General features: G+C 73.4%; 50 protein-coding genes (2 of these 50 cut by a window edge). 30 read left to right on the top strand and 20 right to left on the bottom strand.

The window, feature by feature from the left end:
- Positions 1-1,457: the 5' portion of an AMP-binding protein gene (locus tag ACIA8O_RS03770; protein ID WP_396291883.1), read on the bottom strand. The gene continues 124 nt to the left of window position 1, outside the view; only the first 1,457 of its 1,581 coding nucleotides appear in the window; the start codon lies at positions 1,455-1,457; the stop codon falls past the left edge of the window.
- A 106-nt stretch (positions 1,458-1,563) separates the two neighbouring features.
- Positions 1,564-2,079 (bottom strand): GNAT family N-acetyltransferase, encoded by a 516-nt coding sequence (locus ACIA8O_RS03765; RefSeq protein WP_396291882.1) that lies wholly within the window; start codon positions 2,077-2,079, stop codon positions 1,564-1,566.
- Between the two features lie 128 nt (positions 2,080-2,207).
- Here ACIA8O_RS03765 and ACIA8O_RS03760 point away from each other — a divergent pair, with 128 nt between their 5' ends.
- A complete protein-coding gene (locus tag ACIA8O_RS03760) occupies positions 2,208-2,366 on the top strand; it encodes a hypothetical protein (protein ID WP_396291881.1) in 159 nt (52 codons plus the stop codon).
- A 131-nt stretch (positions 2,367-2,497) separates the two neighbouring features.
- Positions 2,498-2,662: a hypothetical protein gene (locus ACIA8O_RS03755; RefSeq protein WP_396291880.1), complete on the top strand. Its 165-nt coding sequence runs from the start codon at positions 2,498-2,500 to the stop codon at positions 2,660-2,662.
- A gap of 7 nt (positions 2,663-2,669) precedes the next feature.
- On the opposite strand, the gene ACIA8O_RS03750 is transcribed toward ACIA8O_RS03755, so the two are convergent.
- The 3 genes from ACIA8O_RS03750 to ACIA8O_RS03740 form a co-directional block, all read right to left on the bottom strand.
- Positions 2,670-3,866: an FAD-dependent oxidoreductase gene (locus tag ACIA8O_RS03750; RefSeq protein WP_396291879.1), complete on the bottom strand. Its 1,197-nt coding sequence runs from the start codon at positions 3,864-3,866 to the stop codon at positions 2,670-2,672.
- Positions 3,867-4,003: 137 nt separating this feature from the next.
- The gene (locus ACIA8O_RS03745) at positions 4,004-6,154 is read right to left on the bottom strand and encodes an MMPL family transporter (RefSeq protein ID WP_396291878.1); all 2,151 of its coding nucleotides are present in this window, start codon (positions 6,152-6,154) and stop codon (positions 4,004-4,006) included.
- Between the two features lie 98 nt (positions 6,155-6,252).
- Complete coding sequence (locus tag ACIA8O_RS03740) at positions 6,253-6,642, bottom strand: DUF302 domain-containing protein (RefSeq protein WP_396291877.1); 390 nt, start codon at positions 6,640-6,642, stop codon at positions 6,253-6,255.
- Positions 6,643-6,963: 321 nt separating this feature from the next.
- Between ACIA8O_RS03740 and ACIA8O_RS03735 the strand changes: the two genes are divergently transcribed.
- Positions 6,964-8,175: a serine hydrolase domain-containing protein gene (locus ACIA8O_RS03735; protein ID WP_396291876.1), complete on the top strand. Its 1,212-nt coding sequence runs from the start codon at positions 6,964-6,966 to the stop codon at positions 8,173-8,175.
- 58 nt (positions 8,176-8,233) lie between these two features.
- Here the strand turns inward: ACIA8O_RS03735 and ACIA8O_RS03730 are convergent, their stop codons facing one another.
- Complete coding sequence (locus tag ACIA8O_RS03730) at positions 8,234-9,220, bottom strand: GlxA family transcriptional regulator (protein ID WP_396291875.1); 987 nt, start codon at positions 9,218-9,220, stop codon at positions 8,234-8,236.
- Positions 9,221-9,291: 71 nt separating this feature from the next.
- Here ACIA8O_RS03730 and ACIA8O_RS03725 point away from each other — a divergent pair, with 71 nt between their 5' ends.
- The 6 genes from ACIA8O_RS03725 to ACIA8O_RS03700 all read left to right on the top strand — a co-directional run bounded on the left by ACIA8O_RS03725 (position 9,292) and on the right by ACIA8O_RS03700 (position 14,913).
- Entirely contained in the window at positions 9,292-10,569 is a 1,278-nt protein-coding gene (locus ACIA8O_RS03725) for an MFS transporter (protein WP_396291874.1), read from the top strand.
- Positions 10,570-10,578: 9 nt separating this feature from the next.
- Positions 10,579-11,025 (top strand): hypothetical protein, encoded by a 447-nt coding sequence (locus ACIA8O_RS03720; protein ID WP_396291873.1) that lies wholly within the window; start codon positions 10,579-10,581, stop codon positions 11,023-11,025.
- A 36-nt stretch (positions 11,026-11,061) separates the two neighbouring features.
- A complete protein-coding gene (locus ACIA8O_RS03715) occupies positions 11,062-11,814 on the top strand; it encodes a hypothetical protein (RefSeq protein WP_396291872.1) in 753 nt (250 codons plus the stop codon).
- 10 nt (positions 11,815-11,824) lie between these two features.
- Positions 11,825-12,604, top strand: coding sequence for a class I SAM-dependent methyltransferase (locus tag ACIA8O_RS03710; RefSeq protein WP_396291871.1), 780 nt, complete (start codon positions 11,825-11,827; stop codon positions 12,602-12,604).
- A 45-nt stretch (positions 12,605-12,649) separates the two neighbouring features.
- On the top strand, positions 12,650-13,777 hold the full coding sequence (locus ACIA8O_RS03705) for a hypothetical protein (RefSeq protein ID WP_396291870.1): 1,128 nt from the start codon (positions 12,650-12,652) through the stop codon (positions 13,775-13,777).
- A gap of 98 nt (positions 13,778-13,875) precedes the next feature.
- Positions 13,876-14,913 (top strand): hypothetical protein, encoded by a 1,038-nt coding sequence (locus ACIA8O_RS03700; RefSeq protein ID WP_396291869.1) that lies wholly within the window; start codon positions 13,876-13,878, stop codon positions 14,911-14,913.
- Between the two features lie 934 nt (positions 14,914-15,847).
- On the opposite strand, the gene ACIA8O_RS03695 is transcribed toward ACIA8O_RS03700, so the two are convergent.
- On the bottom strand, positions 15,848-16,252 hold the full coding sequence (locus tag ACIA8O_RS03695) for a RidA family protein (protein WP_396291868.1): 405 nt from the start codon (positions 16,250-16,252) through the stop codon (positions 15,848-15,850).
- Positions 16,253-16,646: 394 nt separating this feature from the next.
- Here ACIA8O_RS03695 and ACIA8O_RS03690 point away from each other — a divergent pair, with 394 nt between their 5' ends.
- Positions 16,647-17,714: a protein kinase family protein gene (locus ACIA8O_RS03690; RefSeq protein WP_396292116.1), complete on the top strand. Its 1,068-nt coding sequence runs from the start codon at positions 16,647-16,649 to the stop codon at positions 17,712-17,714.
- A 31-nt stretch (positions 17,715-17,745) separates the two neighbouring features.
- Here the strand turns inward: ACIA8O_RS03690 and ACIA8O_RS03685 are convergent, their stop codons facing one another.
- Positions 17,746-18,486, bottom strand: a complete 741-nt coding sequence (locus ACIA8O_RS03685) for a VOC family protein (protein WP_396291867.1) — start codon at positions 18,484-18,486, stop codon at positions 17,746-17,748.
- 166 nt (positions 18,487-18,652) lie between these two features.
- On the opposite strand from ACIA8O_RS03685, the gene ACIA8O_RS03680 reads away from it, so the two are divergent.
- The 6 genes from ACIA8O_RS03680 (at position 18,653) to ACIA8O_RS03655 (ending at position 32,339) form a co-directional block, all read left to right on the top strand.
- Positions 18,653-20,275 carry an acyclic terpene utilization AtuA family protein gene (locus ACIA8O_RS03680; RefSeq protein ID WP_396292115.1) on the top strand — a complete coding sequence of 541 codons (1,623 nt, stop codon included), beginning with the start codon at positions 18,653-18,655 and terminating at the stop codon, positions 20,273-20,275.
- On the top strand, positions 20,272-21,870 hold the full coding sequence (locus tag ACIA8O_RS03675; protein WP_396291866.1) for an acyl-CoA carboxylase subunit beta: 1,599 nt from the start codon (positions 20,272-20,274) through the stop codon (positions 21,868-21,870). The genes ACIA8O_RS03680 and ACIA8O_RS03675 overlap by 4 nt, the downstream gene beginning before the upstream one ends.
- A 34-nt stretch (positions 21,871-21,904) precedes the next feature.
- Positions 21,905-23,815, top strand: a complete 1,911-nt coding sequence (locus tag ACIA8O_RS03670; protein WP_396291865.1) for an acetyl/propionyl/methylcrotonyl-CoA carboxylase subunit alpha — start codon at positions 21,905-21,907, stop codon at positions 23,813-23,815.
- 41 nt (positions 23,816-23,856) lie between these two features.
- A complete protein-coding gene (locus ACIA8O_RS03665) occupies positions 23,857-25,035 on the top strand; it encodes an acyl-CoA dehydrogenase family protein (RefSeq protein WP_396291864.1) in 1,179 nt (392 codons plus the stop codon).
- A gap of 632 nt (positions 25,036-25,667) precedes the next feature.
- Entirely contained in the window at positions 25,668-31,757 is a 6,090-nt protein-coding gene (locus ACIA8O_RS03660; RefSeq protein WP_396291863.1) for a DNRLRE domain-containing protein, read from the top strand.
- Between the two features lie 144 nt (positions 31,758-31,901).
- Positions 31,902-32,339 (top strand): hypothetical protein, encoded by a 438-nt coding sequence (locus tag ACIA8O_RS03655; protein ID WP_396291862.1) that lies wholly within the window; start codon positions 31,902-31,904, stop codon positions 32,337-32,339.
- Positions 32,340-32,384: 45 nt separating this feature from the next.
- Here ACIA8O_RS03655 and ACIA8O_RS03650 read toward each other — a convergent pair whose 3' ends face one another.
- Positions 32,385-32,894: a GNAT family N-acetyltransferase gene (locus tag ACIA8O_RS03650; RefSeq protein ID WP_396291861.1), complete on the bottom strand. Its 510-nt coding sequence runs from the start codon at positions 32,892-32,894 to the stop codon at positions 32,385-32,387.
- Between the two features lie 78 nt (positions 32,895-32,972).
- Between ACIA8O_RS03650 and ACIA8O_RS03645 the strand changes: the two genes are divergently transcribed.
- Positions 32,973-33,179, top strand: coding sequence for a hypothetical protein (locus ACIA8O_RS03645; protein ID WP_396291860.1), 207 nt, complete (start codon positions 32,973-32,975; stop codon positions 33,177-33,179).
- A 21-nt stretch (positions 33,180-33,200) separates the two neighbouring features.
- Here the strand turns inward: ACIA8O_RS03645 and ACIA8O_RS03640 are convergent, their stop codons facing one another.
- A complete protein-coding gene (locus ACIA8O_RS03640) occupies positions 33,201-34,136 on the bottom strand; it encodes a LysR family transcriptional regulator (RefSeq protein ID WP_396291859.1) in 936 nt (311 codons plus the stop codon).
- Between the two features lie 189 nt (positions 34,137-34,325).
- Here ACIA8O_RS03640 and ACIA8O_RS03635 point away from each other — a divergent pair, with 189 nt between their 5' ends.
- On the top strand, positions 34,326-34,976 hold the full coding sequence (locus ACIA8O_RS03635) for a dihydrofolate reductase family protein (protein WP_396291858.1): 651 nt from the start codon (positions 34,326-34,328) through the stop codon (positions 34,974-34,976).
- A 16-nt stretch (positions 34,977-34,992) separates the two neighbouring features.
- Complete coding sequence (locus ACIA8O_RS03630; protein ID WP_396291857.1) at positions 34,993-35,538, top strand: dihydrofolate reductase family protein; 546 nt, start codon at positions 34,993-34,995, stop codon at positions 35,536-35,538.
- 52 nt (positions 35,539-35,590) lie between these two features.
- Here ACIA8O_RS03630 and ACIA8O_RS03625 read toward each other — a convergent pair whose 3' ends face one another.
- Both ACIA8O_RS03625 and ACIA8O_RS03620 read right to left on the bottom strand, forming a co-directional pair.
- The gene (locus ACIA8O_RS03625) at positions 35,591-36,139 is read right to left on the bottom strand and encodes an NIPSNAP family protein (RefSeq protein WP_396291856.1); all 549 of its coding nucleotides are present in this window, start codon (positions 36,137-36,139) and stop codon (positions 35,591-35,593) included.
- Complete coding sequence (locus ACIA8O_RS03620; protein ID WP_396291855.1) at positions 36,136-36,648, bottom strand: hypothetical protein; 513 nt, start codon at positions 36,646-36,648, stop codon at positions 36,136-36,138. Before ACIA8O_RS03620 ends, ACIA8O_RS03625 begins: the two co-directional genes overlap by 4 nt.
- 62 nt (positions 36,649-36,710) lie before the next feature.
- Here ACIA8O_RS03620 and ACIA8O_RS03615 point away from each other — a divergent pair, with 62 nt between their 5' ends.
- The 3 genes from ACIA8O_RS03615 (at position 36,711) to ACIA8O_RS03605 (ending at position 40,410) form a co-directional block, all read left to right on the top strand.
- Positions 36,711-37,637, top strand: a complete 927-nt coding sequence (locus ACIA8O_RS03615; protein WP_396291854.1) for a helix-turn-helix transcriptional regulator — start codon at positions 36,711-36,713, stop codon at positions 37,635-37,637.
- Positions 37,638-37,745: 108 nt separating this feature from the next.
- Positions 37,746-38,411 carry a GNAT family N-acetyltransferase gene (locus tag ACIA8O_RS03610; protein ID WP_396291853.1) on the top strand — a complete coding sequence of 222 codons (666 nt, stop codon included), beginning with the start codon at positions 37,746-37,748 and terminating at the stop codon, positions 38,409-38,411.
- A 691-nt stretch (positions 38,412-39,102) separates the two neighbouring features.
- A complete protein-coding gene (locus ACIA8O_RS03605; RefSeq protein WP_396291852.1) occupies positions 39,103-40,410 on the top strand; it encodes a serine hydrolase domain-containing protein in 1,308 nt (435 codons plus the stop codon).
- A gap of 15 nt (positions 40,411-40,425) precedes the next feature.
- Here the strand turns inward: ACIA8O_RS03605 and ACIA8O_RS03600 are convergent, their stop codons facing one another.
- The 3 genes from ACIA8O_RS03600 to ACIA8O_RS03590 all read right to left on the bottom strand — a co-directional run bounded on the left by ACIA8O_RS03600 (position 40,426) and on the right by ACIA8O_RS03590 (position 42,575).
- The gene (locus ACIA8O_RS03600) at positions 40,426-41,067 is read right to left on the bottom strand and encodes a DUF6629 family protein (RefSeq protein WP_396291851.1); all 642 of its coding nucleotides are present in this window, start codon (positions 41,065-41,067) and stop codon (positions 40,426-40,428) included.
- A gap of 240 nt (positions 41,068-41,307) precedes the next feature.
- Complete coding sequence (locus ACIA8O_RS03595) at positions 41,308-42,060, bottom strand: SRPBCC family protein (protein WP_396291850.1); 753 nt, start codon at positions 42,058-42,060, stop codon at positions 41,308-41,310.
- Positions 42,057-42,575 (bottom strand): RNA polymerase sigma factor, encoded by a 519-nt coding sequence (locus ACIA8O_RS03590; RefSeq protein ID WP_396291849.1) that lies wholly within the window; start codon positions 42,573-42,575, stop codon positions 42,057-42,059. Before ACIA8O_RS03590 ends, ACIA8O_RS03595 begins: the two co-directional genes overlap by 4 nt.
- A gap of 130 nt (positions 42,576-42,705) precedes the next feature.
- On the opposite strand from ACIA8O_RS03590, the gene ACIA8O_RS03585 reads away from it, so the two are divergent.
- The 8 genes from ACIA8O_RS03585 (at position 42,706) to ACIA8O_RS03550 (ending at position 51,641) form a co-directional block, all read left to right on the top strand.
- On the top strand, positions 42,706-43,149 hold the full coding sequence (locus tag ACIA8O_RS03585) for a DUF3995 domain-containing protein (protein ID WP_396291848.1): 444 nt from the start codon (positions 42,706-42,708) through the stop codon (positions 43,147-43,149).
- Positions 43,150-43,354: 205 nt separating this feature from the next.
- Positions 43,355-43,666 carry a hypothetical protein gene (locus tag ACIA8O_RS03580; protein WP_396291847.1) on the top strand — a complete coding sequence of 104 codons (312 nt, stop codon included), beginning with the start codon at positions 43,355-43,357 and terminating at the stop codon, positions 43,664-43,666.
- A 40-nt stretch (positions 43,667-43,706) separates the two neighbouring features.
- Positions 43,707-44,711: an aldo/keto reductase gene (locus ACIA8O_RS03575; protein ID WP_396291846.1), complete on the top strand. Its 1,005-nt coding sequence runs from the start codon at positions 43,707-43,709 to the stop codon at positions 44,709-44,711.
- A 152-nt stretch (positions 44,712-44,863) separates the two neighbouring features.
- Positions 44,864-46,312 (top strand): hypothetical protein, encoded by a 1,449-nt coding sequence (locus ACIA8O_RS03570; protein WP_396291845.1) that lies wholly within the window; start codon positions 44,864-44,866, stop codon positions 46,310-46,312.
- Positions 46,309-47,502, top strand: a complete 1,194-nt coding sequence (locus tag ACIA8O_RS03565; RefSeq protein WP_396291844.1) for an ARPP-2 domain-containing protein — start codon at positions 46,309-46,311, stop codon at positions 47,500-47,502. Before ACIA8O_RS03570 ends, ACIA8O_RS03565 begins: the two co-directional genes overlap by 4 nt.
- A gap of 100 nt (positions 47,503-47,602) precedes the next feature.
- Complete coding sequence (locus ACIA8O_RS03560; RefSeq protein WP_396291843.1) at positions 47,603-48,994, top strand: hypothetical protein; 1,392 nt, start codon at positions 47,603-47,605, stop codon at positions 48,992-48,994.
- Positions 48,995-49,095: 101 nt separating this feature from the next.
- Positions 49,096-50,316, top strand: coding sequence for an AAA family ATPase (locus tag ACIA8O_RS03555; protein WP_396291842.1), 1,221 nt, complete (start codon positions 49,096-49,098; stop codon positions 50,314-50,316).
- Positions 50,313-51,641 carry a VWA-like domain-containing protein gene (locus ACIA8O_RS03550; protein ID WP_396291841.1) on the top strand — a complete coding sequence of 443 codons (1,329 nt, stop codon included), beginning with the start codon at positions 50,313-50,315 and terminating at the stop codon, positions 51,639-51,641. Before ACIA8O_RS03555 ends, ACIA8O_RS03550 begins: the two co-directional genes overlap by 4 nt.
- A 16-nt stretch (positions 51,642-51,657) precedes the next feature.
- Here ACIA8O_RS03550 and ACIA8O_RS03545 read toward each other — a convergent pair whose 3' ends face one another.
- From ACIA8O_RS03545 to tdh, 5 genes are all read right to left on the bottom strand, one after another.
- On the bottom strand, positions 51,658-52,548 hold the full coding sequence (locus tag ACIA8O_RS03545) for a Gfo/Idh/MocA family protein (protein ID WP_396292114.1): 891 nt from the start codon (positions 52,546-52,548) through the stop codon (positions 51,658-51,660).
- A 190-nt stretch (positions 52,549-52,738) separates the two neighbouring features.
- Positions 52,739-53,656, bottom strand: a complete 918-nt coding sequence (locus ACIA8O_RS03540; RefSeq protein WP_396291840.1) for a LysR family transcriptional regulator — start codon at positions 53,654-53,656, stop codon at positions 52,739-52,741.
- 504 nt (positions 53,657-54,160) lie between these two features.
- Positions 54,161-54,469 carry a hypothetical protein gene (locus ACIA8O_RS03535; protein ID WP_396291839.1) on the bottom strand — a complete coding sequence of 103 codons (309 nt, stop codon included), beginning with the start codon at positions 54,467-54,469 and terminating at the stop codon, positions 54,161-54,163.
- A 499-nt stretch (positions 54,470-54,968) separates the two neighbouring features.
- Complete coding sequence (locus ACIA8O_RS03530; protein WP_396291838.1) at positions 54,969-56,177, bottom strand: glycine C-acetyltransferase; 1,209 nt, start codon at positions 56,175-56,177, stop codon at positions 54,969-54,971.
- Positions 56,178-56,209: 32 nt separating this feature from the next.
- On the bottom strand, positions 56,210-56,809 hold the 3' portion of the coding sequence (gene tdh, locus ACIA8O_RS03525; protein ID WP_396291837.1) for an L-threonine 3-dehydrogenase. It continues 429 nt past the right edge of the window; only the last 600 of its 1,029 coding nucleotides appear in the window; its start codon lies off the right edge, out of view — the gene reads right to left on this strand; its stop codon occupies positions 56,210-56,212.

Here is a 56,809-nt window from a genome sequence, read left to right as displayed (position 1 = left end):
CTGACCTGGTCCTCCGTCAGCCCGCTGCCGGGCGCCCGGACCACGAAGGCCTTGGGCCGCTCCTCGCCGTCCGCGCCGCGCACCCCGATCACCGCGGCGTCGGCCACCTCGGGGTGGGTGAGCAGCAGCGCCTCCAGCTCGGCGGGGGCGACCTGGTAGCCCTTGTACTTGATCAGCTCCTTCACCCGGTCCACCACGAACAGGTAGCCGCGCTCGTCCACCAGGCCGACATCGCCGGTGTGCAGCCAGCCGTCCGGGTCGATCATCGCGTCGGTCTCGCCCTTGCGGCCGAAGTAGCCCTGCATCACCTGCGGGCCGCGGAACAGGAGTTCGCCGCGCTCGCCGACCCCGAGGTCGGTGCCGGAGCCGTCCAGGCCGACCACCCGCAGTTCGGTGGAGGCGACCAGCTTGCCGACCGTGCCGGCCGGCGGGTCCTCGTCGTCCAGCGGCACCACGTGGGTGACGGGCGAGAGCTCGGTCATCCCGTAGCCCTGGTGGATCCGGTCCAGCCCGAGCCGGCGGGCGGCGGCCTCGGCCAGGTCGGCGTCGAGCGGGGCCGCGGCGCTCAGCACGTAGCGGACCGAGGAGAGGTCGTACCGGTCCACCAGCGGGTGCTTGGCCAGGGCCAGCACGATCGGCGGGGCGGCGAAGACCCCCTCGATCCGCTGGTCCTGGATGGTGCGCAGGAACTGCTCCAGGTCGAAGCGGGGCAGCACCACCACGGTGGAGCCGCAGCGCAGCGGGTGGTTGAGCAGGGCGGTGAGCCCGTAGATGTGGAAGAAGGGCAGCACCGCGAGGATCCGCTCGCCCCGGCCGGTGGCGTGCACCGAGTCGGTCTGCAGCAGGTTGCTGCTGATGTTGCGGTGGCTGAGCATCACGCCCTTGGGCAGGCCGGTGGTGCCGCTGGAGTAGGGCAGCACCGCGATGTCGGTGGCCGGGTCGATCTCCGGGCGGGGCGCGGGGGCGGTGGAGGCGATCAGGTCGGCGAGCGAGCGGTGGCCCTCGGCCCGGTCGCAGACGAATATCTCGGTGACCGGCACGCCGTCGGCGGCGACGGTCTTGGCGGCCTCGACCGCGACCGGCAGGAACGCCGAGATGGTGATGATCCAGCGGGCGCCGCTGTCCTTCAGCTGGCCGGCCAGCTCGGCGGCGGTGGTCAGCGAGCTGACCGTGGTGACGGTGGCCCCGGCCCGGGTGGCCCCGTAGAAGGCGATCGGGTAGGCGATGGTGTTGGGGCTGTAGAGCGCGATCACGTCGCCCTTGCGCACCCCGGCCTCGGCCAGCCCCGCCGCGAACCGGAGGCTGGCGCCGTCCAGTTGGGCGTAGCTGACGGACTCCCCGGTGATCCCGTCCACCAGGGCCGGCTGGTCCGGGTGCTCGGCCACGTTGCCGAGCACCGCGTCGTGGATCGGCAGGTCGAGTGCGTCGATCGCGGGGTAGTCACTGCGGAACACCATGCGGTCCTCCAAGCCGGGGGTGGGTGGTGCGGGCCCTCCAAGAGTGCCGCCACCACGCCTTTCCCGACAGGGGACCGACCCACCCCGTGTGCCGCCGCAGGGCCCGTCAGGCCGGGTCGAAGGCCGGTGGGTAGACGAAGTCCCCGCGCAGGGACGGCTGGTAGGAGGCCAGCGGCCGCACCTGGAAGAACCGGCCCCAGGTCGGGTCCGGCGCGTTGACACCCAGGTCGGTACTGCGGCGGAAGCCGTAGCGCCCGTAGTACTCCGGGCTGCCGAGCAGTGCCACCAGCGGCTCCCCCAGCGCGTCCGCGCCCCCGACCACCGCGTGCACCAACGCCAGCCCCACGCCCTGCCGTTGGTGCCCCGGCAGCACGCTGATCGGGCCGAGCCCGACCACCGGCACCCCGTCCACGTGGGCCCGGCTGCACACCACGTGCCCGACCACCTCGCCGTCCGGCCCCTCGGCCACCATCGACAGCTCCGGGATCCAGGCCGGCCCGGCGCGCAGCTGGTCCAGCAGCTCCACCTCGTAGGGCTCGACGGTCTCCAGCTTGGCGAATGCGGCGGCGGTCACGGCCCGGACGGCGGCCACGTCGGCGGGGGTCTCTCGTCTGATCAGCACCGGCACAGTGTGGGGTCGACTGCCGTGCCCCGCAAGGGATTTACCCCTCCCCCGGCCGGCCTTCCGCGCAGCTCGGATACCCATAGGGGTATACTCACCTCGAAGCCCCCACCCCCGAGGAGTCACCCATGTGCCGTCGCACCACCTGCCGCACCTGCGGCAAGGCCACCCACGCGGGCTGCGGCCTGCACGTCGAGCAGGTCCTGGCCGGCATCCCCAAGAGCGCCCGCTGCGACTGCGACCCGTCCACCCGCAAGGGCCTGCTCGCCCGCCTGTTCGGCCGCTGACGCACCCCGCCCGTCGACCAACCCCCCTCTTGCCGCGGCGGCTATACTGAACGTGTTCAATATCTGACCGGCCGCCGGGGGCCCTGATGGATGTCGTCGCACGTGTCGTGATCGTTTCGGTCGCGACCTGGATGGTCCTCGTGACCCTCTACGTGGTGCCGGCCCTACTGCTGCCGCAGTGGATCTACTACCTCTACTCGCCCTTCACCGTCGGTCTGTGGTTCCTCTCCCTGCTGGCCGGCCCCGCCGTGGCCTGCGCGGTCAACCGGGAGTGGATCCGGACCGGCCGTGCCTGACCCGCCGTCAGGCGCCGGGCTCCCGGAGCGGGAGCGGGGTGTCCCAGTCCAGCAGGCGGAGCAGGGCCTCGTCGGGTCGGGTGGACGGGCGGGCGGAGTCCTCGGGCGGGGGCCCGTCCTGCGGACCGGAACCAGCCGGAGCGCGGCTGGCGGTGAGACGGGCGCTGGTGGCGGTGTTGAGGTCGGTGCGGGGACGGCGGTGGTCCTCGTAGGCGGCCAGCGCGGCCTCGGCCGACGGGGCGTCACGCAGGGCCTTGGCCAGCACCACCGCGTCCTCCAGGGCCATCGACGCCCCCTGGCCGGTGGCCGGGGAGGCGGCGTGGGCGGCGTCGCCGATCAGCACCACCCGGCGGCTGCGCCAGCGGTTCCCCGCCGGCAGGTGGAGGGCGTTGGTGACCATCAGCTCCTCGCCCGTCCCCGCCACGATGTCCGCGCAGGGCGTCCGGTCCGGCCTCAGCAGCGGCTCCAGCCAGGCCCGCCACTGCGCCGGCGCGGTCCGCACCCGCTCCTCGGTGCCCACCGGCGGGGCGGCCACCCGCGCGAACCAGAAGGTCCGCCCGGCCGGAGAGACCAGGTAGCCGAAGGCCGCCTCGCTGCCCCGCACCATGGTGATCAGGCCCGGGCCTGCCACCGGCGGCGCGGCGGCCGTGCTGTACCCGTAGAACACCCGCTGCCCGGCGTACTCGGGGCCGGCTCCGCCGGGCTCCAGCCATCCGCGCACCGCCGAGTGCAGCCCGTCCGCACCGACCAGCAGGTCACCGGCCGCCGAGGAGCCGTCGGCGAAGTGCGCCGTCACCTCCTCCTCCGTCTCGGTCACCGAGGTGAGCCGGGCACCGTGCCGCAGCGGGATCCCCCGCCGCCTGACCTCGCGCTGGAGCACCGCCCCGAGCTCGGCCCGCCGCAGACAGCGGTACCGGGCCAGCGGCCGTTCCACCTCCCCGAGCGGGACGGAGGCCAGCTCCGCGCCCCGGGCGTCGAGCACGTTCATCGCGGTGACGTCGAAGCCGACCCCGGCCACCGCCCGCTCGGCGTCGAAGCCGGCCAGTGCCCGCATGCCGTTGCTGGCCAAGGTCATGAAGGCGCCGATGTCCTCACCCGTGTCCGGGTGCGCCTCGTGGACCACGGGCCCGTGCCCCGCCTTGTGCAGGGCCAGGGCCGCCGCCGTCCCGGCGATCCCGCCTCCGACCACCACGATCCGCGCCATCCGCCGCCCCCTCTTGCCGTGTCCCGGTCACCCGCCCTCCCATCCTGGCAGAACGGCCACACCGCCGTGGTCGGTTGACGAACCATCGGCACGCCGACGGCCCGGGCATGTTGCCCGGGCCGTCGGCCGTCACGCGGTCAGCCGTGCGAGAAGGTCACCTTCGGGAGCACCCGGTCCAGCCACCTCGGGGTGTGCCAGGCGGCCCGCCCGGTCAGGCGCAGCATCACCGGCAGCAGCACCAGCCGCACCAGCGCCGCGTCCAGCAGCACCGCCACGCCGAGCACGATGCCCATCTCCTTGGGCGGCAGCGGCCCGGAGATCGCGAAGGTGAAGAAGACCGCGACCATCACCCCGGCCGCCGCGAAGACCACCCGCCCGGAGTGGGCCAGCGCGCCGACCATCGCCCGGCGCGGGTCACCGGTGCGCTCGTACTGCTCCTTGGCGGAGGCGAGCAGGAAGACGGTGTAGTCCATCGCGATCGCGAAGATCATGGCGAAGAAGAACACCGGCGCCCACCCGTCCAGGAAGCCCTGCGAGGTGAACCCCAACAGCCCGGCCCCGTGGCCGTCCTGGAACACCAGCCGGGCCACGCCGAAGGCCGCACCGGTGGAGAGCAGGCTGGCCAGGGTGCCGAGCGCCGAGATCAGCGGGGCCCGCAGGGCGACCAGCAGGAGCAGGAAGCCGAGTGCCATCACCACGCCGATCACCAGCGGGGTCTTGGCGGTGAGCAGCGCCTGGAGGTCGAGGTTCTCCACCGCCGCGCCGCCGACCAGCGCCCCGTCGGGCAGCTGTGCCCGCAGCGCGTCCACGGCGTGCTCCAGCTCCGGGCTGGACGGGTCCACGGACGGGACGGCCTGGATCAGCGTCAAGCCCGAACCGTCGGCGGCCGGCTGACCGGGCATCACCCCGGCGATGCCGGGCGCGGCGGCCAGCTGCCCGGCGACCGCCTCGGCCTGCCCGGCCGGGGCCACCACCTGGAGCGCGCCCGGCGCGCCGGGGCCGAAGGCCTGCTGGACGGCGGTGTACCCGGCCCGGGCGTCGGCGTCCGCGGGCAGCACGGCGATCGAGGGCATGGCGGTGCGCAGGCCGATCACGGGCGCGGCGAGCGCGAGCAGCGCCACCAGGGCGAGCGCCCCGTACCGGACCGGGTGGCGCCAGAGACGCTCGCCCCAGGCGGCGAAGCGCGGGGAGCTGTGCCCGGCCCGCCGGGCCCAGGGCAGGGCGACGGCGTCCACCCGGTGGCCCAGGCGGCCCAGTACGGCCGGCAGCAGGGTGAGGGTGGCGGCCAGCACGAAGAGCACCGCGAGCATGATGCCGCCCGCCATCGAGCGGAAGGCCGGGGAGGGCACCAGCATCACGGCGGAGAGGCTGACCAGCACGGTGGCGCCGGAGAGCAGCACCGCCTTGCCGGCCGTGTCCATCGTCTCGGCCACCGCCCTCCCGTCCGAGCCCCCGGCCGCGCGCGCCGCCCGGAACCGCACCACCAGGAAGAGCGCGTAGTCGATGCCCAGGGCCAGGGCGAACATCATGGCGAAGTTCATCGCCCAGATGGAGACCGGGAAGAGATGGCTGATCAGCACCAGCGAACCGGCCGAGGCGGCCAGCCCGGCCATGGTCAGCAGCAGCGGCAGCCCGGCCGCGACCAGCGAACCGAAGGCCAGCACCAGGATCGCCAGGGTGACCGGCCAGGACATCACCTCGGACTTCATCATGGCGTCGTGGTTGGCCTTGTTGAAGTCGCTCCAGAGCACCGAGGCGCCGGTCGCGTGCACCTCGACGCCGCCGCCGGAGAGCGCGGCGAGCGGGCCCTTCAGGTCGTCCGCGGCGCGCACCATGTCGTCCGGCGAGGCAGCGGCCCCGGCCAGCAGCACGGCGGTGCGGCCGTCCTGACTGACCGTCGCCCCCGGCTGCGGCGGCACCACGGCGGAGATCCGCGGATCGGCGGCGGCCAGCTCCCCGGCCCGGTCGATCACCTGCCGGACGGCCGGGTCGCTCACCGGGCGGTCGGCGGCCACCACGATCTGCAGCGCGGTGGAGGCGTTCCCGGCGAAGTGCCGCTCGGCGAGCTGACGCACCTTCACCGACTCGGACCCGTCGGCCTGCCAGCCTGCGCCCGACAGCGCGGTGGTCACCTGCGGGGCGAACGCGCCCAACGCGGCGACCACGACCAGCCAGCCGACCAGGACGGACTTGAAGTGCGCCACCGACCAGAGACCGAGCCGGCCCAACAGGCCTGGACGCGACGGTGGTTCGGAGACTTCGGGGGTGACGGCCGCCAGCGTGCTCATGAGTGGCTCCTATACGGGTGGGGGTATGCGAAAGGGCGAAGAAGAGGCCCGCCGGGGCGGGCCTTCGCGGCGGCCGGCGCGGCCGGCCGGCGCGCGGCTCAGTCGGTCAGGACGGCGAGTGCCGCTCGCAGGCGCTCCGCCGCCTCGTCGGCGACGGGGGCCAGCTCCGGGTGGCCGGTGAAGCCGACGAGCAGCTGCGGGTCGGCGGCCTCGACCACCGTCCGGCCCTCCTCCGTCCGCACCACCACGTTGCACGGCAGCAGCAGCCCGATCCGGCGGTCCACCGCCAGCGCGCGGTGCGCGAGCGGCGGGTTGCAGGCGCCGAGGATGAGGTAGTCCTCCATCTCCTCGCCGAGCTTCGCCCGCAGGGTGGCCTGGACGTCGATCTCGGTCAGCACGCCGAATCCCTGCCCGGCCAGCGCGTCGCGCACCCGCGCGACGGCCTCGGCGAACGGGACGTCCAGCGTGACGGTCAGACCCTGCTCCATGCTTCCACTCCTTCTCTGGATACCCCTGGGGGTATGAATCACGTCAGCCCGAGGCCCGGCCCTGCCCGGTCCGGCTCGCGCGACACGTCGGCCGCCGGCCCCGGGCCCGCCGCAGGCGGGGCGGCGCCGTCTCCACCTCCACGGCTCCGACGCCTCCTCCACCATACCCCAGGGGGTATCCCATCAGCTCTTCCCCCACCCCGCCCGGCTCCGTACGGGTGGAATCGCCGCGCCTCCCCCGGGCCGGTCCGACCCGTACCCGCCTCCGGTGTGACCGTGAGCACGCAAGGTTCCCCACCCGGAAGTGAGGCCGTCACGCCCATGCGACGCACCCCCGCCCGCAGGCTCGCCGCCGCCCTGCTCACCCTCTCCACCCTGCTCCCGGCGACCCTCGCCGCTCCCCCGGCCCAGGCGCAGCACCGCCCCACCGCCCTGGCCCCGGCGGCCCACCCCGCCGCCACCGTCTCCACCGCCGGCCTCGATCCGGCCCTGGTCGCCCGCCTGGACGAGGCGATCGAGCGCGTCCGGCAGGAGACCGGCACCCCCGGAGTCATCGCGGGGCTCTGGCTGCCCGGCCGCGGCGAGTACCTCAAGACCTTCGGCGTGGCCGACAAGCGGACCGGCGAGCCGATGGACCCGGCGATGCACTTCCGGATCGGCAGCGAGACCAAGACCTTCACCATCACCGCCCTGCTCCAACTGGTGGACCAGGGCCTGGTCGACCTGGACGCCCCGATCTCCACCTACCTGGAGGGCGTGCCCTGCGGTGACGAGATCACCATCCGTCAGATGGCCGAGATGCGCAGCGGCCTGTACTCGTACACCTTCGACCCGGACTTCCAGTACGACCTGCTGAGCGACCCCCAACGCTCCTTCACCCCGCAGGAGTTGCTCGGCTACGCGTTCAAGCACGACAACGTCTTCCCGCCCGGGACGCAGTTCCAGTACTCCAACACCAACACCGTGCTGCTCGGCCTGGTGGTGGAGAAGCTCGGCAACCTACCGCTGCAGGACTTCCTCCTGCGCAACGTCACCGGCCCGGCGGGCCTGGACGAGACCTTCCTCGCGCACGGCACCGCGCTCCCCTCCCCCTACCCGCACGGCTACACCAACCAGACCCTCAGCGGCGAGGTCGAGGACTCCACCCACTGGAACCCGAGTTGGGCCTGGGCCGCCGGGGCGATGGTCTCCGACCTCTGCGACCTCCGGGACTGGGCCAAGGTGCTGGCCACCGGCGAACTGCTCTCCCCGGCCACCCAGCGCGAACGTGAGAAGTTCGTCCCCGTCCCCGGGCTGACCGACGGCGGCTACGGCCTCGGCCTCTTCGCCACCCACGGCTGGATCGGCCACGACGGCTCCCTCCCCGGCTACGAGTCCGTCACCATGTACCTCCCCGAGGCCGACGCCACCATGGTGATCCTGCTCAACACCGACGTCCTCCACGACGGCCACGAACCCAGCGGCCTCTTCGCCAAGGCCGTCACCGAGATCGCCACCCCGGACCACGTCTACACCCTCCCCAGCAGGCCCTGACCACCGCCCTGCGGCGCGCCTCCGGAGCCCGGGCTCCGGAGGCGCGCCGGCACTCTCCTCAGCTCCGCTCCACGCTCCCGGCCGCCCGGAAGGCGCGGCGGTACGCGGCCGGGGTGGTGCGCAGGGCCTCGTGGAAGCGGCGCCGCAGGTTGACGGCGGAGGAGAGGCCGACGCGGTGGGCGATGGTCTCCACCGGGAGGTCGGTCTCCTCCAGCAGGGCGCGGGTGGCGGCCAGGCGCCGGTCCAGCAGCCAGCGGCCGGGGCTGATGCCGAGCTGCTCGGTGAAGCGCCGGGTCAGGGTCCGGGCCGAGACCTGCGCCCGGAGCGCCATCTCCGCCACGCTCACCGGCTGGTCCAGCCGGTCCGACAGCCACTCCAGCAGCGGCGCCAGCGAGTCCGCCACCGGCCCCTCCTCCGGCAGCTCGGCGTACTGCAACTGGCAGCCCTCCCGGTGCGGCGGCATCACCAACTTCCGTGCCACCCGCAGCGCGTGGGCCGCCCCGTGGTCGGTCCGCACCAGGTGCAGGCAGAGGTCGACGGCCGCCGCCGAACCGGCGCTGGTGGCCACGTCCCCGTGGTCCACGTACAGCACCGCCGGGTCGACCCGCACCCGCGGATGACGCACCGCCAGCTCCGCGGCCCGTGCCCAGTGGGTGGCCGCCCGCCGCCCGTCCAGCAGTCCGGCGGCGGCCAGCACGAAGGCCCCCGAGCAGAGTCCGACGATCCGCGCGCCCCGCCCGTGCGCCCGCCGCACCGCCGCGACCACGCCCTCCGGCACCTCGCCGCCGCCCCACCCGGGCACCAGCACCGTGTCCGCCCGCTCCAGCGCCTCCGGACCCGCCGCCACCGTCACCTCGTAGCCGGCCTCCGTCCGCACCGCCCCCGGCCGCTCCGCGCACACCTCGAACGCGTACCGCGCGGCCCCGCTCTCCCGGAACACCTCACCGGCGCACCCCAGCAGGAAGACCGACTGCGGCGGATGCAGCAGCGCCACCACCCGGTGACCGGCGCTGGACCTCTTCGACCTGCTCGGCGGCGGCGTCATGGCGCGAAAGTACCCCATCATGTCGTTCCGGACACTGGGGGCGGCCCCCGCCCCGGGCCAGGATCGAGGGCGTGACCACTGCACAGCTCACCCGCCCGACCGTCCAACACCCCTTGTGGGAGCGCCGGTTCACCCTCTACTTCACCGCCCGGGCGGTCTCCCTCCTCGGGGACGCGATGATGCCGGTGGCCGCCGCCCTGGCGGTCGGGGCCCTGTACGGGGTGTCCGGTGTGGGCGCCGTCCTCGGCGCCTGGACGGGGACCTTCGTGCTCCTGGTCCTCTTCGGCGGGGTGCTCTCCGACCGCTTCGGCGCACGGCGGATGATGGTCGGCGCGGACCTCGTCCGGGTCGGCACCCAGGGCGTGCTGGCCGCCGCCTTCCTCGCCGGGCCGCCGCCGTTCTGGCTGCTGGTCACCATGGCCTCGCTGGCGGGCGCGGCGGTGGCGATGTTCCTCCCCGGCGTCAACGGGATGGTCCCGCTGGTGGCCCACGACCCCCAACGCGCCAACGCCACCCTCAAGGTGGCCGACGCCCTCGCCCACCTCCTCGGCCCCGCGCTGGCCGGCCTGCTGATCGCCCTCACCGGCGCGGGCGCGGTCTACGCGATCGACGCCGCCACCTTCCTGCTCAGCGCCCTCTGCCTCGCCCTGCTCCGTCTCCCCGCGTCCCCTCCGCCTCCCCGCGCTTCCCCCCGTTCCCTCCTCCTCGACCTGCGCCAGGGCTGGCGGGAGTTCCGCGACCGCCCGTGGATGTGGTCGGTCATCCTGGTCTGGCTGTTCTACGGCGTGCTGCTCTTCGGCCCCCTGGTCCCGCTCGGCTCCGTCCTGATCGGCGACCGCCTCGGCCCCGGCACCTACGGGCTGGCCGTCTCCTTCCTCGGCATCGGCACCGTCCTCGGCGGCCTGCTCGCCCTCCGTCTGCGCCCCGCCCGCCCCCTCGCCGCCGGCGCGGCGGTCCTCACCCTCTACGCCGCCCTCCCCCTCGGCGTCGCCCTCACCACCTCACTCCCCCTCCTCCTCACCGCCCACGTCCTCGGCGGCGCCGCCCTCGCCTTCTGGTCCGTCATGTGGGCCACCAGCGTCCAGACCCACACCCCGCCCGCCGTCCTCAACCGCGTCTCCGCCTACGAACTCGCCGGCTCCATCTCCGGCATCACCCTCGGCCAACTCCTCGCCGGCCCCGCCACCCACCTCGCCTCCCCGTCCCAGCTCCTGCTCCTCTCCACCGCCACCTGTCTCGCCGGCTGCGCCGCCCTGCTCGCCGTCCCGGCCGTCCGCACCCTCCGGCGGGCCGCCCCGGGCCCGGACCTCCCGGCGAATCCGGTCGACGCGGGACCGCGCGGCTCGTAGCCTCCGGTCATGACCGATCCGGCCGGAGCACCGAGCGCCTTCGAGAACCGCTGTGCCAACACCGCGCGCCTGCTGGCGCCGTGCGTCGGGTACTTCCTCGAGCGGATCTCCTTCGACTCCTCCGGCGAGGAGGACGCCCTCGACCTCGCCCTCCGGGAAGGCCCGTGGAAGCCGGACGTCGTGATCTCGCTCTCCCGCGTCCGCCACCTGTCGCTCGGCAACCCGGCCTCGCTCTCCGGCAGCTTCGTCGACGAGATCTCGCTGGTCCACCTGCCGAAGCTCCCGCACGCCTGGCCGGCCGGGGCCGAGCGCCTCGTCAAGCGGTTCGACGGCCTGGAAGAGCTCGTGTGGCTACGGATCGTCGGACCGGCCACGGTGGACGCCGTCGCCTCGCTGGCGACCGTGTACACGGCGATCAGCGACGACGAAATCTCGGCCGCCCCGAAGCGGAATTGACGGACCATCAGCCCGACGTCTTGTCATACTTCGCGGATGACCGAACAGCTCGCGGAGCGAGCACGCCACTGGCTCGACGAGCGCGGCGTCACCGAGACCCCCACCGGCTGGACCGACGCCGGGACCCCGGGCCGGACGCTCACCGCCAACGAGGTGGCCCACGCCCGGGCCGGCGAGGCCCTGACCGACGACGCCCTCGACGCCGAGCGGCAACTCGACCTCGCCTTCGGCCTGCTGGACCTCCTGGACGACTACTGGGTGACGTGCGAGATCCGCTTCGCGGACCGCGGCCCCGGCGGACCGCTCCCGGCCGACGCCCTGTGGTCCGGCTACCGCCGCCGGCTGGAGGCCGAACGGAACGCCGAGGCCGTCACCTACTCGCTCTGGGTCGACTGGTTCGAGGACCGCGCGACCTCCGCGACGGCCTTCGCCGAAGTCCTCGGCCACGACGTCGACCGCATCGTGGCAACCGGCTCCGACCCCCTCCTCCGCCGGGCCGCCCGCGTCCTGGCCTGCTCGGGCCCCGTCCCGTGGCCGGCCAAGCGGCGGGCCTACGCCACCGCCCTCGGCCACCCCACCCTCCACGAGCCGCTCTTCCAGGGCCTGTTGACCAGCTACCACGACCTCTACGGCGACCTGGAGCCGACCTCCGCCCTCGCCCTCCTCACCCGCCTCGACCTCCCGCCGGACACCCCCCACCTCACCGAGCTGCGCACCGTCCTCAGCGCGGGCCACCGCCACCACTCCACCGACCCGCACGCCTGGGACCTCGCGTCCCGGCCCCGGTAGCCTGCCCGCCATGGACGCCACCTCCCCCGTCGCACGGTTCTACGACCGACTCGCCGCGGACTACCACCTCATCTACGGCGACTGGGAGAGCGCCCTGGCCCGCCAGGGCGCGGCCCTGGACGCGGTGATCCGCTCCGCCCTCGGCCCCTCGCCCGCCACGGTGCTGGACTGCGCGTGCGGCATCGGCACCCAGGCCCTCGGCCTCGCCCTCCGGGGCCACCGGGTCACGGGCACCGACCTCAGTCCCGTCGCCGCCGAGCGCGCGGCCCGCGAGGCGGCCCGGCGCGGCCTCACCGTCCCCACCCGGGCCGCCGACATGCGGGAACTCCCCTTCGACGACGGCTCCTTCGACGTCGTCGTGTGCGCCGACAACGCCCTCCCCCACCTGCTCACCGCGGCGGACGTCCGCACCGCCCTGAGCGAGATGCGCCGCGTCCTGCGGGCCGGCGGCCTGCTCCTGGTCAGCACCCGCCCCTACGACGAGATCCGCCGCTCCCACCCCGTCTCGACGGCCCCCCAGCTCCACGGATCCGGGAGCGAACGGACCGTCACCTTCCAACTGTGGGAGTGGCACGAGGACGGCGAACGCTACGACCTCGAACACTTCCAGCTCCACCCCGAGGGCAGTGGCTGGACCACCAAGGCCCGCCGCACCACCTACTGGGCCCTCACCCGGGCCCAACTCACCGACCTCGCCACCGAGTCGGGCCTCGAATCCCCCACCTGGCTGGCCCCCGAGGACAGCGCCTTCTTCCAACCCCTCCTCACCGCACGCGCCCCACGCCCCTGAACAATCCGGAGGCGGCGGACACCGAGGGGCGTCTACGCTGCGGCAATGACCGCTCAGCCGCCCCGCCCCCTGACCTTCGAAGCCGCCCAGGCCCTCCACCTCCTGCACCGCTCCCCCCTCGCGCCCGGCCTGAGCGAGCGGGAGCTGGACGCGGTCGAGGAACGGTTCGGCTTCCGGTTCGCGGCCGACCACCGGATGTTCCTCCGGGCCGGGCTCCCGCTCGGCCGCAGCTGGCCCGACTGGCGCGACGAGGAGGCGGCCGACAAGCTGCGCGGCCGCCTCGGCTGGCCGGTCGAGGGGACGCTCTTCGACGTCGGTCACAACTCCTTCTGGCACCCCCTGTGGGGCGAGCGCCCGGAGGAGAGCGAGGAGGCGGTCCGGATCGCGGAGGCCTTCCTGGCCGACGCCCCCCAGCTCGTGCCCGTCTTCAGCCACCGCTACCTTCCGGGCACCCCCGGGGAGTTCGGGCACCCCGTCCTGTCCGTCTACCAGACCGACATCATCTTCTACGGGGCCGACCTCGCCGACTACCTCCTCCGCGAGTTCACCCGACAGGCACCCCACTCCTTCCACGCCCGCGCCACCGTCCCCTTCTGGTCGTACGTCGTCGGGAACAACAACTACGTCCCGTGCGACACCACCTACACGACGCCGTTCGACCCCTACGCCGAGACCGCCGAGGAGGCACTCACCGACCTGCGGATGCTGGCCCTCGAACGCGCCCTGGGGCGGCACGTCGCCACCGACCGGCTCGTCCGCGCCGGACTGATCGCCTCCGCCCTGGGCGTCGACTCGCCCTCCCTCGAACGACTCTCCGGGCTGGGGCAGTCCGAGCAGCCGGAAGCGGCCGCGCTCTTCGACCGGACGTTGGACGAACTCGGCCTGCTGCCGGGCCTCCCGACGGAGCAGTCCGAGATCCGCTGGGAGCTGGCCCGCTGGTGGCTCACCCTCGTCGTGCGGGACGCCGTCCACCCGGCGGCCGGCGCCGACCTGCTGGCCCGCGAGGTCTGGGCGCCGCTCGGCCGCCCCGATGCGCTCTTCCCGATCACCGACGACGGCGCCCGCCACGACTACTGGGTCGCGGCCCTCGGCGACTCCCGGGAGGCCATCGTCGCCCGGATCCGGGCCGAGGCCGCCCGGCTCCTCGACGGACCCTGGCCGCCGCTCGCCTGACGCACCGTCGGCCGCGACGTCCCGGGGCTTCGAAATCCGGTGGTCCCACCGCCCCGCTTGGGGCACGATCCCGGGGAACGGCAGCGAGAGGAGCTTGTTTGGACGTGTTCGCGTGTGCCGAGTGCGGCACCGAGCTGACGGCACCGGTCTCCCGGGTCGCACTGCCCGTCCACACCCACCACGGCGCCTGGGAGGAGCTCCACCCTCCGCTGATGGAACCGGCGACCTACGCCGTCGACCCCCGGCCCACCGGACCGCCCTGGCGGTTGTGGCAGGACGTCGGGGCGGAGGCGGCCGCCCGGCAGGGCGTGCACGCGCCGGTGTACTCGGTCTCCTTCGGCGCACGCGACAGGATCGTCATCGCCCCGGGTGACTCCCGGTCCATGACGCTGATCCTGGAGAAGTGCGAGGGCTACTGCCGGGGCGTCGACGGCCGGGCCGGGCCCAACCTGGCGTGCACGGGGTGCGGCCGCCCCGTGGCGACCCGGATCGACGACTGCGGTTCGTGGCAGACGGTGTGGCTGGAACCCGACGCGGTGGTCCGCCGCCCCTCGGAGCTCCCGGCCGGACGGCCACCTTCCTGGGCCGACCTGGAGCACGCCGACCACCGCGTCCCGCCCGTCGAACCCAACGGGTGGTGGAGCCGCCGCTGGGAGGCCGCGATCGGCGTCGCGCTGGCCCACCTCGTGGCGGCCACCGACGACCGTCCCGTGACCCTCCCCCCAGGCCCCGTCGCCGAGTTGCTCGGGCACGCCGTGGCCCGTGCCCTGCCGCCCGGGCCCGACCCCCTCTCGGTGGGGCTGGCCGGCCCGGGCGTCCCCGTGCCCCGGCCCCGCCCCGACGTCCTCCTCGTCCCCCGCCACCCCGGCACGGGCGAGCCCTGGCGCCCGACCGGCCCCGAGGCGACGGTGGTGCCGCTCGACAGCGGGGTCTGGGCCTACCTCACCAGCCCCGGCGAGACCTCGCCGATCCCCGCCACCGGAGTGCTCCCGGAAGGCGTCCTGCGCGACGACTACCCACCGACGCCGCACCCCTGGCACCCCCTGGTACCCAACTCCCGCGCCTTCCACGACACCCTGGTCCGCCTGCCCGCGATCCGCGGCCCCCGGCTGCGCCGGTTGTTCGACATCCCGTGAGTCACCCTGAGCCCGCTGAGTTTCTGGGCCTGTGGCCAGGGGGTTCTTCCTCCTTTGTGTGCTCTGCTCGTTCGTGACGTGACTTCAGGATTCTTGAAGCGTTCTCGCAATCCAGGAGGTCACAGGACATTCCTGGATCGCCACGACCATGCGGTATGTCCACGTGCAGCAGACCCGGGTCGAGGGCGCCTGGGCCGCCGGGATGGAACGGGCCGCGAAGCGGCTGGAAAGACTGGCCCGATGAGGCCGAACCAACCGGGCGCTGAACCTCGCCGTCTTCGAGAACACCCAGGTCGTCGACCTGCAGACCATCGCCGCCCGGGACTTCGCCGTACCGCGAAAGGCCACCACCGCCTCCTGGCTCGGTGCACGGCATCAGCGACAAGGGGTCGGCGCCGAGATGCGCGCCGCCGTCCTGCACCTGGCCTTCGCCGGCCTGAACGCACTGGGGCGACATCGGGAGCCTTCGAGGACAACGCCTCCTCGTTCTCCGTGCCCCAGAAGCACGGCTACGAACTCGACGGCGTCGACCGACACGTGGTCCGCAGCCGATGTTCGGACTGCCGGACAGCAGCGGCAGGCACCGCCAACGGTCGGCTTCGCAGCACGCCCCGGCGCCGATCACCGCGGCCACCGGTGACCCGCACCTGGGAGGACCCCACGCCCTCGCTGGCGACCGCCGCCCCCACGCCGATCATGTGGATCGCGGGGAGTTGCGTGACCGCTGACACTCGTCGTTGGCGTGGTGATTCCACTCATCACACCGGCGGCCGAAGGGTCCCTGTTGGTTCCGTGTCCTGCCCCGCTCGACGTCCCGCACGACCACCGCGAACAGCCCCCGCATCACCAGCAGTTCATCCGCGATCACGCCCGACTGAGAGACCCCGGCGAACGCGCCTTCGCCCAGTTGAAGGAATCAGGCCGGCCTCCTCACCTACGGCTTCACATCGAGACGCACGAGCGCGCCGATCTCCACGAGTTGGTCCGGCAGTGCCAAGTCGGAAACGCCCATGACCGTGCTCGCGGGCCGGTGCTCCCCGAAGTACTCGGCGTGGAGGCGTGCTGTCGTGTCGAAGTTCTCCCGCAGGTTCCTCACCAGAACCGTGGTCTCCGCTATCTGGCCACGCTCGGCCCCGAACTCCCTCAGCACCAGGTCCAGATTCTCCAGCGCGGTGCGGACCTGCAGTTCGAAGTCGCCGGAACCCACGAAGTTGCCGTGACGGTCATGAGACAGCTGCCCCGACACATAAACCGTGTCACCGACCTGAGTGGCCTGGCTGTACCCGTACAACGACTCCCACGGCATGCCGAACCCGAATGCCTTCACCTGAGAACTCATGACCCACTCCTTGATACAACATGCGGGACCGTCAGTTGCAGACAGTCCCCTTGCACGTAGAAGTTACGGGTCCGCACAAATAATGCTTGTCCGGCAGCGCCGTCGAGGTGTTCTCTGCGCGCACGAAAACCCTCCAGCAGAGGACGAAAGAGGCTCAGATCGCGTTGGAGATCTGGCTCCCCGGTCTTTGCCGGCACCGCTGCCGCACTCACGATTGGCAACACGGAGGGGCGCAAGTCAGCTGAAGCCAAGCTCGGTGAAGGCGCACATCGGCCCGCCAACGACAGATCAGATGCGAAGCGGTTTTGCGGCCCCAGAGTGACCTTGGCGGCGGGAGCCGATGACGTTTGAGCGGTCACCGACGCCCTGGTCCGGGGGCACAGAGGAGCCGTCGATGCGCCACGAATCTCAGCACGACACACGTCTGGCCACCTACGGGACTGTGGCTACCCGCCTGTCCCTGCTGAGCGACCGGCGTCTCGGCGAGATCGTGGCGTCCGCTCCTGAGGTCGGATCAGGCATCGGCGGCAGGTCGGCGGAGCTGGACATCGACGGGACGCGGGTCTTCGTCAAAAGGGTGCCGCTGACGGACTTCGAGACCCGGCCGGAGAACATCCGGTCCACGGCGAACCTCTTCGGTCTGCCGTTGTTCTACCAGTACGGAGTGGGCTCGGCCGGGTTCGGTGCCTGGCGGGAGCTGGCCGTCCACATCATGACCACCAACTGGGTCCTCGGGAAGGAGTACGAGGGCTTTCCTCTGATGTACCACTGGCGCGTCCTGCCCGACTCCCCTCACCAGTGCTTCGTAGACCAGTTCGGGGGCATCGACGGGGCGGTTGCCCACTGGGAAGGCTCGCGGGCCGTACGCGAGCGCCTGGAAGCCATCGGCCGATCCTCCCGCAGCCTGGTGCTGTTCCTGGAGCACGTGCCACAGACACTCCGCACGCTGTTGCACGAACACCGGAACACTGCGGCGGCCACCGGCAACGGCTCTCCCGCGTGGGCGGAGGATGCTCTGGCGCGGGGCGCGGCGTTCATGAGCTCTCACGGACTCGTGCACTTCGACGCCCACTTCAACAACCTGCTGACAGACGGTCGGCTGATCTACTTCGCGGACTTCGGACTGGCCCTGAGCTCAGGCTTCGAGCTCTCAGCAGCCGAGCGGCAGTTCCTCTCGGGCCATCTCGGATACGACCGCGCCTACACCGCGAGTCACCTGATCCACCACCTCGTCGACCGCCTCCGGGGCGACGCGGGGACGGGGGTGTTCCTGCGCGAGTGGATCGCGGGCCGGCGGCCCGACGGTGTCCCGCCGGAGATCGCGGCGATCATCGAGCGGCACGCCCGGCCCTCCGCCGTCCTGCACGCCTTCCACCGCCGGCTGCTGACGGAGAGCAAGCGGACCCCCTTCCCGGCGGCCGAGCTCGCCCGCGCCGCGGCGGCCACGCCCCGACCCCGTTGAGGCATGCGCCCGCGGGCCTCCCGCTCCGGCCTCAGTGCAGGGCGAGCACGCAGAACTCGTGCCCTTCCGGGTCGGTCAGGCAGGTCCACGGGGCTTCGCCCTGGCCCAGGTCCAGATCGGTGGCCCCCAGGGTTGTCACCCGCTCCACCTCGGCCGCCTTGTCGTCTCCGGGGTAGGGCAGCAGGTCGAGGTGGAGGCGGCCCGGCGCGGTGGGTGCGTCCGGGGTGCGCAGGAACTCCAGGTAGGGGCCGGTCCCTTCGGCCGACCGCAGCACCGCGTGGTGGTCGTCGGCCTGGTGCACGACCCAGTCGGTGGCCCCGCCCCAGAACCGCGCCATGGCCCGCGGGTCCGCGCAGTCGACCACCACCGCGGCGATCGGTCCGGTGTCGCGGTAGGTCTCCCGGGGCTCCAGCACGCAGAACTCGTTGCCCTCCGGGTCGGCCAGCACCGTCCACGGCACCTCGCCCTGGCCGATGTCGGCGGGCGTCGCGCCGAGGGCGAGGAGGCGGGCCACCAGGGCGGCGTGGTGGGCGGGGGAGGTGGTGGCCAGGTCGAGGTGCGTCCGGTTCTTCGCCGGGGCCTTGGCCTCGGGGACGGGGACCACGCAGATGCCGAGGCCGACCGGCTCCGGCCAGACCAGGCCGCCCGCGGGGCCGGTGTAGGTGGTCACCCCGGGGCTGTGCACCGCCCAACCCAGCGCCGAGGCCCAGAAGTTCCCGATCGCGGAGCTGTCGAGGGCCTTGATGTTCACGTGGACGGGTCGCAGTGCCATGGGACGGATCCTAGCGGGGCCGAGAAGAAACAAGCAGGCATGCTTGATTTGTTCTTGAGGGCCTGTCAGGCTGCTGCGCGTCGGGCGGGGCCAGGCCAGTCGGAGGGGACTCGGGGTGCTGCGGATCGGGAACGCGTCGGGGTTCTACGGGGACCGCTTCGCGGCGATGCGGGAGATGTTGACCGGCGGGCCGTTGGACGTGCTGACCGGGGACTACCTGGCCGAGTTGACGATGCTGATCCTGGCGCGCGACCGGCTCAAGGACCCGGGGCTCGGCTACGCCCGGACCTTCCTGCGCCAGTTGGAGGAGTGCCTGGGCGAGGCCACCGACCGGAACGTGCGGATCGTGGTGAACGCGGGCGGTCTCAACCCGGCCCGACTCGCCGAAGCGGTGCACGAGTTGGCGGCGAAGCAGGGCATCCCGCTCGCGGTCGGCGTGGTGGAGGGGGACGACGTCCTCCACCGGGAGGGACTCCCGCCGGGGCTGCTGGCGGCCAACGCCTACCTGGGCGGCCGCGGCATCGCGGAGTGCCTGAAGGCCGGCGCCCAGCTGGTGGTGACGGGACGCGTGACGGACGCCGCCCTGGTGTCGGGGCCCGCCCAGGCCCACTTCGGCTGGGGCGAGGGTGACTTGGACGCGCTCGCCGGAGCGGTGGTGGCCGGGCACGTGCTGGAGTGCGGGGCCCAGGCCACCGGCGGGAACTACGCCTTCTTCGGCGAACACGACGTGACCCGCCCCGGCTTCCCGGTCGCCGAGCTGCACGCCGACGGCTCCAGCGTGATCACCAAGCACCCGGGCACCGGCGGCGCGGTCACCACCGGGACGGTCACCGCCCAGCTGCTGTACGAGACTTCGGGCGCCCGCTACGCCGGTCCGGACGTCACGGCCCGGCTCGACTCCGTCCGGCTCCGCCAGGAAGGACCCGACCGGGTCCGGATCGAGGGCGTACGGGGCGAGGCCCCGCCGCCCACCCTCAAGGTCGGGCTCAACCGCCTCGGCGGCTGGCGCAACGAGGTGGTGTTCGTCCTCACCGGCCTGGACATCGAGGAGAAGGCAGAGCTGGTCAAGCGCCAACTCGCCCGGCAGACCGGCCACATCGAGCCGCGCTGGACCCTCGCCAGGACCGACCACCCCGACGCCGCCACCGAGGAGACCGCCTCCGCCCTGCTCCGGCTGACCGTCCGCAGCCAGGACCGGCACGCCGTCGGCCGGGCCTTCACCGCGGCCGCCGTCGAGCTCGGCCTCTCCGGCTACCCGGGCTTCCACGTCACCGCCCCGCCCGGTCCAGCCACCCCGTACGGCGTCTTCGAGACGGCCTTCCTGGACGCCGCGACCGTCCCGCACACCGCGGTCCTGCCGGACGGCACCCGCCGCACCATCGAACCGCCCGTCACCACGCGCGGGCTGGAGCCGGTCGGAGCACCACCCCTCCCGCCCCCGCTACCGGCCGCCACCCCCACCCGCCGCGCCCCGCTCGGCCGTGCCTTCGGCGCCCGCAGCGGCGACAAGGGCGGCGACGCCAACCTCGGCGTCTGGGCCCGTAGCGAGGCGGGCTGGCGCTGGCTGGCGCACCAGCTCACCGTCGACCGGATCCGCGAACTGCTCCCGGAGACGGCCGGGTTGACCGTCCGGCGGCACCTGCTCCCGCACCTGCGCGCCGTCAACTTCGAACTGGTCGGCCTGCTCGGCGAGGGGGTCGCCTCCCAGCACCGCTTCGACCCGCAGGCCAAGGCCCTGGGCGAGTGGCTGCGCGCCCGCCACGTCGACCTCCCGGAGGAGCTGCTGTGACCACGCTGCCCACCCGCCTCGACCCGTCCTCGCCCGAGTTCGCCGAGCACCGCGCCGCGATGCTCGCCAAGCTGGCCGAGCTGGACACCGAACACGCCAAGGCGCTGGCCGGTGGTGGCCCCAAGTACCTGGAGCGGCACCGGAGTCGGGGCAAGCTCCCGGCCCGGGAGCGGATCGAGCTGCTGCTCGACCCGGGCTCGCCCTTCCTGGAGCTCTCGCCGCTCGCCGCCTGGGGCAGCGACTACCCGGTGGGCGCGGCGCTGGTCACCGGGATCGGGGTGATCGAGGGCACCGAGTGCGTGATCACCGCCAACGACCCGACCGTGCGCGGCGGGGCCAGCAATCCGTGGACGCTGCGCAAGGCGTTGCGGGCCAACGAGATCGCCCTCGCCAACCGCCTTCCGCTGGTCAACCTGGTGGAGTCCGGCGGGGCCGACCTGCCCAGCCAGAAGGAGATCTTCATCCCGGGCGGGGCGCTCTTCCGCGACCTCACCCGCCTGTCGGCGGCCGGGATCCCCACCGTGGCCGTGGTGTTCGGCAACTCCACCGCCGGCGGCGCCTACGTTCCCGGCATGTCGGACCACACCGTGCTGGTCCGCGAGCGGGCCAAGGTCTTCCTCGGCGGGCCGCCGCTGGTGAAGATGGCCACCGGCGAGGAGTCGGACGACGAGTCGCTCGGCGGCGCGGAGATGCACGCCCGCACCTCCGGGCTGGCGGACCACCTGGCCGAGGACGAACACGACGCGCTGCGCACCGCCCGCCGGATCGTCCGGCGCCTCAACCGGCAGAAGACCGGGCCCTTCCCCGACCTGACCGCCGCGCCGCCGAAGTACGACGAGGAGGAGCTGCTCGGCCTCGTCCCCGCCGACCTCAAGGTGCCGTTCGACCCGCGCGAGGTGATCGCCCGGATCGTGGACGGCTCGGACTTCGACGAGTTCAAGCCGCTGTACGGGCCGAGCCTGGTGACCGGGTGGGCCGAGCTGCACGGCTACCCGGTCGGCATCCTGGCCAACGCCCAGGGTGTGCTGTTCAGCCCCGAGTCCCAGAAGGCCGCCCAGTTCATCCAGTTGGCGAACCAGCGCGACGTCCCGTTGCTCTTCCTGCACAACACCACCGGCTACATGGTCGGCCAGGCGTACGAGCAGGGCGGCATCATCAAGCACGGCGCGATGATGATCAACGCGGTCTCCAACAGCAGGGTCCCGCACCTGTCGGTGCTGATCGGCTCCTCCTACGGAGCCGGGCACTACGGCATGTGCGGGCGGGCGTACGAGCCGCGCTTCCTGTTCGCCTGGCCGAGCGCCAAGTCGGCGGTGATGGGGCCGCAGCAGCTGGCCGGGGTGCTGTCGATCGTGGCCCGGCAGTCGGCGGCGGCCAAGGGGCAGCCGTACGACGAGGACGCGGACGCGGCGATCCGGGCCATGGTGGAGCAGCAGATCGAGGCGGAGTCGCTGCCGGTCTTCCTCTCCGGCCGGCTCTACGACGACGGGGTGATCGACCCCCGGGACACCCGCACCGTGCTCGGCATCTGCCTCTCCGCGATCCACAGCGCCCCGGTCGAGGGCGCGCGCGGCTACGGCGTCTTCCGGATGTAGGCAGCTACCAGATACCAGAACAGAGGACTGACGGATGATCACATCGGTACTGGTCGCCAACCGGGGCGAGATCGCCCGCCGGGTCTTCCGCACCTGCCGGTCGCTCGGCATCGCCACCGTCGCCGTGCACTCGGACCCCGACGCGGACGCCCCGCACGTCCGGGAGGCCGACGCGGCCGTCCGGCTGCCCGGCGCCACCGCGGCGGAGACCTACCTGCGCGGCGAGCTGCTGGTGAAGGCCGCCCTGGCGGCCGGGGCGGACGCCGTCCACCCCGGGTACGGATTCCTGTCCGAGAGCGCGGAGTTCGCCCGCGCGGTGCTGGACGCCGGGCTGGTCTGGATCGGGCCGCCGCCGGAGTCGATCGCCGCGATGGGCTCCAAGACGGCGGCCAAGCGGCTGATGGCCGCGGCCGGGGTGCCGGTGCTCGCCGCACCGGCCGAACCGACCGAGGCGGACCTTCCGCTGCTGGTCAAGGCGGCGGCGGGCGGCGGCGGGCGCGGCATGCGGGTGGTGCGCCGACTGGCCGACCTGCCGGGCGAGTTGGCGGCCGCGCGGGCGGAGGCCGGGCGGGCCTTCGGGGACGAGGAGGTGTTCTGCGAGCCGTACCTGCCGGACGGGCGGCACGTGGAGGTGCAGCTGCTCGCCGACGGGCACGGCACCGTCTGGGCGGTCGGCGACCGGGACTGCTCGCTCCAGCGCCGCCACCAGAAGGTGATCGAGGAGGCCCCGGCGCCCGGCCTGTCGGCGGAGCTGCGGGCCGAGCTGCACCGCGCGGCGGTGGCGGCCGCCCGGGCGATCGGCTACCGGGGCGCCGGGACGGCCGAGTTCCTGCTCGGGCCGGACGGCCGGTGCTGGTTCCTGGAGATGAACACCCGGCTCCAGGTGGAGCACCCCGTCACCGAGTGCGTCACCGGGCTGGACCTGGTGGCCTGGCAGCTGCGGATCGCCGAGGGTGCCGCCCTGCCGCCCGAGCCGCCGGCCACCCGGGGCCACGCGATCGAGGCCCGGCTCTACGCGGAGGACGCCGAGCAGGACTGGCGGCCGCGCACCGGGCGTCTGCACCGGCTCGAAGTGCCGGGCGTGGGCGTGGAGTTCGCGGTGTCGTCGGCCGAGAGCGGGCTGCGGCTGGACTCCGGGGTGGACGACGGCACCGAGATCGGCCCGCACTACGACCCGATGCTGGCCAAGCTGATCGCCTGGGCGCCCACCCGGGACGAGGCGGCCCGGCTGCTGGCCGCCGCACTGGACCGGGCCCGGATCCACGGGCCGGGCAGCAACCGCGCCCTGCTCACCGCGGCGCTGCGCCACCCCGCCTTCCTGGCGGGCGAGTTGCACACCGGTTTCCTCGCCGCCCACGACCTGGCCGGCCACCGTCCGGACCAGGCCCTGGCCGCCCTGGTGGCCGCGCTGGCCGGGGCCGGCGGCGGCCCCTTCCCGCCCGGCTGGCGCAACCTCGGCTCCCAGCCCCAGCAGCGCCGCTACCGCTCCGAGGACGGCACCGAGCACCTGGTCCGCTTCCGGCTCGACCGCTCCGGCCTGCACGCCGAGGGCTTCGCGGACCTCGAACTCCTCTCCCGCGCACCGGAGTCGGTGGCCCTGCGGATCGCCGGGGTCACCCGCCGCTGGCAGCTGGCCCGCTACGGCGACCGGCTCCACCTGGACGGCCCCGCCGGGGCCGTCACCCTGACCGAACTCCCGCTGCTGCCCGAACCGGTGGCCACCCACGCCCCCGGCGCCCTGCTGGCCCCGATGCCCGGCACGGTCACCCGCACCGGCGCCGAGCCCGGCGAACGCGTCACCGCCGGGCAGCCGCTGCTCTGGCTGGAGGCGATGAAGATGGAGCACCGGATCAGCGCACCCGCCGACGGCGTGCTGGCCGAACTCCGCGTCGCCGTCGGCCAACAGGTCGAGCCCGGCACCCTGCTCGCCGTGGTCGAGAGCTGACCACCCCTCGCTCCCCTCCCTCGAACGGAAGGACCACCCTCATGTCCGCTTCCGCACCGCTGCCCAGCACCGTCGAGTCCGAGGAACACCAGGCCCTGCGCCGGGCGGTGGGCGACCTCGCCCGGAGCTTCGGCCCCGACTACTTCCGCCGCAAGGCCCGGGCCGGCGAGCCGGTCGAGGAGCTCTGGGCGGCGGCCGGCAAGGCCGGCTACCTGGGCGTCAACCTGCCCGTCGAGTACGGCGGCGGGGGCGGCGGCATCACCGAACTCGCGATAGTTCTCGAGGAGTTGGGCGCCGCCGGGGCCCCGCTCCTGATGATGATCGTCTCACCCGCGATCTGCGGCACGGTGATCGCCCGCTACGGCACCCCGGAGCAGCGCGACCGCTGGCTGCCCGGCCTGGCCGACGGCACCCGCCTGATGGCCTTCGGCATCACCGAGCCGGACGCCGGCTCCAACTCCCACCGGATCACCACCACCGCCCGCCGGGACGGCACCGACTGGCTGCTGACCGGCCGGAAGGTCTTCATCTCGGGCGTGGACCAGGCGGACGCGGTGCTCTTCGTCGCCCGCACCGAGGACGCCCGGACCGGGCGGCTCAAGCCCGCGCTGTTCATCGTGCCGCGCGAGACCCCCGGCTTCGAGTACCGGCCGATCCCGATGGAACTGGTCACCGCCGAGCGGCAGTTCCAGGTCTTCCTGGACGACGTCCGGCTGCCCGCCGACGCCCTGGTCGGCGCCGAGGACGCGGGCCTCGACCAGCTCTTCGCCGGGCTCAACCCGGAGCGGGTGATGACCGCCGCCTTCGCCCTCGGCCTGGCCCGCCAGGCCCTGGACACCGCCACCGCCTACGCCCGCACCCGCACCGTCTGGGACACCCCGATCGGCGCCCACCAGGCCATCGCCCACCCGCTGGCCCAGTGCGCCGTCGAGATCGAACTGGCCCGCCTGATGACCTCCCGGGCCGCCCAGCTCTACGACCTCGGCCACGACCAGGCCGCCGGCGAGGCCGCCAACATGGCCAAGTACGCCGCCGCCGAAGCCGCCTGCCACACCGTCGACCAGGCCGTCCACACCCTCGGCGGCAACGGCCTCACCCAGGAGTACGGCCTCGCCTCCCTCCTCACCGCCACCCGCGTCGCCCGGATCGCCCCGGTCAGCCGCGAGATGATCCTCAACTACGTGGCCCAGCACCGCCTCGGCCTCCCCCGCTCCTACTGAGCCCCCGCCGGAGCCCCCGGCCGGTGTGCCTGACGACCAGTGGCGATGCACGGACGAACTGCGGGGCCGAGCGGCCCGAGAGCGAGGACGAGCTCCCCTCTCGGGCCGCTCGGCCTGCCGGTGCGACCGGCTGACGGCCGAATTCCGAACTCGCCCGCCGAATCCGCGAATTCACGATTTCCGCACCGGAACTCACCTCGGCCCACGCCCGTCAATGATTGCAGGCGACCCCTGCACTCCTTTCCCGGGCAGATCACGACGATCCATTCGAATCAGGACCAATTGGGGCGATCGACCGGGCGGATCAAGCGGTTTGAAAAAGAGTCCGAATAACTGAGAGGGTGCGCTCCGGCTCTGCGACAGCAGTAGCAGCTTTGCTCCAGAAAGAGTCAGTTATGGGCATCCCTATACAGAGACATCACGCCCCCGGAGGGCAGGGCAACCCTCGCCGCCGCCAGGGGACACTCAGGTCGATCCTGACCGCCACGGCGCTCGCGCTCTTGGCCACCTCCCAGGTGGCGGCCGCGCCCGGCGCCCTCGGCGTTCCGGTTCAGTCCACGGGCTCCACCCCGCAGACGCCGGTCACCAAGTCGTTCCAGGGACCGGCCGAAGCCGCTGACGAAACGTCAGCCGTGTTGGCATCCCGCTTGCAGGGCCGGCGGATCGAGGTCCTCGACGCCCGCACGGAGACCTCCACGCTGTGGGCCAATCCGGACGGGACGATGTCCCTCGAGGCGAGCACCGCACCGGTGCGCTTCAAGCGGGACGGCAAGTGGGTCGCGGTCGACACCACGCTCGTGATCGACCCGGACGGTGCGCTGAGGGCCAAGGCGCACCCCAAGGACCTCAAGCTCGCGAGCGCCCGCGGCACCGGCGGCGGCACGGACCTCATCACCCTGGGCAGCGGTGGCTCCAAGGTGACGCTCGGGTGGAACGGGAACCTCCCCCAACCGAGTCTCGACGGCAGCAAGGCGACGTACCCGGCCGCGCTCCCCGGCGCCGACCTCGTGGTCGAGGCGACCAGGACCGGCTTCGAGCAGTACCTGGTCCTCAAGGACCGCGCCGCTGCGACGCAGGCGAAGTCCCTGGTGATGCCGTTGCGCGCCGATGGCCTGACGGCCCGCAAGAACGCCGACGACTCCGTGACGTTCACCGACCGCGTGAGCGGCGAGGTGGTCGGATCCCTGCCCGCTCCGGTGATGTGGGACGCGACCCGCAAGCGGGGACGCGACAAGGCCCGTACCGCCCCGGTCGACCTGGAGGTGAAGCAGACCGGGGACGTCGTCACGCTCCGGTTGACCCCGGACGCCGCGTTCCTCAACGCACCCGGGACCGTCTTCCCCGTCACCGTCGACCCCGCGGTCTACCTGGGCCCCAACTTCGACACCACCGTCCAGCAGGACATCACCACCGACCAGTCCGCGTCGACCGAACTGGCGATCGGGCAGTACGGCTACCAGCAGGCCGCCCGCTCGTTCCTGCATTTCCCCGAGGCCGACGCGGTCGAGGGCAAGCAGATCGTCAAGGCCGAACTCAACCTGTTCGCCGCATGGTCGGACACCTGTGCCCCTCGCGGCTGGGAGGTGTGGGACACGGGGCTGGCGTCGGTCGACAGCCGTTGGGCGAACCAGCCGCAGTGGCGCAGCAAGGTCGCCACGTCGACGGCCACCTTCGGCAACTCGTCCACGTGCAAGTCGGAGTGGGTGCACGCGGACATCACGAGTCTGGTGTCGAAGTGGTCGACCCAGACCAATGCGGCCAACGCCATTGGCATCCGCGCCACGGACGAGTCCGACCCGACCGGGTACAAGACCTTCCTGTCGGGCGATGCCTCCTGGGGCGGTCCGTCCCTGCTGGTCACCTACAACGGCCCTCCGCCGACCCCGGCGACGCAGATCCTGCCCTCGACGCCCGGCACCGTCCGGTACACGTCGACGGCCACCCCGGAGCTGACCTCCACGGCCGTCGACTCCGACGGCGTCGGCCAGGTCGCCGTGGAGCTGGAACTGTCCAGCCAGGCGGGCCTGTTGAAGACCGTCACACGGTCGGCGACGAACGGCACAGCCGTCACCGCCACGGTCGGCGACTTCGGGCTCACCCGCCTCGACGCGGGCGTCCGCTACTCCTACCGGTCCCGGGTCAGTGACGGCAGCGCCCAGTCGTCCTGGTCGAGCCCGCTCGCGTTCGAGGTGGACACCACCGCTCCCTCGGCGCCCACGGTCACGTCCACGGACTACCCGTCGGCCCAGTGGGTCAAGGGTGCGGGCCAAGCCGGTGTGTTCACCGTGACCCCGCCCACGGGGGAGCAGAGCTCCGTCGACTGGTCGACGGACGGCATCTCCTGGACGAGCGTGCCCACCAGCGGCTCCGCGAACCCCGTCACCATCACCGTCACGCCCGGCAAGGCCGGCACCCACACCCTGCTGGTGCGCTCCGGCGACAGGGCCGACAACAAGTCGGAAGCGACCGCCTACACCTTCCACGCCGGAGTCGGCGGCTTCCTGGCCCCGTCCGCAGGAGAGCGGACCGCACGTCACTTCCCGCTCGCGGTGGAGACCGACGCCACCCGGTTCGACGCGGTCACCTTCTCCTGGCGACGCTCGGAGGCCGACCCCTGGGCGCCCGTCCCCGTGGCGGACGTCCGCGTTGCGGGCCAGCCCCTCGCCGCCTGGCCGACCGCACTGGCCAACGGCAGGAACAGCGCACTCACCTGGCACGCGACCGACACCGTCAACCCTGACGGCGCGGTCGAACTGAAGGCGGACTTCACCGGCCCGGGCGGGGCTGCCGGATCGTCGGAGACCATCCGGGTCGTCGTCGACCGAAGTGCCTCCGGCGCTGCCTCCACCGAGGTCGGCCCCGGTACCGTCAACCTGCTGACGGGCGATCACGTGCTGTCCAGCACCGATGTCTCCGCCTTCGACGTCGAGATCCGGCGCACCGCCTCCTCTCTGCGGCCCACGGCGGGCGCGCAGGAGGGGCAGGCCGCCATCTTCGGCAAGGAGTGGGCCTCCGGCACGTTCGCCGAGGTCGGCAAGTCCCAGTTCAGCCACCTCCGCAAGGTCTCTCCGACGGCGCTGGACCTGGTCGACATCGACGGTGAGGCCATTCACTTCACCGCGAAGCAGGGCGGTACCGGGTGGATTCCCGAGCCCGGTGCCGAATCCCTCGTCCTCACCGGTGCTTTCACCGGTACGTTCAAGCTCTCCACCGACTACGGCACGGTCATCACGTTCGCCAAGCCGCAGGCCTCTTCGACGACCTGGCAGCTGACCTCCGTCCTGCGCGACGGCCTGGAGAACTCCGGCACCCGCGTGGTGTCCGAGACCGTGACCGTGGAGGGCGCGACGCTGGCCCGCCCCAAGCGCGTGATCGCGCCCACGACCGCCGTACCGGCCGCCACGTGTGAGGCGGACCCGGCCGTCCGGGGCTGCCGGGTGCTGGAGTTCGGCTACGCGCAGGCCACCACCGCGAACGGGACGACCCTCGGTGACGTCGCCGGGCAGGTCAACGAGATCCGGCTGTGGGCGACCACGCCCGGTGCGGCCTCTTCCACCGCCACGGTGATGGCCCGCTACGCCTACGACGTGAACGGCCGGCTGAGCGAGGCGTGGGATCCGCGCATCGCTCCGGCGCTGAAGACCACCTACTCCTACGACACCGCGGGCCGGGTGCGCGAACTGACGCCCGCAGGTCAACTTCCCTACACCTTCGTCTACGGCAACGCCTCCAGCACCTCGGCCAACGACGGGATGCTCCTCAAGGTCAGCCGTCCCGGCCTGCAGGCGGGCAGCAGTGACCAGACCGCCGGTACCGGTACGACGTCGCTGGTCTACTCGGTGCCGCTGACCGGCGCCGGTGCCCCCCACCCGATGGGGGCCTCGGACGTCGCGCTCTGGGGTCAGAGCGATGCTCCGACCGACGCCACCGCGGTGTTCCCGGCCGATGTCGTGCCCGCCTCGCACAACGGCGGCGGCCTGTCCGCCACGTCCTACACCCGGGCGGGGCTGCACTACCTGAACGCCTCCGGACGTCTGGTCAACGCGGTGGACGCGGCGAAGAACGTGACCACGGCCGAGTACGACCGCAACGGCAACACGGTGCGCGCGCTGTCCGCGGCGAACCGTGCCATCGCCTTGGGCGGCACGGCCGCGGACCGGACCACCCTGGCCGAGCTGGGGATCGTCGCGCTGCCCGCGGCCGAGCGTGCCGACCTGCTCTCCGCGCACAGCCGGTTCAGTTCCGACGGTTCCCGGGAGTTGGAGAAGACCGGACCGCTGCAGCAGGTCCAGCTCACCCAGGACCTCAAGGACGGCGGAAGCACACTGCTGCCCGCGGGCAGCGTGGTGGCCGCCCGTGCCCGCACCGTCCTGGAGTACGACCAGGGCCGTCCCACCGACGGCACCGCAGTGGTCAAGGACCAGCCCACCACGCTCACCAGCGGGGCCGAGGTCCGCAAGTACCCGCACCTGCTCGCCGACCCCCGTACGACGGTCACCAGCTACAACTGGGCGCTGGGCGTGCCGACCAGCACGGTGCTCGACCCTGCCGGGCTCGCCCTCACCAAGAGTGCCGAGTACGACGCCCAGGGGCGGCTGGTGAAGTCCCTGCTGCCGACCTCCAACGGCACCGACGCGGCGGCCCGGGTGAACACCTACTACTCCGCCACCGGCACGGGGCCGTGCTCGGGCCGGCCCGAGTGGGCCGACCTGGTCTGCTCCGTCGGACCGGCCGGCGCCATCACGGGCGGCGGAAGCAACCCGCAGAACGCGGTGCTGAAGACCACGGAGTACGGCCGGTTCGGCCAGGTCACCCGGGTGTCGGAAGCCGCGAACGGCACGACCCGCACCACGGACACCACCTTCGACACCGCTGCCCGGCCCGTCAGGACGGTGGTCTCGGGCGGCATCGGCGAGCCGGTCGCCGCCTCGAACACCACCTACGACCCGGCGAGCGGACAGATCGTCAAGACCGCGGCCGACGGCGGCGCCACCATCACCAAGGCGTTCGACCGACTCGGCCGTCAGATCTCCTACACCGACGGCAGCGGCGCCACCACGACCACCGAGTACGACCTGCTCGGCCGGCCCACCAAGGTGAGCGACGCCGTCCCGTCCACCGTCGTCTACACCTACGACTCCGCCAAGGAACCCCGGGGGATGGCCACCGCCGTCACCGATTCCGTCGCCGGCACCTTCACGGCCGTCCACGACATCGACGGCTCCGTCCGCGAGGAGACCCTGCCCGGCGGCTACACCCTGCGCCAGGGCCGGGACACCACCGGTGCCACCCGCTCACGCACCTACACCCGCGACAGCGACTCGGCGGTCCTGCTCGCCGACTCGGCCGTCCGGTCCGTGTACGGCCAGATCCTCACCCGCACCAAGGTCTCCGGCCCCGCCATGACCCTGGCCTACCGCTACGACACGGTCGGCCGCCTCACCGCCGCCGACGAAACCCTGCAGGGCATCTGCACCCGGCGGACCTACACCCTCGACAAGAACGCCAACCGAACCTCTCGGACCACTGCCACCGGCACCGGCACCGGCGTGTGCCCCGCCGCCGCTGACAGCACCTCGACCCACCGCTACGACAGCGCCGACCGCATCGTCGACGCCGGATACGGCTACGACGCATTCGGCCGGACCACCGCCCTGCCGGACGGCACCACCCTCACCTACCACGTCAGTGACCAGGTCCGCAGCCAGAGCACCGGAACCACCCGCCAGACCTGGACGCTCGATCCCGCGGACCGGCTCGGCTCCTGGACCGTCGACACCAACACCGGCACCTGGACGCAGACCGCGGCCAAGACCAACCACTACGCCGACGACTCCGACAACCCGCGCTGGATCACCGAAAGCACCGGCGCCCTCACCCGAAACGTCACTGCGCTGGAAGGAGCGCTGGCCGCCACGACCACGAAGACGGGCGGCACCGTCCTGCAACTCACCGACCTGCACAGCGACATCGCCGTCCAGCTGCCGCTGGACCAGGGCCAGGCGCCGACCGTCCTGCACAACGACGAGTTCGGCAACCCCCGTGCCGGCCAGGCCGCCTCACGGTACAACTGGCTCGGCGGCGCCCAGCGCTCCACCGAGACGCCGTCGGGCGTGATCCTGATGGGAGCCCGCCTCTACAGCCCGGCCACCGGCCGCTTCCTGTCCGTGGACCCCGTCGCCGGCGGCGGTGCCAACGACTACGTCTACTGCTCGGGTGACGGGGTCAACTGCTCGGACACCACCGGACTCCTGGACTACGCCTTCAACTTCAACCTCGGCTACTCCCGGGTCTACGTGAACAACGTCTTCGCGCACTTCATGTGGAACTTCGGCCGGATCTTCCCCCTCGCGGGACGGGCCCAGCGCATCACGCGCGAGTGCCAGACGATGGACCTCCGCGACTCGATCGCCTGGTTCAAGATAGTGAACTTCAACGTCTCGGTGGGCCAGATCGGCGTCCGCCACCTGCGGCTCTACGCCCGCCAGGGCAGCATCGTCTACGGCCGCAACTCCTACATCAACTTCACCCTCAACCAGAACTGGAACGGCCGGGTCGGCTACATGACCCTCAACATCCACGGCCACACCGAAGGTGACACCTGGGCCGACCGCTGGATCCCCAAGTCGATCTACAAGGACGGCGCCTACAGCACCTGGAGCAGGCTCGCCGCGAACCTGCGCAACTTCCTGGGCGAACTCCACCGCTACTACGGCGTCTGACCGCTCCCGGACGGACCCACGGCATCCGGGAATCCATGACCGGGTGAACAGCACGTCGCCTCATGGGCGGGCCTGCCACGGAAGCATCGTGGCGGGCCCGCCCGCAGTCGCACCGCCCCACCGCCGAGTTCACAGGAGTCACCCTTGCGCATCACCCAGATACCCGGCCGCGCCGTCGACAACTGGGCCTCCCGCATCTACCTCGCCACCGTCACCGTCACCGCAGTCTGCGCAACACTCACCGCCGTCGGAGTGATCGACGACGCCCGCACGGGTGCCCGCGTCCTCGGCGTGGTGCTCTGCACGCCCTGGCAGGTCGTCCCCGCCCTCGTGCTGGCCGTCCTGCCGATCGAGGAGCACCTCCTCGGATACAGCTTCTGGGCCGAGTCGCCCCCCGCCCTGTTCGAACCCCTCTGGCTCACCTTCTGCCTGGCAGCGGCCCTGTGCAACGCCGCCCTCATCTCCGTCCTGGCCCGAGCCGCACGCGCACGACTCCCCAGGCCGGTCAACACACTGGCTCCGCTGGTACTGACCGCCATGTGGATCGCCGTCGGTGTCACACTCGCACTCGACGCCGCGTAAGGGGCTCCCCCTTCTGCGGTACCCGCCGCCCGGGCGGACCGGCCGTCAGAGCGGGCGGATCATCACCTGGCGGGGCCAGCGGTCCAGGCCGTGGGCGGCCTCCTCGGCGCGGATGGCGCGCTGACCGGGGGTCAGGTCGGCGTCGGGGACGGGGTGGAAGCCGCAGCGGGTGTAGTAGGGGCCGTTCCAGGGGACCTCGGTGAAGGTGGTGAGGGTGAGGGCGGGGAGGCCCTCGGCGGTGGCGCGGGCGGCGGCGTGCTCGATCAGGGCGCGGCCGATGCCGCGGCGGGCGTGCGCGGGGTGGACGGAGACCTGCTCCACGTGGAGGTTGCCGTCCACGGGCTCGGCCAGCAGGTAGGCGACCGGCCGGTCGTCGGCCGGGTCGGCGGCGACCCAGGCCAGGCCGGCCGCGCGGTAGCGGTCCATCCGGTCGAGCGGGAGCGGTTCGTCGGAGGCGACCGTGTCCATCCCGATGTCGGCGAAGACCCGGCCCGCGGCCACCTCGATCTCCTGGAGCAGGGGCAGTTCCTCGGCACGGGCGTCTCTGATCAGCATGGCCGCATTCTCGCCGGTGGGGCGCGGTCGGGGCGAAGGCATTTGCCCACCGCCCGGCCCTGCCGCGAAGATCGGCCCATGTCCGACGCCACGCCCGACCTCGCCGACTACGCCGACCTGTGGACCACCGACCGGGACCACTGGCAGCTGGAGCGCACGGCCACCGGCTACCTCCCGCTCAACAAGGGCCCGAACCCGTACTACCTGCTGACCTGTCACGAGGAGCTGGCCGAGCAGATCGTGGCCCGGATGCTGGCCGCCGGCGTCGAGGTGGTGGACCCCTGAGCCGGGCGTTCCCGCCGGCGGTCAGCGCGTCGCGGGGTCGCCCTGCTCGCGCAGCTCGTGGATGACGTTGACGAAGGCGCGGATCCGGGCGTTCTCACCGGCGGTCGGCCAGAGCAGGCCGTAGTCGATGGTCGGTGCGTCGCTGAACGGGACGAAGACCACGCCGGGCCGGGTGTAGTAGGCCGAACCGCGGGCCGCCACCACCGAGACGCCGCTGCCGACGCTGATGTGCGCCAGCACCTCCTGCCAGTAGGTGATGGGCGCCCCGTGCGGGATCGGCCGTCCGGAGGGGGTGCGGCTGGGGTAGTGATACTCCAGCCAGTAGTCCGGGATGTTCCCGGTCATCGGCAGCAGCACGGTGTCCACGAGGTCCTCCAGGGAGACGCTCTCCCGGGCGGCGAACGGGTGGGCGGCCGACACCATCAGTGCCCGGGGCTCGGAGAAGACCAGCGGACCGACGGTGATGTCGGGCTCCCGGACCGGGAACTCGGTGAGCTGGAGGTCGAGTTCACCCGCGCGCAGCGGCCCGAACGGGTCTCCGAGCTGGGCCTCCTGGATCCGCACCTCGCAGTCCGGGTACCGGGCGCGGAACACCTCGGCGGCCCGGATCACCAGGTCGCCGCACCAGAGCGCGGAGTACCCGACGGCCAGCCGGCCGGTGATCCCGCGCGCGGCGATGATCGCCTGCGCCAGCCCGGCCCCGATCTGCTCGTAGGCCGGCCGCAGGTCGTCGCGCAGGCGCTCCCCCAGCGCGGTGAGCCGGACGTCCCGGCTGGTCCGCTCGAACAGCGGTGCGCCGACCTGCCGTTCGAGCTTCTTGATGGTCTGGCTGATCCGTCCCGTGCTGACGTGCAGCCGCTCCGCGGTGCGGCCGAAGTGCAGTTCCTCCGCCAGCGTGAGGAACGCCTCCAGCTCCAGTCTCTCCAGCACTGCTCCCCCGTCGATCCGTCGATCCATCAATCTGTCGATCCGTCAGGGAACGGTAGCCGCCCGGCTTACGGGCCCGTTGAGCGGGGCTAAACGGTCGTGCCGGCGATCGCCGTTGATCACCCCGGACGCCGCCCGGCAGGCTGGGGCCACTCGCGGCGCGGAACCTGCGACGAGGTCGGCACCGCGCCCCTCACCCACTCTTCCCGGAGCACATCCATGAGACTGACCGTCACCACCTTCGTCTCCCTCGACGGCGTCCTGCAGAGCCCCGGCGGCCCCCAGGAGGACGCCTCCGACGGCTTCGAGCTCGGCGGCTGGCTGGTGCCGTACGTCGACGAGGGCTTCGGCGGGATCGCCGGCCCCTGGTTCGACGACGCCGACGCCTTCCTGCTCGGCCGCCGGACCCACCAGCTGATGGCGGCGCACTGGCCGAACGTCACCGACCCGGCCGACACCGCCGCGACCAAGCTCAACTCCCTGACCAAGTACGTCCCGTCCGCCACCGGGCAGGTCGCCGACTGGGCCGGCACCGAGGTGCTGACCGGCGACCTGGCGGCCGAGGTGACGGCGCTCAAGCAGCTGCCGGGCCGGGCCCTCCAGGTGCACGGGAGCGGCCGGCTGGTCCAGTCGCTGCTGGCCCACGACCTGGTGGACGAACTGCGGCTGCTCACCTTCCCGGTGGTGCTCGGCCGCGGCAAGCGCCTCTTCGAGCCCGGCACCGTCCCGGCCGCCTGGCGCCTCACCGACGTCCGCTCCACCCCCGCCGGGGTGATCGGCCACACCTACGCCTTCGCCGGGCGGCCCGCCGCCGGTGACATCGGCATCGGCGCGGACGGCCGCGAAGAACTCCTCCCCGTCTCCTCCTGAAAGGCCCGACAGCACCGTGCGCACCCTCACCGCAGGCTTCTTCGTCTCCCTCGACGGGGTCGTGGAGGCCCCCTACACCTGGCACTTCCCCTATCTCACCGACCAGGTCACCGAGGCCGTCACGGCGATGACGGCCAAGGCCGACGCCATGCTCTTCGGCCGCCACACCTACCAGGAGTTCGCCTCCCACTGGACCACCCAGCCGGACGACGACCCGCTGGCCTTCCACCTCAACTCCATTGCCAAGTACGTCGTTTCGGGCACCCTCGAGAAGGCCGACTGGCAGAACACCACCCTGCTGGGCCCCGAGGGCCTGGCCGGGCGGATCACCGAGCTGAAGCAGCAGGCCGGCGGCGACATCGCCGTCTCGGGCAGCGCCACCCTGGTGCGCTGGCTGCTCGCCAACGAGCTGCTGGACGAACTCACCCTGCTGGTCCACCCGGTGGTGCTCGGCGCCGGCGCCCGTCTCTTCGACGGCGCCCTCCCCCGCCGGGCCCTGACCCTGGCCCGCTCCGCCACCCTCGACAACGGCACCCTCCACCTCACCTACCGCACCGCCTGAGCCGCGGGTGCCCCGCCCACCCCACCGGGCGGGGCACCCGCGGCCTCCCGGTTCAGGCCCTCACCGGCTCCAGCCGCAGCAGCCGGCTCGGCCAGGGTGCCGGTTCGGCCGGGCCGAACCAGAGCCTGACGTCCTCCCCGGTGCGGACCGGCAGGCGGGGGAAGTCGTTCTCGGCGTGCTCGGTGCGGTGCAGTGCGTGGCCCGGCCCCAAGTGCCGGGCGGCGTAAGCGTCGAAGCCCGCCGCGTCGGCCGGGTGGCAGACGGTCGCGAGCACCTCGCGGACGCCCGGCGCGGGTGTGAAGCCCGGGCCGCGCAGCAGCAGCACGTCGTCGCTGTCGACCATGGTGGCGTTGGCCGCGTCGCGGTGCTCCAGCCAGACCGGGCCGGTGTAGAAGGCCTCCAGCGCGCGGCGGCGGTGCGCCATGTCGGGGAAGGCCCGCGTCCAGACGAAGCGGTCCGGGTCGTCCAGGTCGCGGAAGCGGCCGCCGACGGTGATGCCGGCCGACTGCTGACCGGTCACGAACTCGCGCTCGAACAGCTCGATCAGCGTCTCCCGGGTCCCGGGGTGCAGGGTGTACTGCCGGAGTTCGACGATGCTCATGCGCCGGCCTCCCGTACGTCGGCCTCCCGTGCGCCGACCTCCCGTCCGTCGGCCCGCCCGGTGCGGGTGAGGTCCATGGTCCAGTTGAGCTCCCAGGTGCGGCCGCCGTCGGCGGAGAACTCCTGCTCCCAGCGGGCGGTGTCCGGGCCGAGGTGGTGCCAGGTGAAGTGCACGCGGATCGGCCGGCCGTCGTAGGTGTCCTCGCCGTGGAAGTCGCCGCGGGCACCGGTGAACCCGCCGACCAGCGGCGGGTCCAGTCGGCCCGTCCGGCTGTCGGACCAGTGGATCGACCAGCGTTCCGCCTCCCGGTCGAACAGCCGCAGGGTCACCCCCTGACGGCCGAGGGTGGGGAAGGTGATCTCGTCGATGTTGCCGGCGCCCCCGAACAGCGGCCGGACCACCGCGTGCCCGGGGAACTCCACCCAGGTGCCGGAGCCCGGGTCGAGCGGTGTGGTGAGACGGCGGTTGGCCACGTCCCAGGAGCCGTGCAGGAAGTCGAAGTCGTCCATGCGCCGCAGGTTAGGGCCGGTCCACTGACATCCTCCGTCAGTGGATGTGGATACTGGGCGGCATGCGTGCGAGCCGGCTGGTGACCCTGCTTCTCCTGCTCCAGAACCGGGGTCGGATGACGGCCCGTCAACTGGCCGACGAACTCGAGGTCTCCGTCCGGACCGTCTACCGGGACGTCGAGGCGCTCAACGCCGCCGGCATCCCGCTGTACGGCGCCGCCGGACACGCGGGCGGCTACCGGCTGGTCGACGGCTACCGGACCCGGCTCACCGGACTGACCGCGGACGAGGCGCAGGCCGCGTTCCTCGCCGCGCTCCCCGGCGCCGCCGCCGAGCTCGGCCTCGGGCGGGCCCTGGCCAGTGCCGAACTCAAGCTCCGCGCCGCGCTCCCGGCCGAGCTGCACGAGTACGCCGAGCGGATCCAGGAACGCTTCCTGCTCGACGCCCCCGGCTGGTACGGCGGCACCGACGACACGCCCCACCTGGTCGCGGTCGCCGCCGCGGTGTGGGCGCGGCAGGCGGTGCTGCTGCGGTACCGGCGCTGGCGGGCGCCCGAGGAGATCGAGCGGCGGGTGGAGCCGTACGGGCTCGTGCTCAAGGCCGGCCGCTGGTACCTGGTCGCCGGCGGACCGTCGGGCATCCGCACCTACCGGGTCGACCAGGTCCTGAGCCTGCGGCCGCTGGAGGAGTTCACCCTCCCGGACGGGTTCGACCTGGCCGGGTACTGGAGCGGCTACCTGGACGATTTCCGCGCGCGGCTGCACACCGGCGAGGCCCTGGTGCGGCTCACCCCGCAGGGCGCCCGCCGCCTCGGCGTGACGCCCACCGGTGACGGCTGGACGCAGGCCCGGGTGCCCATCGAGTCGATCGACCGCGCCCACGGCGAGTTCCTGCGACTGGGCACCGACGTCGAGGTGCTGGCACCGGCCGAACTCCGCGACCGCATCGCCGGGACGGTGCGGACCCTGGCCACCCGCTACGGGAACTGACCCGGCGCGAGGCCCTCCCGGCCCGGGCCACCGGCCCTCCGCACACGCAGTGAGCAGCGCGGATTTAATCCGGTGCGCGGAACGCGGTCCGCCCCTACGGTGTGCGCCATGACTGCCAGCGCCACCACCACCCACCCCTATCCTCCGCTCAACCTCCGGGTGACCACGCCCCGGCTCGAACTCCGAGGAGCCACCGACGAGTTGCTGGAGCAGCTGCTCCCGGTGGTCCGCGCGGGCGTCGCCGACGCGCCGCCGTACCCCTTCGACGACCCGATGTCCTTCTACCTCGACGGCCCGGACCGCGAGTGGACCTGGCTCCGGGGCGTCTGGAACGGCCGCGCCCAGGTCAACGAGAGCTTCTGGCGGCTGTACTTCGTGGTCGTCGCGGACGGCGAGGCCGTCGGCATGCAGGACGTGTTCGGGACCGACTTCGGCACCTTCGGCACGGTCGGCACCTTCTCCTGGCTCGGCCCGCAGGCCCGCGGCAAGGGCCTCGGCAAGGAGATGCGCCAGGCCATCCTCCACCTCGCCTTCGAGGGCCTCCGCGCCCGGGAGGCCGGCAGCGAGGCCTTCTTCGACAACACCGCCTCCAACCACGTCTCCGAGGCCCTCGGCTACACCCCGAACGGCACCGGCTGGGCCACCCGCCTCCTCGAACCCGCTCCCCTCCACCGCTGGCGCCTCACCCGCGAGCAGTGGACCGCCCACCGCCGCTCCGACATCACCCTCTCCGGCGTCGAGGCCTGCCTCCCGGTCCTGGGCATCACCACCTGACGCGTGACGACGAGGCCGCCCGCACGGTAAAGGACGGGACCCGGGGTGCGGACAGGGCCGTCTGCCTCGTCGCCTTCCCGTCGTCACATCAATCCCTACCGCCAGGAGGGCTCATGAGTGATCCGGACGCACCGCCGCTCCCGCCCGGCCGGAGGGAAGTCGCGGCCCAGTGGCACGGACTGACGGTGGGTGAGGTGACCCGTGAGGCGGCGCACGCGTGGGCGGCTCCGTGGGTGGAGGGCGAGGGCGGGTCCGCCGACTTCGAGGACCCTCTGGTCGTGACGGCCCTGCAGTACCTGCACGGTTTCGACCTCTGCCGGGATCCGGGCCTCCCCGGTGTCCTCCGGCACGGGAGCCAGAGCGGGGGCAAGGGCGAGGGCGAGTGGTACCACTCCCTCGATGACATCGTCAGTGGGCTCACCCGGTGGCACGAGGAGTGCGCGCTCTACGATGCGGACCCGCAGGGCTGGATCCGATCGGCACGTGCGCGGGCAACGGCGTCCCTCCGGGCCGAGGAGTCGCGGCGGTCCCGGAGTTCACCACCTCTCGTTGACGGTCCTCTCGGCAGCGCCGCGACTCGCGGGACCGGATCCCGTCGAAGCGCGGTGTCAGGGACCCTCCCGGAAACACCGTTCGGGAGCGGAGTACTGTCGTTCGACCGGACACCGGATCCGATCGAGGGGGAAACCGCATGCCGAACGGGCTGGACGAGCTGTGCACCGAGGTCCTGGCCGAGCACGGCTGTGCCTCGCTCTCCCTCGCCGTCGCCGAACGCGACGAGGTCGTCCTCACCAGGGCGTACGGCCTCGCGGACGTGGCCGAGCGCCGCCCCGCCACGCCGGACACGGTCTACGGACTGGCCTCCGTCACCAAGGCGTTCACCGCCACGGCCGTCCGCCTGGCCGCCGCCGAGGGCCTGCTCGACCTCGACGCGCCGCTGCCCGGCCGGCACCCCCGGACCGCCCCCACGCCTCGCCAACTCCTGCAGCACCGGGGCGGTTTCCCCGCGTTCTACACCTTCCACTACGGCACCGGCCCGCTCCCGATCGACGCCGACCGCTACCGCACGCCGGTCCGCGAACCCGGTACCGCCTTCGAGTACTCCAACCTCGGCTACCAGGAGCTCGGCCACCTCCTCGAGTCCGCGACCGGCCGTCCCCTCGGCGACCACCTGCGCGAACGGATCGCCGAGCCCCTCGGCCTCACCGGCTTCGCCTTCGGTGCCGCGTACGACGGCCCCGCCCCCGTCGCCACCCGCTACTCGGCCGGTGGCCGCCCCTACCCCACCTGCCGCACCAGCCACCCGGCCGCCACCGCCGCCTGGGCCACCGCCGGCGACGTCGCCCTCTTCGCGCGCACCTCCTCCCGCCTGCTCGACCCGGTCCCGGAGCCCGCCGTCCCCATCAACGCGCACACCGGCTACGGCTACGGCCGCCTGGTCTCGTACGGCCCCGGGCCGGTGGTGCACAGCCACGGCGGAGGCATGGGAGGCGTCGCCGCGATGATGATCGACTTCCCCGAACACGAGCTCTCCCTCGCCGTCCTGGCCAACTCCACCGACAAGAGCGCCCGCGACCTGGTGGTCCGTCACCTCGCCACCGCCCTCGTCCCCGGTTTCCGCCCCGAACTCCTGGACACCGGTTCCGAGACCGCCCGCCCCGCCGCCCTGCCCCCGGGCCGCTGGAGCGGCACGATCACCACCCCCGAGGGCCCCGTCCCGCTCCGTCTCGACCTCTCCGCCCCCGACCGGGTCCGGATCCACCTCGCCGACGCCCCACCCGTCACCACCACCGCCACCGCCTCCACCCGGAGCGACCTACGCGCCACCGCCCCGCTCCAACTCCCCACCTCCGACGCCCGCCTGAACAGCCCGCACCTCGGCCTCGACCTGCGCCTCCACCAGGACACCCTCACCGGCCGGGCCATCGCCTACCGGCCCGACGACCGCGAGGGCCTCCTCGGCTCCTACCTCCCCCACCCCTGCACCCTCCGCCGCTGACCCGTCCGCCCCGGCTCACCGGCTCACCGGGCCGCCAGCCGTCGGCCGCCGCAGCCAGCGCAGCACCAGGACGCTCGCCAACGCGGCCAGCGCGCACCAGGTGGACACGAAGGCGGTCCGCCACAGCACGGCGCAGAGCACGGCCGCTGCCGCCACCCACCAGCCCAGCCGCCGGAGCTCCGGCACGGGGTTGAGCAGGAGCGGGCCCAGGGTGGCCGTCAGATAGGCCACCAGGAGCGGCGCGGCGAACGGGACGCCGACCGCGTACTCCAGGGTGTGCCCGTGCACCTCGGCCGTGACGGGGCCCGCCAGCACGGCGGCCGTCAGGGGAACCGCCGCCGCGAGGCCGAGCACCACGAAGGCGAGCAGCCGGCCCGGGCGGCCCGCAGCACACCAGGCACCCACCGGGACCAGCACCGCCAGCACCGGCATCGCGATCAACGCCCATCCGATCCGGGCCGGACCGGCGGCGCCGGAGCCGACCCGGCCCTCCGCACCGAACCACACCACCGCCTCCAGGAGTTGGTGCACTCCGAGGACGAGCGGCAGGGCCGCCAGCGGCAACTGACGGCGGTGCCGCACCCTGCTCAAGCAGACCACCCCGACACCCGAGACGGCCGCGCCGATCACCAGGTCCGCCTGCGCGCTCCAGCACATCGCTTCGTCCGGGACTACCCGGACGCGCCCGGCCTGGCCGACCGCGCCGGCCGCGCCGGATGGAAGCCCAGGAGGAAGCCCGGGAGGAGGGCGGTTGCACGCACGGTTCTGCTCCGTTCGGTCTCCGGGGAAAGCGGCCGCGCGCCCGACTCTCCGTCAGCCGGGCCGCGCCGGGGCCCAATGACGGCGCCCGACGCCCCCGAATCACCCGGCCGGACCACGCTCCCGCGCGCACCCGCACTACGAGAGCCGCTCCCAGTCGACGCGGCGCAGCCCGAGGTCGTCCAGGAGGTACGCCGCGTCGCTCCGGCGGGCCGGGTCGGTCCTGGCGATCACCTCCAGCTCGTCCATCAGGCCCTCCCGGTCCGCCGTCGGCAACCGTCCCAGCCAGTGCACGATGCGCGGGAACTCCATGTCCAGGTTGGCGAAGTCGAGCGAGGTCAGGATCGCGGCCCGCACGCTCTCCCGGGTCGTCGGCTCCCGCGTCGCCGTCCCTGCGGCCTCGCGGGTATCAGCCACCGCCTCCACCAGGGCACGGAAGCGGCGCAGCGAACGGGCCGCCAGCGGGTCGGTGAGTGGGCGGAGCACGGCGGAGACCGGGCCGGCGGCGGGGAGGCGGAAGGCGCCGAGGAAGGCGAAGCGGGTGGTGGCGGCGGACTCGGGGTGCGCGGCCATGCCGCCGAGCAGGAAGCGGCTGCGCATCAGGCACCAGCCCGGGGTGAGGTCGAGGTCGAAGCGGGCCCGCAGGCGGGTGTGACCGGTCACCAGGAGGTGGGCGCGGCCGGTGCCCTGAGGGGGCGTCAGGCGGGCGGTGCGGATGTCCGGGAGCCACTGCGGCATGGTGCGCTCCAGGTCGGCCGCGACCGACCAGACCTGCTCGAACGGCGCCGGAACGACCGTCTCGCGGACCGCCGCGCCCGGGGTGCCGGCCGCGATCACCCGGAGGCGGCGGACCGGGTCGAAGTCGGCCACCGGCCAGGGGGTTCCGTTCACTGCTGCCACGCCTTTCGGAAGCTGAGCCGGGCCCGGGAGAGACGGGACTTCACGGTGCCGGCCGCCACGCCCAGCAGATCGGCGGTGGAGCGCTCGTCCAGGCCCTCCAGGTCGCGGAGCACCAGGACGGCCCGGTGCTCGGGGGTGAGCCGGGCCAGCACGTCCTCGATGTCGGCGGCGAGCTGCGGGTCGCCCGGGCGCGGGAGTTCGGAGAGGTCGGCGGGCACGCAGCGCGCCGTCCGCCGCACGTGCCGCACCGCCTCGCGGACGGCGATCGCCCGGACCCAGCCGAACAGCGCGGCGGGCTCCTTGAGTTGGCGCAGCCTGCGGAACACGGCGATCAGCGCCTCCTGGGTCGCGTCCGGGCCGTCGTCCAGCGCGATCGGGCCGCACAGACGCCGCACGTACGGCGTGACCAGCTCCAGCAGCTCGCTGACCGCCAGCTGATCGCCGCGCTGCGCGGCTCGTACCAGGTCGGCGAGGCCTGCCTCGCCCGGGGTTTCGGGACCGTCCACGTCCGACTCAGAGGCCGCCCGGCGCCCGGACGTTCCACGCCCCCGCTGTGACCCTCGCCACAGGAACCTCCGCCGCCTCCGCCCGCTCCTGCGGTCGACGCACCGTCACCGACCCCCAGGAGCCGTCCCGATGGACCCCCGCACCGCCGCCCGCGCCGTGGCCGCCGTCCTCACCGCCGACGCCGCGGTCCACCTCTACTGGACCACCGGCCTCACCTGGCCCGCCCCCGACCGGGCCACCCTCTCCCACCTCGTCCTCAACGCCGACGTCCCCTTCACCCCCCGCGTCCTCCTCCCCCTCGCCACCCTCCTCCTCGGCGCCGCCACCCTCCTCCTCACCCGCACCGGCCACCTGCCCGCCCTGGCCCGCCGCCTCCCCGCCCCGCTCCTCCGCCTCGCCCCGTACGCGATCACCGCCGGCCTCCTCCTGCGCGCCCTGGCCGGCCTCGTCTGGACCACCGGCCTCGGCAGCTCTCCCGCCGACCCCTTCTACTGGCTCAACCTCGCCCTCTACACCCCTCTCTGCCTCCTCTGCGCCGCCGCCACCTGGACGGTGGCCCGCAGCCGCCCCTGACCCGCCGGTTACGGTGGCGCGGTGAACACGGACACCACCGGCCGGAGGAGGGCGTCCGCCTCGCCTCCGGGGCACGCCTGGAGCAGTTCGCCCGGGCGGACTCGGGAGACGCCTACTGCTTCGTCGGCGAGGGCGGCGAGGAACGCCCCGTCGTCTACGTGAGCCTCGACGGCGAGGCCGGCCCCTCGCCGTAGGCCTGCCCGAGTTGCTCCGGCTCTGTCTCGCCGCACCGTGGTGGCGGGACGCCCCCGGCGGGACGGCCGAGCAGCTCCGGGCCGTCGCCGAGCTGTACCGGGAGGACCACCCGGACCTCGACGGGCTCCGCCGCCGGGCGGCCGTGGCGGTCGGGCTGGACCCGGCTTCCCTGCCGTCCGGGGCAACGGTCCTCACCCGCCTCGCGGAACGCTCCCGGGGACCGTTGGCCGAGGTCTGCCGCGTCCTCGGCCACCAGGGCGAACCGCTCGGCCCCCTCTTCGGACAGGCCGCCCGACCTGGGCGTTCCGGCGGTGTGGCGTAGGGTTCCGGTACGGAATCCGCCTGTCGAAGGGACCCCCAGCATGGTCGCCGTGCCCACCAACGGGCCCACCGTCAGCTCCGGGGCCGCGGGGATCGGGCGGTTCGGGCTGGGGACGGCGGCGGTCGGGCGGCCCGGGTACATCACCCTGGGACGGGAGGCGGACCTGCCGGCCGGGCGGAGCGTGGCGGCGCTGCGGGAGCGGACGCACCTGCTGCTGGACGCGGCCTTCGCGGCGGGCGTCCGGTACCTGGACACGGCGCGGTCGTACGGGCTGGCGGAGGAGTTCCTCGGGGAGTGGCTGGCGGCGCGGCCGGAAGCGGCGGGCCAGGTCACGGTGGGGAGCAAGTGGGGGTACACCTACACCGCCGACTGGCGGACCTCCGGCGTGCCGGTGCACGAGGTGAAGGAGCACTCGCCCGAGGTGTTCGACCGTCAGGTCGCCGAGAGCCGGGCGCTGCTGGGCAAGCACCTCGACGTCTACCTGATCCACTCCGTCACCCCGGACAGCCCCGCTCTCACCGACACCGCCCTGCACGAGGGGCTCGCGGCCCTCGCCGCCCAGGGCGTCCGGATCGGCCTGTCCACCAGCGGCCCCGCCCAGGCGGCCACCATCGAGGCCGCGAGCGGGGTGACGGTCGCGGGCCGACCCCTCTTCACCGCCGTGCAGTCCACCTGGAACGTGCTGGAGCCCTCCGCCGGGCCCGCCCTGCGCGAGGCCCACGCCGCCGGCTGGCTGGTCGTGGTGAAGGAGGGCATGGCCAACGGCCGCCTGGCCGGCCGCAACGCCACCGGCCCGGAGACCGCCCCGCTGCGCGCCCTCGCCGAACGGACCGGCCACACCCCGGACGCCGTCGCCCTCGCGGCCGCCGCCGCCCAGCCCTGGGCCGACATCGTGCTCTCCGGCGCGGCCACCACCGCCCAGCTAGCCTCCAACCTCACCGCCGCCGAACTCGCCCTCTCCCCCGACCACCTCACCACCCTCGCCCCACTCGCCGAACCCGCCGAGGAGTACTGGCTCACCCGCGCCGGCCTCCCCTGGTCCTGAGCCCGGGCCGCTCCTCTGCTACGGTCGGACGGCCGGCCGCGGGACTCCGGTGCGACTTCCGGTAACTACCTCTGAAGCAGTGATTCGCAGTTCGCGCCCCCATTCCCCGGCCGGCCCCGAAGCCATCGCACCACCGACGAGGACGAGACACCGTGGAGACGTACGGCGACCTGGTCGCCGCCGACGACGTGCTGCTCTTCGTCAATGCCGCGATCACCGCGACCGGCCGCCGCGAGTTCCACTCCGACGCGGCCGAGCAGCAGCTCTCGCTCGCCTTCCTGCACGAGTACATGCTCGTCAACTACCGCGGCCCGTACGCCGCTTCGCTCGCCCTCGACATCAACGACCACAACGCCGCACTGATCGTGCGCCACCTGCTGGAGACCGCGAAGGACGCCACCGCGGAGCAGCGCCGCACCGAGGGGCGGCTGATCGCCCGCCGGCTCGCGCTGCTGCCGCCGCAGCGGGTCTACCGGCTGATCGGCGAGCTGCGCCGGGCGAAGGTGAACAACCGCCGCACCCGGGCGATCCTGCGCGACTGGCTGGCCGCCCGGCCGGACCAGACGCTGGACGCGGTGAAGTACCGGGGCGGGTTGAAGCTGGCGCTGCGTCACCTGCACCTGCGTCCGGCCGAGGCGGAGACCGGGGACTTCCTGTTCACCAAGGCGGCCGAGCGCGCCGGGAAGTACCGGGCCCCGCTGCTGAGCGCCTGGACCCGCGCGCACTACGAGCAGCCCGCGCTCTACGAGCTGCCGTACACGGTGGCGGAGGGCTTCGCCGCCAAGCACGGCATCCCGCGCGAGGTGTTCCTGCGGAAGATCGAGCCGCGGATGACCGCCATGGAGCGGCTGCGCCTGCAGGAGTCGGCCCGCGGCGCGGGGGCGTCGGAGGTGAACACCAAGAACGACCTCTCCCGGATGCCGCTCAACCGGCTGGCCGTCTACGCGCTCGGCCTGTCCGCCGCCGACCGGATCGCCCGCCGGGCCGAGCTGACCGGTGCGCTGCGCACCGCCGCCCGCCGTACCGCCGGTGCGCAGGCCGGGAGTTGGGGGAAGGTCGCGGCGGTGCTGGACGACAGCTTCTCCTCCTACGGCTCCGGGCAGCAGCGCCGCCGCCCGCTGGCGGCCGCCCTGGCCTGCCACTTCCTGCTGGAGGCGCTGGCCGGCGAGCAGGGGTACACGGCGTTCTGGACCTCGGGCCGCACCGACGCGCTGCTGCTCCACCCGCTCGGGCCGACGCCGCTCGGGCGGCGGATCGTCGACGCCCTCGACACCGCCCCGGACCGGCTGCTGATCGTCTCGGACGGGTGGGACAACTCCCCGCCGGGGATGGCCGCCGAGGTGCTGCGGGTCTGGCGCACCCGGCTGGACCCGGACCACCGCACCAGTGTCGTCCACCTCAACCCGGTGTTCGACGCCGAGAGCTTCGACGTGCGCCGCCTGGCGCCGACCGTCCCCACCGCCGGGCTACGCGACGCGGCGGACCTGACCACCCTGGCGGAGTTCGCCCGGTTCGCCGAAGGGCGCACCGGCATCGGTGAGTTGACGGCCCACCTGGCGCTGCGCACCGAGCAGTTCCTCGACCCCGGGCAGGCCCGATGAAGACCGAACCGTTCACCCTGGACCTCGGTGGTCTGACCACCCGCCCGGCCCAGGTCTGGGGCGGGGTCCGGCTGGTCCCGCTGGTGCGCGAGGAGCCGATCACCGACCTGCGGCTGCGTCAGGAGCTGTACGGCGAGGAGGACGGCTGCGGCTGTGGCTGCGGCCGCGTCACCGTCGAGTGCGAGAAGGGCCGGTACACCTCCTTCATGCCGCACGGCTTCGTCGCCGACTGGACCCGCGACGGCACCCCGGCCGCCGCCTACGGGACCCAACTCGGCACCGCCGCACCGGAGTCCGTCCCGTTGGCGCGCCGTCCCGGGAAGCTCGCCAAGCGGGCGGACCGGACCCGGCTGCGCTTCCTGCCGCTCCACCTCGCACTGGAGGGGTACCTCGCGCTGCACTTCGGCGGCCCGACCTTCGCCTGGCAGCAGTGGTCGGAGCGGGCGCTGCGGCACGGTCTGTCGCCGCGCGGGGAGGAGAGCTACAGCGGGGCGCACGTCCGCGGACTCGCCGACGCGCTAAGGGCGTTCGAGATCCACCCGGGCCAGTGCGGTGTGCTGCTGTACGTCGCGGACGCGCCGGCCGCGGCCTTCGTCGTCCCGCACCCGGAGGACTACCGGGCCCTGCACCGCAGCCTGCTGCTGGACCTGTACGGCGAGCTGGTGTACCACTACGCGCTGCTCTCCGCCCCGGTCCCGGACTTCCGGGCGGAGCTGGGCGGGGCCACCGTCCGCTCGCTCGCCGAGCTGCGCGCCGCGGTGGACCGACAGGAGCGCGCCTGGGGCGAGTTCCACGACTCCACGATGGCCGACGGGCTGCTCGGGGCCACCTACCGCGGCCGGACGGTGCGCCGGATGGACCGCTTCACCCTCTCCCGTTTCCTCCCCGAGTTCCGCCCCCGGCAGGAGAACCACATCGGCGAGGCGATCACCGACGAGCAGGGCCGGATCGCCTACCTCAAGACCTTCCGCCTCTCGGAGAGCCAGACCCGCCGGGGCCACCTGCTCGACACCCTGGCCTCCCACGACTGGCACCTGCCGCGGGCCGCCACCGCCCTCGGTCTGACCGAGCACCAGCTCGGCCTGCGCCTGGAGTCGGCCGGCTTCGGCGCCCTGCTCCAGCAGCACGTCCTCGACCTGTACCGCAGCCGCGACCGCGACCGCGACCGCAACCGCGACCAGGCCCGCTGAATCCACTGGCGCGGCGCGCCCCGCAGGGGTTACGCTCCCCCACGATGATCACTCACTCCCTCTCCGGATTGGGGGTCTCGTCCACGTTCGGTGAGTGCTGATGGCCACTCACCCCGTGCACGAGGACTCCTACCTCTCCCGCTGGCTGTGCGTGCGCGAGTACGCCGTGCCGCCCGTCATGATCGAGCAGTCCACCGCCCGCCGGGCCACCGGCGACTGGGCGGGCGCCTGTGCTGCCGCCCACGTGGACGTGGACCTCGATCTGCGCACCGTGAACCGCGCGCTCGGCCGCGAGTTCACCGGTCAACTCCGTTCGGACCTCCGCCACTTGGCGCCCGACCTGCTCCGCTGGCACCTGCCCCGGAGCGCTCCCGACGGCCTGCTGCGAGGCGGGCTGACGCTCTCCCTGGCCCGCTACCGGCTGCCCGGCCGCCCGGGCCCGGTACACCTGGTGGCCCGCACCCCGCCCGTCTGGGCGGACGGCGGCCAACGCTTCGCGCTCGCCCTCTGGTCGGCCGACGACGGCACCGGCTCCGCCACCGACCACCGGCACCCCCGCCCGCGCCCCGACCCGCGCTTCCGGCTCGACCTGCACCGCCACCTGTGGGACGCGCGGCGGGCCGGGGAGTTCCGGGAACGGGCCGGGTCGGTCCAACAGCCGCAGCACGGCGCGGAGTTCGGTCCTCCCTACGCGGTCGACCGCTGGGCCGCCGAGGCGGCGCTGCTCCGCGAGGCCGAGGGCCGGCCGGACCGGGCAGTGGTCGTACGGCTCGACGCCGGGCGCCGCCTGGTGCTGGAGCCGGGCGCCCCGACTCCCACCCTCGACGGCGGCGAACTTCCGCTTCCCGTACGGAGGTTGTCGACGCGGGACGGAGCGGCGCTGCCCGTCCTCCCCGACGCCGCGACCTGGACACCGCCCGATCTGGTGCTGCTGCACAGCGGCGCGATCGACCCGGGCCGGCTGCACCCCCTGGTGGCGGCGTCCCTGGTACCGGACGGCCAGGCCGAACCACCCACGCCCCCGGACCACCCGGACCATCGGGACCACTCGGACCGCTCCGGCGGGCCGCTCCTGGTGGACTGCCGGGGTGCCCGGCACCGGATCGCCCTGGTGGACGGCACGCTCAGCGCGCTCGACCACGACCCGGCGGACCTCCACCGGGAGCAGCTGCTCAGCGCCCTCGGCGGCACCCCGATGCCGTGCCTGCACACCATCGAACGGGCCCACCGCCATCCGGAGGAACTGAGGGGCGTCCGCGAACGCCTCGCCCACGGCGACACGGCCGGGGCGCTGGCCGTGATCGAGGCGCTGCTCGGCCCCGCCGCGCTGCTCCCCGAGGGCGCGCTCCGCGAGGAGCTGGAGGCGGCGGCCGAACGGCGCGTCACCCACGGCCTGTACCGGGCGGGCCTGTTGGGCCTGCACCGGCTGCCACCCCGAAGGCCCCGGCCCGCCGAACCCCGGACCCGTCCCCGGCTCGCGTTCCACCGCTGAGCCCCGCCCTGCCCCATCCCGCCCCATCCCGTTCTGCGCTGCCCCGGACACCCCGGCCCGGATTCCGCCGCACGCTCCCGAGACCCCCAAGGTGACCCGTCATGACCACGCACGCCCCGATGACCCAACTCGACGTCGCCGAGCAGCTGTTGACCCTGCTCGGGAACACCACCACCGAGCCCGGGACCGACCCCCAGTTGGAGGCCCTGACCCTCGCCGTCGCCGCCGACCTGCCCGTCCTGCTCTGGGGCGAGCCGGGCATCGGCAAGACCGCCGCCCTGACCCAGCTCGCCGACTCCCTCGGCCTGCCGCTGACCACCGTCATCGCCAGCGTCCACGAGCCCTCCGACTTCTCCGGCCTCCCGGTGCTCGGTGACGACCCCGCCGTCCAGGGCGTGCCGATGGCCCCGCCGGACTGGGCGGTCCGGCTGGTCCGGGAGGGACGCGGGCTGCTCTTCCTGGACGAGCTCTCCACCGCGCCCCCGGCCGTCCAGGCCGCCCTGCTCCGGCTGGTGCTCGAACGCCGGGTCGGCGCCCTCCGGCTCCCGCCCGGCGTCCGGATCGTGGCCGCGGCCAACCCCCGCGCCTCGGCCGCCGACGGCTGGGAGCTGAGCGCGCCGCTGGCCAACCGCTTCGTCCACCTGCAGTGGACGCACGATCACGAGGTGGTGGTGCGCGGCTTCGGCGGCGCCTGGCCGCGCGCCGTGCTGCCCGTGCTCGACCCGGACGGTCTGCCGGAGGCGGTGGCCTTCGCCCGCCGGGCGGTCTGCACCCTGCTGTCCGTACGGCCCGAGCTGGTGCACCGGCTGCCCCAGGGCGAGAGCCGCCGCGGCGGGGCCTGGCCCTCGCCGCGCAGCTGGGAGATGACGATCCGTCTGATCGCCTTCGCCACCGCCGCCGGGTCCTCCCGCGAGGTGCTCTCCCTGCTGGTGCGCGGCACGGTCGGGGACGGGCCGGGGCTGGAGCTGCTGGCCAGCACCGAGCGGATGGACCTGCCCGACCCGGAACTGCTGCTCGCCGACCCCGCGGCGGCCGAGCTGCCGCAGCGCGGCGACCTCCGGCAGGCCGTGCTGGACGGCGTGGTGGCGGCGGTGCGCGACCGGCCGACCCAGCAGCGCTGGGACGCGGCCTGGCAACTGCTGGCCCTGGCCCTGGAGACCGGCGCACCCGACCTGGTGGTGGTCCCGGCCAACACCCTGGCCGCGCTCCGCCGGGACGGCTGGGCCGTCCCCGACACCATCGAGCGGCTGGCCGGGACGGTGCGGCTCGCCCGCCGCGCGGACCAGCTGGCGCCCGAGTCCGCCGCCGGGGTGGGCCGGTGAGCACCCCGACCGCGCCCGTGCCGAAGCCCGCGCCACCCAAGCCGAGGCCTCCCGAGCCGAGGCCACCGCAGCAGCGGCCGGCCGCCTCCGCTCCCGCCACCGAGACCCTGGACCGCGAGAAGCTGTTCACCGCCCGCCTGCACGCCGCCCGGGCCCGTCCCTACCTCGCCACCGCGCTGTTCGCCCTGCACGTGGTCGAGTCGCACCGGGTGCCCACCATGGCGGTGGACTCGCACTGGCGCTGCTACGTCTCCCCGTCCTTCGTGGCGCAGACCTCCCTCCACGAACTGGCCGCGGTCTGGGTGCACGAGGTCTCCCACCTCCTGCGCGACCACCACGGACGGAGTGAGCGCTACGCGAGGCGGCACGGCCTGACCGGCCCGGCCGAAGGCCTGCGGATGAACATCGCGGCCGACCTGGAGATCAACGACGACGCGTTCGGCGACGGCCTGGTCCGGCCGGCCGGCGCGCTGGTGCCACGTCGCCTGAAGCTGCCCGACGGGCTGTTGATGGAGGAGTACCTGCGCTCCGTGGGGCTCGGGAAGCTCACCGAGCCGTGGGCCTGGCTGGACTGCGGCAGCGGCTCCGACGGGCGGGAGCGGGAGTGGGACCTCGGGCCGGAGGGGGCGCACGGGCTGGCCGGGCACGAGCGCGACGCGGTGCGCTTCCGGGTGGCGGAGGGCATCAGGGCGGCTCAGGGGAGCGTGCCGCAGGGCTGGCGGCGCTGGGCCGAGGAGGCCTTCCACCCGCCGCAGCCGTGGCGGCAGTTGCTCGGTTCGGCCCTGCGGGCCGCCGTCTCCGGGGCCGGGACGGGCGAGGACTACACCTACGGGCGGCCCGCCCGCCGCTCGGCCGGTCTGCCCGGGGTGGTGCTGCCCAGCCTGCGCCGCCGCCCGCCCCGGGTGGCGGTGGTGATCGACACCTCGGGGTCGGTCAGCGACGCGGAACTGGGCACGGCCCTGCTGGAGGTCACCGAGATCGCCCGTGCCGTCGGCAACCGCCGGGACCAGGTCTCGGTGGTGTCCTGCGACGCCTCCGCCGGGGCGGCGCGCTCCCTCTGCAGTGCCGAGGGCATCGAGCTGATCGGCGGCGGGGGCACCGACCTGCGGGCCGGCTTCGCCCGCGCCCTCCAGCTGCGCCCCCGCCCGGACGTCCTGGTGGTCCTGACCGACGGTCAGACCGACTGGCCGTCCGCCCCGCCGCCCGCCCGCACCGTGATCGGCCTCTTCCCCCGCGTCGGCTGCCCCGATCTGGACGAAGTCGACCCGGACTACGTCCCGCCGGTCCCGCCCTCCTGGGCCCGGACCGTCCACCTCGGCGGCTGACGGGCCCCGGCCGGGCTCACTCGCCGATGCGCTCGACGATCAGCTCGCACAGCTCGTGGGTGCGCAGCGCGTCGCGGGCGGAGAGGGTCTGGCCGGACCGGACGGCGTCGAGGAAGGTGGTGACCACCTGCTCGATGCCGCGCTGGCGGGCGACCGGGACCCAGTCGCCGCGGCGGCGGACGGTGGGCTGGCCGCGGTGGTCGATCACCTCGGCGAGGTTGTGGACCTCGCGCTTGGAGTCGGCGCCGGACACCTCCAGGACCTCCTCGGCGGAACCGGAGAGGCGGTTCATGATGCCGAGGGCGGTGAATCCCTCGCCGGCCAGGGTGAGCACCACGTGCTCGACCAGGCCGTCCCGGACCCGGGTCCGGACGTCCACGTGCTGGATCTCGCCGGGCACCAGGAAGCGCAGGGTGTCCACCACGTGGATGAAGTCGTCGTAGACCAGCGTACGGGCGGCCTCCGGGAGGCCCTCGCGGTTCTTCTGGAGCACGATCAGGTCGCGCGGGCGCTCCTTGGCGAGCAGGTAGCCGGGCGCGTGGCGGCGGTTGAAGCCGACCATCAGGGAGCGGCCCTCGCGCTCCGCCAGGTCCACCAACTTCCGTGCGCCGTCCAGGTGGTAGTCGAGCGGCTTGTCGACGTAGACGTCGATGCCGGCCTCCAGCAGGGCGGTCACGATCGGCACGTGCTGGTCGGTGCTGGCGTGCACGAAGGCGGCCCGCACCCCGCTGTCGATCAGCTCGCCGAGGTCGGTGAAGCGCGGGGCGATCCGGTGGGTGTCGCCGATCCGGTCCAGCTTGGCCCGGTCACGGGTCATCAGCTTCAGGTCCAGGCCCGGCAGGGCGGCGAGCACCGGGAGGTAGGCCTTCTGTGCGATGTCCCCGAGCCCGATCACCCCGACCGGCATCGCAGTGACGGACTGACCGGCGGCGGGCTGGCTCATCGGCGGCGCTCCTGTACGTCTGACGGCGGCTCACGGCCGCCGCCCCGGTGGGGCCCGGCCACACCCGGCAGCATATTCCAGAGCCGCGACCCGCCCCGCCCCGGCCCGACGGCGGGCCAGACCGCCACCGGACCCGCCCCGGCCCGACGGCGGGTCAGACCGTGCCGAGCCCCGCCGCCGCGGTGGTGAGCGCCGCCAGCACCGGCTGCACCAGCGGATGGCGCTCCGCCCCGGACCGGACCGCCGCGAACACCTTCCGGGTGGCCAGCGCGCTGTCCACCGGCCGGACCTCGACCGCCTCCAGGTCCACCCCGCGCAGCGCCGAGCGCGGCACCAGGGCCACCCCGGCCCCGGCCGAGGCGAGCGCGACCACGGCGCGGAAGTCGTCGGAGGAGTGCACCAGCCGGGGCTGGAAGCCCGCGTACTCGCAGGCCAGCAGGACCACGTCGTGGCAGGGGTTGCCGGGGTAGGGGCCGATCCACGGCTCGGCGGAGAGCTCGGCCACCGCGATCGGACCGGTGCCCGCCGCCAGCGGGTGGCCGAGCGGGAGCACCGCCTCGAAGGGCTCGGCGTACAGCGGCACCCGGGTCAGCCGCTGGTCGTCGGCCCGCGGTGCGCCCCGGTACTCGACGGCCAGCGCGATGTCGGCCCGGCCGTCCAGCACCATCGGCAGGCTGGCGTCGCCCTCGGCGTCCAGCACCCGCAGCCGGACGCCGGGCGCGCTGCCGGCCAGGTCGGCGATGGCGGGGGCGAGCACCAGCGCGATGCCGGTGGCGAAGGCGGCGACGGTCACCTCTCCGGCCACGCCCTGCTGGTAGGCGGCCAGGTCGGCCTCGGCGCGCTCCAGTTGGGCGAGCACCAGGTCGGCGTGGAGCAGCAGGATCTCCCCGGCGGCGGTGAGCCGCACGCCCCGGCCCTCCCGGGCCAGCAGGTGGTGGCCGGTCTCCTGCTCCAGCGCGGCGAGCTGCTGGGAGACGGCGGAGGGGGTCAGGTAGAGCGCGGCCGCGGCGGCCGTCACCGTCCGGTGGTCGGCCACGGCCCGGAGGGTCCGCAACCGTCTTGCGTCGATCACGAGGCCATTGTGCCAGCGCCGGGCGGGCGCTCCCGCCGTCCCGGGCGGTGCCGCACCCGTCCCACCGCCCCCTCCCGCCCCGTCGGACCCTCCGCCACGTGATCTTCGTTACGAACCGCGGGCGGTTCCGTGACCGCCTGACGGGTACTCAGTTGTCGGCGGACACTGCCAGAATCGTCCCGCGAAACCATCGCCGTGACCCGGTAGTGGCGACCGGCTCCGGTGTGTATCGTCACAACCCGCGATCAGACGCGTACCACAGCGCACCTGACGACCGTGTACGGAGAGCAGCTGGGGGGCAGCATCCATGGCCATCGAGATACCGGGCGAACTTCAGACCGTCATGCGACTGCTCGGCCTGAACTGGCCCGGGGCGAACGAGGACGAGCTGCTCGAACTGGCCAACCAGCTCACCAAGTTGGCCTCCACCCTGGACAACGTCCAGATGGCCGGCGACAAGGCGCTCGGCCAGCTCGCCGAGGTCTACCAGGGCTCCTCCGCCGATCAGCTGGCCGCGCTCTGGCAGACCATCTCCAAGTACTCCGGCATGGTGGTGGACGGCTGCCAGGCGGTGGCCACCGCACTCAAGGGCGCGGCCCTGGTGATCGAGGTCTGCAAGGGCCAGACCATCATCCAACTGATCAACATACAGGCCCAGTTGGCGGCCTCCTCGGCCACCTTCGGGCTGAGCACCGCGGCCGTCATCGCGATGGGCCGGGAGATCGTCTCGCGGCTGCTGGACGAGGCGGTGCAGCAGCTGGCCCAGGCGCTGGCCAAGCCGATCGCCGACCTGGCCGAGCTGGTGGTGGCCAAGGTGCTCAACCCCGGTGGCGGCTCCGGCTCCGGCAGCGGCTTCCGGGTGGACCCGACCGCGATGGCGCTCTGCGCCACGGCACTGCGGCGGCAGGCCGAGGACCTGGAGTCCTCCGGCACCTCGTTCCGCACCGTCGTGCAGGGCCTGGACGTCGGCAACCCCTCGGACGCCTTCGGCAAGCTGGCCGTCGCCATCGCCGAGCAGGTGGTCAAGACGATCGGCACCGAGGTGCTCAAGCGGGTCCTCGGCTCCTTCACCGGCACCGCCGACAAGATGGACACGGTGGTGAAGAACCTCGCCGACAACGAGGACGTCCACACCCAGGCGATGAACGGCGGCTACGCCCAGCTGGCCGGCGGCCTCGGCGCCGCCCCGGCGAGCCCGCGGCTGGCCGGCCTGGGCACCGGATCGGGCACCACGGGCCCGGTCTCGGCCACAACGGCCCAGGGTCCCTCCGGCGGTGGCCAGAGGGACCCCGGAATGGCGGCCTTCGACGCGCTACGCCCCCGGCTGGGCGGCCTGCTCGGCGGCAAGGGCGGCGCGGGCGTCCACGAACGCGGCAACGGCTCGCTCAACGTCCTCGGTGGAGTGCGCGGCGGAAAGCTGAACGCGAATGCGGGCCTGCCCGTGCGGAACGACGGGGAAGGAGAAGCCGATCACGTAAACGCCCCGGTCCAGCAGCAGCTCGGCCAGCCGACCAGCCTGGGCCGCGTCTCCCATCATGACGGGGGCAATCGGGTGGGTGCCGGGAAGAATCTCGAAGCCGGCGTCGGTCATCCGGCTGCGGAACAGCGCGGTGTTGGCGGCCAGGCGGTCCCGCAGGTCCCCGGACTGCTCAATCAGGTCCAGCACGGTCAGGCTGGCGGCGGCAATCACGGGCGCCAGGGAGTTGGAGAACAGGTACGGGCGGCTGCGCTGGCGCAGAAGCGCAACAATCTCGGCACGCGCCGAGACGTAGCCGCCGGAGGCCCCACCGAGCGCCTTGCCGAGCGTCCCGGTGATGATGTCGATCCGGTCCCGAACCCCGTGCAGCTCGGGCGTACCGGCCCCGTTCTCGCCGACGAAGCCGACGGCGTGTGAGTCGTCGACCATGACCATCGCGTCGTAACGGTCCGCCAGGTCGCAGATCTCGCGCAGCGGGGCGATGTAGCCGTCCATCGAGAACACGCCGTCGGTGACGATCAGCCGGCGGCGGGCGTCCTGGGTGTCCTGGAGCTGCTTCTCCAGGTCGGCCAGGTCGCGGTTGGCGTAGCGGTGGCGGCGGGCCTTGGAGAGGCGGATGCCGTCGATGATGCTGGCGTGGTTGAGCGCGTCGGAGATGACGGCGTCCCGGTCGTCCAGCAGGGTCTCGAAGACGCCGCCGTTGGCGTCGAAGCAGGAGGAGTAGAGGATGGTGTCCTCCTGGCCGAGGAAGGCCGAGAGGCGGTCCTCCAGCTGCTTGTGCACGTCCTGGGTGCCGCAGATGAAGCGGACCGAGGCCATGCCGTAGCCCCAGCGGTCCAGCGCCTCCTTCGCCGAGGCGAGCACCGCGGGGTGGTCGGCCAGGCCGAGGTAGTTGTTGGCGCAGAAGTTCAGCACCTCGGCCCCGCCGGTCACCTTCACGGCGGCGTTCTGCGGGGTGGCGATGACCCGCTCCGGCTTGAACAGGCCGGCCTCGCGGATCTCGTCCAGGGTGGCGGCGATGTCGCTGCGGACGTTGTCGAACACAGGGGCTCCTACCTACGTGAGCTGAGAGGGGGTCAGACGGTCCAGTCGAGGATGATCTTGCCGCAGCGGCCGCCGGCCGCCTCGTCGAACGCCGCCTCGAAGTCGGCCGCCGCGTAGCGGCCGGTGATCACGGGGCTGAGGTCGAGGCCGCCCTCCAGCAGGACCGACATCGCGTACCAGGTCTCGAACATCTCGCGCCCGTAGATGCCCTTGATGGTGATCATCGAGGTGACGATCCGGGCCCAGTCCACCGCGAAGTCCTCGGCCGGCAGGCCGAGCACGGCGATCTTCCCGCCGTGCGTCATGTTGGCGATCATCGACTGCATCGCCTCGGGGCGGCCGGACATCTCCAGGCCCACGTCGAAGCCCTCGCGCATGCCGAGTTGCTTCTGCCCCTCCTCGATGGAGTGCTCCGCGACGTTCAGCGCCAGCGTGACGCCCACCTTGCGGGCCAGGTCCAGGCGGTACGGGGAGACGTCGGTGATCACCACGTTGCGGGCCCCGGCGTGCTTGGCGACGGCCGCGGCCATGATGCCGATCGGGCCCGCGCCGGTGACCAGCACGTCCTCGCCGACCATCGGGAAGGAGAGCGCGGTGTGCACCGCGTTGCCGAACGGGTCGAAGATGGCGGC

The sequence above is a fragment of the Kitasatospora sp. NPDC051853 genome, from assembly GCF_044452665.1.
Lineage (GTDB): Bacteria > Actinomycetota > Actinomycetes > Streptomycetales > Streptomycetaceae > Kitasatospora.
The sequence above is the reverse complement of the archived record's forward strand: the minus strand, read 5'-3'. Positions and strand labels throughout refer to the sequence as shown.

What these genes read in the sequence shown, in the direction of transcription:
- ACIA8O_RS03760 (WP_396291881.1), top strand. Translation starts at nt 2,208, where the DNA reads ATGTGCCGTCGCACCACCTGCCGCACCTGCGGCAAGGCCACCCACGCG.
- ACIA8O_RS03755 (WP_396291880.1), top strand. Translation starts at nt 2,498, where the DNA reads ATGGTCCTCGTGACCCTCTACGTGGTGCCGGCCCTACTGCTGCCGCAG.
- ACIA8O_RS03750 (WP_396291879.1), bottom strand. Translation starts at nt 3,866, where the DNA reads ATGGCGCGGATCGTGGTGGTCGGAGGCGGGATCGCCGGGACGGCGGCG.
- ACIA8O_RS03745 (WP_396291878.1), bottom strand. Translation starts at nt 6,154, where the DNA reads ATGAGCACGCTGGCGGCCGTCACCCCCGAAGTCTCCGAACCACCGTCG.
- ACIA8O_RS03740 (WP_396291877.1), bottom strand. Translation starts at nt 6,642, where the DNA reads ATGGAGCAGGGTCTGACCGTCACGCTGGACGTCCCGTTCGCCGAGGCC.
- ACIA8O_RS03735 (WP_396291876.1), top strand. Translation starts at nt 6,964, where the DNA reads ATGCGACGCACCCCCGCCCGCAGGCTCGCCGCCGCCCTGCTCACCCTC.
- ACIA8O_RS03730 (WP_396291875.1), bottom strand. Translation starts at nt 9,220, where the DNA reads ATGACGCCGCCGCCGAGCAGGTCGAAGAGGTCCAGCGCCGGTCACCGG.
- ACIA8O_RS03720 (WP_396291873.1), top strand. Translation starts at nt 10,579, where the DNA reads ATGACCGATCCGGCCGGAGCACCGAGCGCCTTCGAGAACCGCTGTGCC.
- ACIA8O_RS03715 (WP_396291872.1), top strand. Translation starts at nt 11,062, where the DNA reads ATGACCGAACAGCTCGCGGAGCGAGCACGCCACTGGCTCGACGAGCGC.
- ACIA8O_RS03710 (WP_396291871.1), top strand. Translation starts at nt 11,825, where the DNA reads ATGGACGCCACCTCCCCCGTCGCACGGTTCTACGACCGACTCGCCGCG.
- ACIA8O_RS03705 (WP_396291870.1), top strand. Translation starts at nt 12,650, where the DNA reads ATGACCGCTCAGCCGCCCCGCCCCCTGACCTTCGAAGCCGCCCAGGCC.
- ACIA8O_RS03695 (WP_396291868.1), bottom strand. Translation starts at nt 16,252, where the DNA reads ATGAGTTCTCAGGTGAAGGCATTCGGGTTCGGCATGCCGTGGGAGTCG.
- ACIA8O_RS03690 (WP_396292116.1), top strand. Translation starts at nt 16,647, where the DNA reads ATGCGCCACGAATCTCAGCACGACACACGTCTGGCCACCTACGGGACT.
- ACIA8O_RS03685 (WP_396291867.1), bottom strand. Translation starts at nt 18,486, where the DNA reads ATGGCACTGCGACCCGTCCACGTGAACATCAAGGCCCTCGACAGCTCC.
- ACIA8O_RS03680 (WP_396292115.1), top strand. Translation starts at nt 18,653, where the DNA reads ATGCGGGAGATGTTGACCGGCGGGCCGTTGGACGTGCTGACCGGGGAC.
- ACIA8O_RS03670 (WP_396291865.1), top strand. Translation starts at nt 21,905, where the DNA reads ATGATCACATCGGTACTGGTCGCCAACCGGGGCGAGATCGCCCGCCGG.
- ACIA8O_RS03665 (WP_396291864.1), top strand. Translation starts at nt 23,857, where the DNA reads ATGTCCGCTTCCGCACCGCTGCCCAGCACCGTCGAGTCCGAGGAACAC.
- ACIA8O_RS03650 (WP_396291861.1), bottom strand. Translation starts at nt 32,894, where the DNA reads ATGCTGATCAGAGACGCCCGTGCCGAGGAACTGCCCCTGCTCCAGGAG.
- ACIA8O_RS03645 (WP_396291860.1), top strand. Translation starts at nt 32,973, where the DNA reads ATGTCCGACGCCACGCCCGACCTCGCCGACTACGCCGACCTGTGGACC.
- ACIA8O_RS03640 (WP_396291859.1), bottom strand. Translation starts at nt 34,136, where the DNA reads ATGGATCGACGGATCGACGGGGGAGCAGTGCTGGAGAGACTGGAGCTG.
- ACIA8O_RS03635 (WP_396291858.1), top strand. Translation starts at nt 34,326, where the DNA reads ATGAGACTGACCGTCACCACCTTCGTCTCCCTCGACGGCGTCCTGCAG.
- ACIA8O_RS03625 (WP_396291856.1), bottom strand. Translation starts at nt 36,139, where the DNA reads ATGAGCATCGTCGAACTCCGGCAGTACACCCTGCACCCCGGGACCCGG.
- ACIA8O_RS03620 (WP_396291855.1), bottom strand. Translation starts at nt 36,648, where the DNA reads ATGGACGACTTCGACTTCCTGCACGGCTCCTGGGACGTGGCCAACCGC.
- ACIA8O_RS03615 (WP_396291854.1), top strand. Translation starts at nt 36,711, where the DNA reads ATGCGTGCGAGCCGGCTGGTGACCCTGCTTCTCCTGCTCCAGAACCGG.
- ACIA8O_RS03610 (WP_396291853.1), top strand. Translation starts at nt 37,746, where the DNA reads ATGACTGCCAGCGCCACCACCACCCACCCCTATCCTCCGCTCAACCTC.
- ACIA8O_RS03605 (WP_396291852.1), top strand. Translation starts at nt 39,103, where the DNA reads ATGCCGAACGGGCTGGACGAGCTGTGCACCGAGGTCCTGGCCGAGCAC.
- ACIA8O_RS03600 (WP_396291851.1), bottom strand. Translation starts at nt 41,067, where the DNA reads ATGTGCTGGAGCGCGCAGGCGGACCTGGTGATCGGCGCGGCCGTCTCG.
- ACIA8O_RS03585 (WP_396291848.1), top strand. Translation starts at nt 42,706, where the DNA reads ATGGACCCCCGCACCGCCGCCCGCGCCGTGGCCGCCGTCCTCACCGCC.
- ACIA8O_RS03575 (WP_396291846.1), top strand. Translation starts at nt 43,707, where the DNA reads ATGGTCGCCGTGCCCACCAACGGGCCCACCGTCAGCTCCGGGGCCGCG.
- ACIA8O_RS03565 (WP_396291844.1), top strand. Translation starts at nt 46,309, where the DNA reads ATGAAGACCGAACCGTTCACCCTGGACCTCGGTGGTCTGACCACCCGC.
- ACIA8O_RS03560 (WP_396291843.1), top strand. Translation starts at nt 47,603, where the DNA reads ATGGCCACTCACCCCGTGCACGAGGACTCCTACCTCTCCCGCTGGCTG.
- ACIA8O_RS03555 (WP_396291842.1), top strand. Translation starts at nt 49,096, where the DNA reads ATGACCACGCACGCCCCGATGACCCAACTCGACGTCGCCGAGCAGCTG.
- ACIA8O_RS03545 (WP_396292114.1), bottom strand. Translation starts at nt 52,548, where the DNA reads ATGCCGGTCGGGGTGATCGGGCTCGGGGACATCGCACAGAAGGCCTAC.